Annotated in this window: 46 protein-coding genes and 4 pseudogenes; 14 read left to right on the top strand and 36 right to left on the bottom strand. The window is 57.8% G+C overall.

Annotated features, from left to right (window positions below; genetic code table 11):
• On the top strand, positions 1-665 hold a 665-nt coding region (locus AB2L51_RS12690), incomplete at its 5' end, for a Tn3 family transposase (RefSeq protein ID WP_400922205.1).
• Between the two features lie 37 nt (positions 666-702).
• Here AB2L51_RS12690 and pyrE read toward each other — a convergent pair.
• The 4 genes and pseudogenes from pyrE to AB2L51_RS12670 form a co-directional block, all read right to left on the bottom strand.
• On the bottom strand, positions 703-1,221 hold the full coding sequence (gene pyrE / locus AB2L51_RS12685) for an orotate phosphoribosyltransferase (RefSeq protein ID WP_048575104.1): 519 nt from the start codon (positions 1,219-1,221) through the stop codon (positions 703-705).
• A gap of 104 nt (positions 1,222-1,325) precedes the next feature.
• Positions 1,326-2,390, bottom strand: a pseudogene (locus AB2L51_RS12680) (IS1380-like element IS1380A family transposase); the annotation flags it as partial.
• Positions 2,391-2,484: 94 nt separating this feature from the next.
• A pseudogene (locus tag AB2L51_RS15390) lies at positions 2,485-2,628 on the bottom strand (recombinase family protein); the annotation flags it as partial.
• 398 nt (positions 2,629-3,026) lie between these two features.
• Positions 3,027-3,767, bottom strand: coding sequence for a hypothetical protein (locus AB2L51_RS12670; protein ID WP_395582691.1), 741 nt, complete (start codon positions 3,765-3,767; stop codon positions 3,027-3,029).
• Between the two features lie 691 nt (positions 3,768-4,458).
• Here AB2L51_RS12670 and AB2L51_RS12665 point away from each other — a divergent pair.
• Entirely contained in the window at positions 4,459-5,352 is an 894-nt protein-coding gene (locus AB2L51_RS12665; RefSeq protein WP_395582690.1) for a DNA-processing protein DprA, read from the top strand.
• The gene (locus AB2L51_RS12660; protein ID WP_395582689.1) at positions 5,345-5,617 is read left to right on the top strand and encodes a hypothetical protein; all 273 of its coding nucleotides are present in this window, start codon (positions 5,345-5,347) and stop codon (positions 5,615-5,617) included. The genes AB2L51_RS12665 and AB2L51_RS12660 overlap by 8 nt, the downstream gene beginning before the upstream one ends.
• Positions 5,618-5,977: 360 nt before the next feature.
• Here AB2L51_RS12660 and AB2L51_RS12655 read toward each other — a convergent pair whose 3' ends face one another.
• The 4 genes from AB2L51_RS12655 to AB2L51_RS12640 all read right to left on the bottom strand — a co-directional run bounded on the left by AB2L51_RS12655 (position 5,978) and on the right by AB2L51_RS12640 (position 7,994).
• Positions 5,978-6,334: a cupin domain-containing protein gene (locus AB2L51_RS12655; RefSeq protein ID WP_012435589.1), complete on the bottom strand. Its 357-nt coding sequence runs from the start codon at positions 6,332-6,334 to the stop codon at positions 5,978-5,980.
• Positions 6,335-6,467: 133 nt separating this feature from the next.
• Positions 6,468-7,028 (bottom strand): chlorite dismutase family protein, encoded by a 561-nt coding sequence (locus AB2L51_RS12650; RefSeq protein WP_011514928.1) that lies wholly within the window; start codon positions 7,026-7,028, stop codon positions 6,468-6,470.
• Between the two features lie 406 nt (positions 7,029-7,434).
• On the bottom strand, positions 7,435-7,719 hold the full coding sequence (locus AB2L51_RS12645) for a type II toxin-antitoxin system RelE/ParE family toxin (RefSeq protein WP_011342942.1): 285 nt from the start codon (positions 7,717-7,719) through the stop codon (positions 7,435-7,437).
• On the bottom strand, positions 7,716-7,994 hold the full coding sequence (locus AB2L51_RS12640; RefSeq protein ID WP_011342941.1) for a hypothetical protein: 279 nt from the start codon (positions 7,992-7,994) through the stop codon (positions 7,716-7,718). The genes AB2L51_RS12645 and AB2L51_RS12640 overlap by 4 nt, the downstream gene beginning before the upstream one ends.
• 238 nt (positions 7,995-8,232) lie before the next feature.
• Here AB2L51_RS12640 and AB2L51_RS12635 point away from each other — a divergent pair, with 238 nt between their 5' ends.
• Genes AB2L51_RS12635 through AB2L51_RS12615 form a run of 5 tightly spaced genes read left to right on the top strand, consistent with a single transcriptional unit; the run spans position 8,233 to position 14,610 of the window.
• Positions 8,233-8,826 (top strand): recombinase family protein, encoded by a 594-nt coding sequence (locus AB2L51_RS12635; protein WP_012435588.1) that lies wholly within the window; start codon positions 8,233-8,235, stop codon positions 8,824-8,826.
• Positions 8,823-11,852, top strand: a complete 3,030-nt coding sequence (locus AB2L51_RS12630) for a Tn3 family transposase (RefSeq protein ID WP_012077404.1) — start codon at positions 8,823-8,825, stop codon at positions 11,850-11,852. Before AB2L51_RS12635 ends, AB2L51_RS12630 begins: the two co-directional genes overlap by 4 nt.
• Before the next feature lie 45 nt (positions 11,853-11,897).
• The gene (locus tag AB2L51_RS12625; RefSeq protein ID WP_395582688.1) at positions 11,898-12,347 is read left to right on the top strand and encodes a hypothetical protein; all 450 of its coding nucleotides are present in this window, start codon (positions 11,898-11,900) and stop codon (positions 12,345-12,347) included.
• 2 nt (positions 12,348-12,349) lie between these two features.
• Positions 12,350-13,360: a DNA-processing protein DprA gene (locus AB2L51_RS12620; RefSeq protein ID WP_395582686.1), complete on the top strand. Its 1,011-nt coding sequence runs from the start codon at positions 12,350-12,352 to the stop codon at positions 13,358-13,360.
• A 2-nt stretch (positions 13,361-13,362) separates the two neighbouring features.
• Positions 13,363-14,610 carry a hypothetical protein gene (locus tag AB2L51_RS12615; RefSeq protein ID WP_395582685.1) on the top strand — a complete coding sequence of 416 codons (1,248 nt, stop codon included), beginning with the start codon at positions 13,363-13,365 and terminating at the stop codon, positions 14,608-14,610.
• A 125-nt stretch (positions 14,611-14,735) separates the two neighbouring features.
• On the opposite strand, the gene AB2L51_RS12610 is transcribed toward AB2L51_RS12615, so the two are convergent.
• From AB2L51_RS12610 to traA, 10 genes are all read right to left on the bottom strand, one after another.
• Positions 14,736-15,923, bottom strand: a complete 1,188-nt coding sequence (locus AB2L51_RS12610; RefSeq protein ID WP_395582684.1) for a GIY-YIG nuclease family protein — start codon at positions 15,921-15,923, stop codon at positions 14,736-14,738.
• A complete protein-coding gene (locus AB2L51_RS12605) occupies positions 15,916-18,000 on the bottom strand; it encodes a DEAD/DEAH box helicase (protein ID WP_395582683.1) in 2,085 nt (694 codons plus the stop codon). Before AB2L51_RS12605 ends, AB2L51_RS12610 begins: the two co-directional genes overlap by 8 nt.
• Positions 18,001-18,003: 3 nt before the next feature.
• Positions 18,004-20,712: a class I SAM-dependent DNA methyltransferase gene (locus tag AB2L51_RS12600; RefSeq protein WP_395582682.1), complete on the bottom strand. Its 2,709-nt coding sequence runs from the start codon at positions 20,710-20,712 to the stop codon at positions 18,004-18,006.
• Positions 20,713-20,751: 39 nt separating this feature from the next.
• Complete coding sequence (locus tag AB2L51_RS12595; RefSeq protein ID WP_395582681.1) at positions 20,752-21,846, bottom strand: Fic family protein; 1,095 nt, start codon at positions 21,844-21,846, stop codon at positions 20,752-20,754.
• A gap of 115 nt (positions 21,847-21,961) precedes the next feature.
• Positions 21,962-22,633, bottom strand: a complete 672-nt coding sequence (locus tag AB2L51_RS12590) for a DUF6118 family protein (protein ID WP_395582680.1) — start codon at positions 22,631-22,633, stop codon at positions 21,962-21,964.
• Positions 22,633-22,770, bottom strand: a complete 138-nt coding sequence (locus AB2L51_RS12585; protein WP_019088723.1) for a hypothetical protein — start codon at positions 22,768-22,770, stop codon at positions 22,633-22,635. The genes AB2L51_RS12590 and AB2L51_RS12585 overlap by 1 nt, the downstream gene beginning before the upstream one ends.
• On the bottom strand, positions 22,767-22,904 hold the full coding sequence (locus AB2L51_RS12580; protein ID WP_026019313.1) for a hypothetical protein: 138 nt from the start codon (positions 22,902-22,904) through the stop codon (positions 22,767-22,769). The genes AB2L51_RS12585 and AB2L51_RS12580 overlap by 4 nt, the downstream gene beginning before the upstream one ends.
• Positions 22,905-22,929: 25 nt before the next feature.
• Positions 22,930-23,322 carry a type II toxin-antitoxin system VapC family toxin gene (vapC, locus tag AB2L51_RS12575; RefSeq protein ID WP_048848569.1) on the bottom strand — a complete coding sequence of 131 codons (393 nt, stop codon included), beginning with the start codon at positions 23,320-23,322 and terminating at the stop codon, positions 22,930-22,932.
• Positions 23,319-23,513, bottom strand: coding sequence for a type II toxin-antitoxin system VapB family antitoxin (locus tag AB2L51_RS12570; RefSeq protein ID WP_010516209.1), 195 nt, complete (start codon positions 23,511-23,513; stop codon positions 23,319-23,321). Before AB2L51_RS12570 ends, vapC begins: the two co-directional genes overlap by 4 nt.
• Positions 23,514-23,567: 54 nt before the next feature.
• Positions 23,568-26,657: a Ti-type conjugative transfer relaxase TraA gene (traA, locus tag AB2L51_RS12565; protein WP_395582679.1), complete on the bottom strand. Its 3,090-nt coding sequence runs from the start codon at positions 26,655-26,657 to the stop codon at positions 23,568-23,570.
• A 96-nt stretch (positions 26,658-26,753) separates the two neighbouring features.
• Here traA and AB2L51_RS12560 point away from each other — a divergent pair, with 96 nt between their 5' ends.
• The 4 genes from AB2L51_RS12560 to AB2L51_RS12545 all read left to right on the top strand — a co-directional run bounded on the left by AB2L51_RS12560 (position 26,754) and on the right by AB2L51_RS12545 (position 28,026).
• Positions 26,754-27,113, top strand: coding sequence for a conjugal transfer protein TraD (locus tag AB2L51_RS12560; RefSeq protein WP_395582678.1), 360 nt, complete (start codon positions 26,754-26,756; stop codon positions 27,111-27,113).
• Between the two features lie 64 nt (positions 27,114-27,177).
• On the top strand, positions 27,178-27,417 hold the full coding sequence (locus AB2L51_RS12555) for a conjugal transfer protein TraD (protein ID WP_395582677.1): 240 nt from the start codon (positions 27,178-27,180) through the stop codon (positions 27,415-27,417).
• Positions 27,418-27,520: 103 nt separating this feature from the next.
• On the top strand, positions 27,521-27,853 hold the full coding sequence (locus AB2L51_RS12550; protein WP_011251580.1) for a hypothetical protein: 333 nt from the start codon (positions 27,521-27,523) through the stop codon (positions 27,851-27,853).
• Between the two features lie 2 nt (positions 27,854-27,855).
• Positions 27,856-28,026 carry a hypothetical protein gene (locus AB2L51_RS12545; RefSeq protein ID WP_167347325.1) on the top strand — a complete coding sequence of 57 codons (171 nt, stop codon included), beginning with the start codon at positions 27,856-27,858 and terminating at the stop codon, positions 28,024-28,026.
• On the opposite strand, the gene AB2L51_RS12540 is transcribed toward AB2L51_RS12545, so the two are convergent.
• The 12 genes from AB2L51_RS12540 to AB2L51_RS12485 form a co-directional block, all read right to left on the bottom strand.
• Complete coding sequence (locus AB2L51_RS12540; protein WP_019088717.1) at positions 28,004-28,426, bottom strand: type II toxin-antitoxin system VapC family toxin; 423 nt, start codon at positions 28,424-28,426, stop codon at positions 28,004-28,006. The two genes, AB2L51_RS12545 and AB2L51_RS12540, sit on opposite strands and share 23 nt — an antisense overlap.
• Positions 28,423-28,668, bottom strand: a complete 246-nt coding sequence (locus AB2L51_RS12535) for a FitA-like ribbon-helix-helix domain-containing protein (protein ID WP_019088716.1) — start codon at positions 28,666-28,668, stop codon at positions 28,423-28,425. The genes AB2L51_RS12540 and AB2L51_RS12535 overlap by 4 nt, the downstream gene beginning before the upstream one ends.
• 194 nt (positions 28,669-28,862) lie before the next feature.
• Positions 28,863-29,117: a hypothetical protein gene (locus AB2L51_RS12530; protein ID WP_012813384.1), complete on the bottom strand. Its 255-nt coding sequence runs from the start codon at positions 29,115-29,117 to the stop codon at positions 28,863-28,865.
• Between the two features lie 84 nt (positions 29,118-29,201).
• Positions 29,202-29,378: a CopG family antitoxin gene (locus AB2L51_RS12525; protein ID WP_018308598.1), complete on the bottom strand. Its 177-nt coding sequence runs from the start codon at positions 29,376-29,378 to the stop codon at positions 29,202-29,204.
• Positions 29,379-29,414: 36 nt separating this feature from the next.
• Complete coding sequence (locus AB2L51_RS12520; protein ID WP_253550935.1) at positions 29,415-29,801, bottom strand: type II toxin-antitoxin system VapC family toxin; 387 nt, start codon at positions 29,799-29,801, stop codon at positions 29,415-29,417.
• Positions 29,798-30,043 (bottom strand): type II toxin-antitoxin system Phd/YefM family antitoxin, encoded by a 246-nt coding sequence (locus AB2L51_RS12515; RefSeq protein WP_061491524.1) that lies wholly within the window; start codon positions 30,041-30,043, stop codon positions 29,798-29,800. Before AB2L51_RS12515 ends, AB2L51_RS12520 begins: the two co-directional genes overlap by 4 nt.
• A 126-nt stretch (positions 30,044-30,169) precedes the next feature.
• Positions 30,170-30,565 (bottom strand): type II toxin-antitoxin system death-on-curing family toxin, encoded by a 396-nt coding sequence (locus AB2L51_RS12510; RefSeq protein WP_253546048.1) that lies wholly within the window; start codon positions 30,563-30,565, stop codon positions 30,170-30,172.
• Positions 30,562-30,849, bottom strand: coding sequence for an AbrB/MazE/SpoVT family DNA-binding domain-containing protein (locus tag AB2L51_RS12505; protein WP_475557844.1), 288 nt, complete (start codon positions 30,847-30,849; stop codon positions 30,562-30,564). Before AB2L51_RS12505 ends, AB2L51_RS12510 begins: the two co-directional genes overlap by 4 nt.
• 40 nt (positions 30,850-30,889) lie before the next feature.
• Complete coding sequence (locus tag AB2L51_RS12500) at positions 30,890-31,297, bottom strand: DUF2442 domain-containing protein (RefSeq protein WP_061491526.1); 408 nt, start codon at positions 31,295-31,297, stop codon at positions 30,890-30,892.
• The gene (locus AB2L51_RS12495; RefSeq protein ID WP_400922209.1) at positions 31,287-31,460 is read right to left on the bottom strand and encodes a DUF4160 domain-containing protein; all 174 of its coding nucleotides are present in this window, start codon (positions 31,458-31,460) and stop codon (positions 31,287-31,289) included. Before AB2L51_RS12495 ends, AB2L51_RS12500 begins: the two co-directional genes overlap by 11 nt.
• A 336-nt stretch (positions 31,461-31,796) precedes the next feature.
• On the bottom strand, positions 31,797-34,766 hold the full coding sequence (locus AB2L51_RS12490) for a Tn3 family transposase (protein WP_395582674.1): 2,970 nt from the start codon (positions 34,764-34,766) through the stop codon (positions 31,797-31,799).
• A gap of 3 nt (positions 34,767-34,769) precedes the next feature.
• Positions 34,770-35,354, bottom strand: a complete 585-nt coding sequence (locus AB2L51_RS12485; RefSeq protein WP_062247439.1) for a recombinase family protein — start codon at positions 35,352-35,354, stop codon at positions 34,770-34,772.
• A 782-nt stretch (positions 35,355-36,136) separates the two neighbouring features.
• Between AB2L51_RS12485 and AB2L51_RS12480 the strand changes: the two genes are divergently transcribed.
• Positions 36,137-37,237 carry a replication initiator protein A gene (locus AB2L51_RS12480; RefSeq protein ID WP_395583022.1) on the top strand — a complete coding sequence of 367 codons (1,101 nt, stop codon included), beginning with the start codon at positions 36,137-36,139 and terminating at the stop codon, positions 37,235-37,237.
• 43 nt (positions 37,238-37,280) lie between these two features.
• On the opposite strand, the gene AB2L51_RS12475 is transcribed toward AB2L51_RS12480, so the two are convergent.
• The 6 genes and pseudogenes from AB2L51_RS12475 to AB2L51_RS12450 form a co-directional block, all read right to left on the bottom strand.
• On the bottom strand, positions 37,281-37,559 hold the full coding sequence (locus tag AB2L51_RS12475) for a ribbon-helix-helix domain-containing protein (RefSeq protein ID WP_231290084.1): 279 nt from the start codon (positions 37,557-37,559) through the stop codon (positions 37,281-37,283).
• Entirely contained in the window at positions 37,559-38,194 is a 636-nt protein-coding gene (locus AB2L51_RS12470) for a nucleotide-binding protein (RefSeq protein WP_395583021.1), read from the bottom strand. Before AB2L51_RS12470 ends, AB2L51_RS12475 begins: the two co-directional genes overlap by 1 nt.
• Positions 38,195-38,236: 42 nt before the next feature.
• Positions 38,237-38,713: pseudogene (locus AB2L51_RS12465) on the bottom strand (recombinase family protein); the annotation flags it as partial.
• A 186-nt stretch (positions 38,714-38,899) separates the two neighbouring features.
• A pseudogene (locus AB2L51_RS12460) lies at positions 38,900-39,223 on the bottom strand (transposase); the annotation flags it as partial.
• 68 nt (positions 39,224-39,291) lie between these two features.
• The gene (locus AB2L51_RS12455) at positions 39,292-39,558 is read right to left on the bottom strand and encodes a hypothetical protein (RefSeq protein WP_019054813.1); all 267 of its coding nucleotides are present in this window, start codon (positions 39,556-39,558) and stop codon (positions 39,292-39,294) included.
• Positions 39,559-39,568: 10 nt separating this feature from the next.
• On the bottom strand, positions 39,569-40,201 hold the full coding sequence (locus AB2L51_RS12450) for a recombinase family protein (RefSeq protein WP_456305559.1): 633 nt from the start codon (positions 40,199-40,201) through the stop codon (positions 39,569-39,571).
• 81 nt (positions 40,202-40,282) lie between these two features.
• Between AB2L51_RS12450 and AB2L51_RS12445 the strand changes: the two genes are divergently transcribed.
• A partial coding sequence (locus tag AB2L51_RS12445; protein ID WP_400922168.1) for a Tn3 family transposase occupies positions 40,283-42,652 on the top strand: 2,370 nt, incomplete at its 3' end.

Here is a 42,652-nt window from a genome sequence, read left to right as displayed (position 1 = left end):
CGTTCTTCGGCTACCGCTTCGCGCCCCGCCTACGCGATATCAAAGAGCGCCGCCTGCATCTCCTGCCCGGGCAGGAGGCGGGGCCGTTGCTCGCCGGCATGGTCGGCGATCCGATCGCGTACGACCATGCAGCTGCGCATTGGGACGAACTGCTGCGGCTTGCCACCTCGATCCGGACCGGGACCGTCACCGCCTCGGCGATGCTGCGCAAGCTGTGCGCCTATCCGCGCCAGAACGGCCTGGCACTGGCATTACGCGAAGTCGGGCGGCTCGAACGCTCGATCTTCATGCTCGACTGGTTGCAGGATATCAATCTGCGCAGGCGAACCCAGGCCGGGCTGAATAAGGGCGAGGCGCGCAACGCGCTCGCCCGCGCATTGTTCTTCAACCAGCTCGGCGAGCTGCGCGACCGTCGGTTCGAAAACCAGTCCTATCGCGCCTCCGGTCTCAACCTGCTGGTCGCCGCGATCATCCTGTGGAACACCCGCTATCTCGAACAGGCATTGGCGGACATGAACACGTCGGACGACATTGCCCGCCATATCGCGCCGCTGGGTTGGGAGCATATCGCGCTCACCGGCGACTATAGCTGGGAGCGGGACGATCGGCCGGCACCGCATCAGCTGAGGCAGCTTCGCATTTCACCATCACTTCTTGCCGCGTGATATGATCCGGGGATGGGAATTGCCGACCCGCGCCCATTCAGGCGAGCAGGTCATCCATCGTCATGGCAGCCGAGACAGGAAGATCGGGCAACGCTGCAATCCTGGGAAGTCCATCACCACGCCAGATCGCACAGACTACACCTATGACCGTTGCCCCAGCCTCTGTTACGAGCCGGGTAGCGTCCGCGACCGCACCGCCAGTCGTGATAACATCCTCAATGAGCACCACGCGCTTGCCTGAAACGTCGCCCCCTTCGACCGCTAGGCAAGTGCCGTAGTCCTTCGGTGCTTTCCGAACGAACGCGGCGGGCATTCCTGTGGCAAGCGACAACGCCGTTGCTATCGGCACACCCCCAAGTTCCAGTCCGGCAAGGATTTCTGCGTTGGCGGGGATCAATGGGATCATCTCCGCGGCCACCCTGCTCAGAAGATCAGGCCGAGCTTCAAATCGGTATTTGTCGAAATATGTAGATGATAGCTGTCCAGACCGCAGCCGGAACGTTCCTTCCAAGGCAGAGGCAGCGTTGATGTCGGCGGCTAGGGTCGGGTCGATCATGCGTACGTCTTGCCATAAGCAAACGGCCGCTTCCCATCACTTTTTGCCGTTCGTTTTCTGTTCTCGCCTAGCGTACGTAAAACTCACTTTCGTGTGGTGACCCCATCCCCGCGTGCGCAGTAAATCTGTTCGTAGAGATGGCGGGGGTCGGACATTCCCTGCGGTAGCGTGGTGACAATAAAGCGATGATAGCGGTTGCCGTGGCGCCATTCGGCCTTGGCCACGACCCGCCTGCGGCGCGTCCAGCTGTCCTTTGTGATCCAGTCAAAGGAGGCGAAACCGCGCGCCGCTCTGCCTGTCGTGGCGGCTTCGTCACGAACCTCAGCGGACAAAGAGGCAATCCGGTCATACAGGCGGGTGTTGCCTGCAAGCCCGAACAGGAAGTCAACGTGGTTGTCTTCGCACCATGTCATCAGACTGTCCCGGGCGAAACCGCTGTCCCCACGCACCAGGATACGCACCCGGGGCCAACGGCTCCTGATCTGCTCCACGATCCGGCGGATGTCTGCCAGTGCTTCCTTCCCCGGGTCCCTGTCTGCCGTGCGCAGGGTAGCGCTGAGGAGATGGTCCCCGCAGAAGACATACAGGGGAAGATAGCAGTTATGGCCGTAATATCCATGAAAGGCGCGGCCTTCCTGATGGCCATGGATACGGTCATCGGTGGCATCCACATCCAGAACGATCCGGGCGGGTGCGTGCTCATGCTGGTCAAGGAAGAGCGTGACGAACAGGGTAGCCAGGGCCTCATGATCAGCAATGATCCGACAGTAACGATCTGCCTTGTGCCCACTGCGCTCCAACCGGTTCAGTGTAGATTTGCCAGCCAATGCTGCGCAGTTTGCCCGGCCTCCTGACAGACGGCCCGAGGCCAGACCAAAGATCAGGTCATGCCGCAGGGCATCGTGATCATTGAGATCTTCATAGCCCAGTGCCAGGCCCATGATCCGCTGACGGACAAGGTCTTCAACCCGGTATTCCACAAAGCCGGGATGCCGCTTATCGCGAAAACAGGCAGCAAAGCGGCGGCTGAGCCCCAGAATGTCATCAGCCTGCTTCACCAGAATGACGCCCCCATCCGAACTCATGCGACCCCCGTCAAAACGGGCCACAACACGCCGTCCACAGGAAGCTGGAAACTCATACGCGCCTGCGCTACACTCTGTCTGCATCGGGTTCGTTTATTGCTTACGAAAAATTCTTTTTTGCAAAACAGACTTTTTCATAATCTAACCCGATGTACAACCCTTCTGTGAGATTTCCGCGTCGAACGCCAGAGCCGGTCTCCATGAAAACGTCCAGCACTTCATAGCCCGCACGTTCAGCAAACCGCTTCAGCTCGTCCTTCTGGCGCACGCAGGACTGATCGGCCGTGGAAACCCGGCAATAGATGACCGCGCGCTGTCCCATTTGAACCCTCCCGGAAAAACCACCATGCAGGCCTTGATACACCGTGGCTCCGGGTTGTCCCAATCTGACTATAGTCTGTTTAGGTCAACCTAATTTGAATGGAAGAAATGGGGGGTAAACAGAAGGTCCGGTTTCAAATTATACCATAGGAAAACAGGCATCCGTTCGACGCCGCTTCTTCGTTCTGGAGGGAATTAACGCCGCAGCGTAGCAATCTAGCGGATGATAACTCTCAATCTGCTCAAAACGCAGTGCAAAAAAAACCGGCTCAGGAGCCATCAATCAAAACACCCAATCCCCAAAATCACGAGGCAGGCTCTTCAATCAATAGTTCCTCGATCTGGCTAGATCATTGATTATAAAGTTGTAAATGCAAAAATAAACATATTATAAACTCTCTATTTGTTCTCGATATAAGCATTTTTCGCAATACATAAATCTATATCCATTTCATTGTAAATAATTAGAAAATATTCTTTAATGTTTTTTGCTGACACTACTGCTTCAACAAGAATTTCATCAATTTCGTTACCATACATAGTAAGGCTCCTTAACTCATAATTAAGATTATACTGTAAATCATTCATTATTGTATTTTTATCGCATTTGTATTTATTACATATTTCATTTAAATATTTTACTATCATATCTATTTCTTTGCATAAAAATTCCAGTTTTTCTTCATCTATGCTGTTATATATTTTTAATGCTTTTTTAAGGCTTTTAATGACTTTTTTTTCTTTTAAGGCTGATAAACGAATTATAGATGAAATAAGATCGATCTGTTCTGAAACTAATTCTTCTTTTGATTTGTGACCTCTATCATAATTTAAAAATGATTCATTGCTGTAATCTGGTATATGTATTGTACAAATAATATCATTTACATCAGATAGACTCTCAAAAATGTCATATCGTTTATCAAATAAATCCAAATTGTATTTATTGGCGGCAATTTCTTTTTGAGTCTCCGCAATGCCTTTTTGTTCTCTTGATAAACGATATGCCATAATTGCAATTGAGCCAGCAATAATACTTGGGCCAAATGTTTTCACAACTGACCATACATTACCTTCTGGAGCGGGTGGTAGATATACAGGGATGTATTGTGTATGCTCGAATAAATCATAAAGTGGCATTATAAATCAGGCTCTTAGCGTTAAAGATACCTGATACATAACACCAAACACGAGCATTGAGGAACAGATGTTGGCGCTCCTTCCTTCCCAGATGTGTGGTTATGGTTCTTCAGACTGATAACAGAGACAGGCACAGCACCATCCGTCGTCACGTTACCGGTTATATGAACTTGTCCATATGTGATTATAATCTGATTTTGTTGATTTTCGTTGCAAAACGGGCACGAGCCTATCGCAGCATAGACAACTACGATCAACCATGGGCGAGGCCCCAATCCTCGTCATGTCCGCTTCGTAGACACTTATTGAATGACGAAAACGACTAATAAGAGGGCGACTGCCGCCTGCCTGCTTCAAATTCATTGAGCAGACAGGCAGATCTGAGGGAAACGGGAATGTCCGGTTCCGGCGTAAAGCTCAAAATACTGGACATTCATCCGGACTGATGCCGTCTTTCCGATTATGCGAGCGTGATCGCCTTACGAAGCCCCACGTTGACTTTCGAACACATTAGGAACATCATTAAAAGGTAATAGCTGTCATTTCATCTGACACGGTGGTGCCTTAACGGCGAGCAGACGTTTCACTTGCGCTGGGACGTTTTTAGCCTTGCATCTATAGTCTTGAGGCTAGCACTGAGGGAAGGGACAGGCCAGATGGAACAGATACATTTAATAGGCGCTGGAATAGTATGAGCTTGCGTCTCGCTTTCAGCAACTCTAGCCCAGTTCTGGCTCCGATCTCACCGCGTCGTGAGATCGGAGCCTATGAAGCTCTGTGGCTCGAAAAAGGCGCAACCTTCAAAACGCTCGCCGATCGCTTTGCACTCGATGCTGAAGCGCTTCCGTCGGATTTCGTGGCGCCACAGGTGGCTGACCAATACGGCACTGAGGTGATGGCGAATCTGAAAAAGGCGGGCGTCCACCAGTTCGGCGTCCGGATCCATCACGCCGGTGACTATCCCGCCAAGCTGCGCGATGCGCGTCATCCGGTCGAACTGCTCTACTTTCGAGGCGTCTGGGAAATCACGGAAACACGGTGCGTAGCCGTCGTCGGCAGTCGCGAGGCTTCGTCCAACGGCATCCGCCGCGCCGAGCGCCTCGCCCGCGAACTGGTCGATCGCGGCTTTACCGTCGTCTCCGGCCTTGCCAGGGGCATTGATTCCGCCGCCCATCGCGCCGCGATCGCCCGTGGTGGGCATACCATTTCCGTGGTCGGCACGCCGCTTGGCTCTTGCTACCCCAAGGAGAATGCCCTGCTACAGGAGGAGATAGCACGCGATCATCTCCTCATCTCACAGGTGCCCGTCCTTCGCTACGCCAAGCAATCGCCCCAACATAACCGGCTTTTCTTCCCGGAGCGCAATGTCACAATGAGCGCCCTTACCGAGGGCACGATCATCGTCGAGGCCGGTGACACGTCGGGCACACTGACTCAGGCACGCGCCGCGCTCCATCAAGGCCGCAAGCTTTTTATTCTCGATAACTGCTTCCACCGCAGCGACATCACCTGGCCGGCACGCTTCGAAGCGGAAGGTGCAGTGCGCGTGAAGACACCCGACGACATCTGGAGCGCTCTTGGTTAACGACGTCCGGCTCTCGCAGATCGACGAAACGAACCGTAAGGATCATTATCACCTGACGGCCGACGACCGCTGCTACTATCTTTACGAGTACACCTCGCACCGCGACTATTCTTTCAGCGCCACCAACAATTTGATCAGCAATCTCAAGAAGAAACCTAGTCAGGCGGACCTGTCACATTATCGGTATAGGGGTTCTAAGCCGGAACCGCCGAAAATTCCGTCAGCCGATCAACGTGGCTTGTCCCGCGCCCGGTCGATGGGGTAGACCCAACAGTCGTGTCACTAGCCGCCATTTCGATCACGGCAATGCCAGCCGGACGTCACGTCCAGATTGTTCCGGTCTGGATGAGGCCGACTGACGTCTCGGATGACGGGTGGCATACAACTGCTGTGAGTCCTGCAGGGGGGCAGCTGCCTGACCGGACGGCGAGCATCAGCCCATCTCATGTATTAGTCATGTCAGCTTTGACACTGCGCACGCGACGGCACCCGACCCGTTGCAGACCCCCAGACATATGGAAAGCTGACGCTCAACGTGGAGTTAGCCGGCGCGGCGCGGCTTCATCGCGCAGCGTCCGTGTTGATGGATGGGTTAGAACTCTCTGGGGCACACATTTGAGAAAGACTATTTTTCAGCCAACGCAAAACCCGCGTTGCCAGATGCAACCACTGAGACAAATACAAACGGCACTGGACTAGTATTTAGAGCGCCATGCACTTGGCCAGGTTTTGCTATGGCAATATCTCCAGCCTTTAGATGAGCGACTTTGCCGCCTCCTTGGTAATACTCAGCCTCTCCAGAGATAACCGTCCAAGTATCTTGGCCGTCCGGGTGAACATGAGCGGTTATTTCTTGCCCAGGATGGGCATGCCAAACAACAACTGCTGAGTCCTTGGTTTCCAGAACCACTGAACGAATTGGTTCGCCGTCAGACGGACGAATATATTCTGTTACCGAAAATATTCTTGATTCCATTTCCATATCCACTCCAAAAATCAATTTGGCTTGAGAAGTTATTACAGAACAACTGTATCCGAGAGTTCTACGTTGCCGATAACCGGCCCGAAACGGCGGCGCAACGCGCCGCTGTTGGGGGTCCGTGTTCATCGGCGGGTTAGACCTGTGCTTGCGTAAGACGAATATCGACTTCTCGGTCGACGTATTTCCATTCCTCTGACGCACGCAGTTCGGAAAGCAGCCTGTTGAACTCAACCTCATGAATTGGCGCGTATTCGAACCAATTCAGAAAATCGAACGGTTCATTCTCTGAGAGGTCGCGGCAGTGGTGGAGCTTGCGCGCTACTGCAGGCAAATACTGAAGCCCGATTTGGACGTGCTTCGACTGTTCGAAAACGCTCCGGCGTTCGTCTTGCGTGAGCTCCCACCAAGCTGCGTTCTTCCGGATCGGTATTAGCGCACCGCACGTTGCTTCTGGGCGCGCCAGACCTTGCTGCTTCGCTACAATTTCATTCTTCTCTGCGCGCATGACATATCGTTCATTGCTGGTTATTCCACGAAGTATCCAGGGTGCATTGGTTTCAGACTGCAACTCTGAAGCGGATACGACGTTGAGCCTTTTGGCTTCAGGCAGGGGCTCGCCAACTCTCGTTTCGGCCCTGACAATCCGCCAAGGGCCAATGTCTGCGCCGACGAAAGCAAATAATCGTGTATCCATTTCAATCTTTCATGTGTGAATGTTTTAACTCTTGCAGCTTCGAAGAACCTATCTGCCGATCCCGTGCTTGTGCATCATCGCCTCCGCGCAACTGCGACGACCGCCCGCAGCAATCACATTGAACTTTCGAATCGAAACTGCTGAAGCGAACCTACGCGGACGTACGGCCGCAGTCTATGCGCTGCCGGACGGAGCGCTGCCAATTTGCGCCTACTGGCAGGCTGTGAGTGCGCGGATGGGCCAGCGACCTCCCTTCATAGAGGGAGCGAAGCAGGTCAGAGACACTATTGAACGTCCGCTACCGGGAAGATGCTTGACCGTCCGCAACTGGCCGCCTGCCGCCGACCGCGGTCTGGCTCGAAAGCAGTCTGTCAACGCGCCGTTTCATTGTTGCCATGATCATATCTTAATCGCGCACAGGCGGCCACAGGCGGGCAGTATGAACCAGCGTCAGTATCCACACCGTTTCGCCGTCGATCTGATACACCAGGCGATAGCTTTCGTGCGGGATCAACTCGCGGGTCCCGGGAATCTTTCCCGGCTTGCCCAGCATGGGGTGCTGGATCAAGCGGGCGGCCGCGTCGCTGAAAATCTCATCCATCCGGGCCGCCGCGCGCGGATTGTCGGCTGCGATGTAGTCCCACACATCGGCACGGTCTTGCTGCGCTTCGGGCGTCCAAACAACCCTCACGCCTGGCTCGCCACACTGGCACGCCGTGCGGCGAATTCGGCCTCAACTTCATCGTTCGACCGCCCCAATCCAGCGCGCATCGAAGCCCGGCCGGCTTCGACCTTGCGGCGCAGGAACTCGTCGTACTCGCGCGACTCGCGCTGGCGCTGAACGAACTCGCGCATCAGCTCGCGCAGCACTTGCGACGCCGGGCGATGGGCCGCCTCGGCTTCGGCCATAAACTCGGCGCGCAACTCAGGCTCCAGCTTCATCGTGAAAACGGCTTGTTTTGACATGATCGGGGCCTCCTGCCACTTGATACTAACAAAGTATATACGCCGTCATTACTAAGCGCTATTCACAGAACGCTGCAAGGCGGGCGTGCGCTAGGCCAAGGCCTGTCGGAAAACATTTGTTTTTCGACAGGCCTTCAACGGTCCTCTGCACCAACCTCCGAGTGGCCGCAAAATTGTGCGGAAAACTCTGTCGCCAGACGCTACCATACGGAAACCTCGTCTTAATGGTTTTCCGCTTATGTTGGTAGGTTACATGCGCGTGTCGTCGGACTCCGACCGCCAGAGCACGAACTTGCAGCGCGATGCGCTGCTCGCCGTCGGCGTCGATGCGCGGCATCTGTTCGAGGATCATGCTTCCGGCGCGAAGGACGACCGCGCGGGCCTGGCGCGGGCGCTCGAATTCGTTCGCCCTGGCGACGTGTTGGTCGTGTGGAAGCTCGACCGGCTCGGCCGTTCGTTGTCGCACTTGCTCGCCATCGTGACCTCGCTCAAGAAAAAGCAGGTGGCGTTCCGCTCGCTGACGGAGAACCTGGATACCACGACGCCCTCGGGCGAGTTTCTGTTCCAGGTGTTCGGCGCGCTCGCGCAGTACGAACGCGCCTTGATCCAGGAACGTGTCGTCGCCGGTCTGGCTGCCGCCCGCAAACGCGGCCGGATCGGCGGCCGGCCGCAGGCGATCACCGGCGAGAAGCTGGAGGCCATCGTCGCTGCGCTCGATGGCGGCATGTCCAAGGCGGCGGTGTGCCGCAACTTCGGCGTCAAGCGAACCACGCTGATCGAGACCCTGGCACGGGTTGGTTGGACGGGCTCTCGTGGAGCGTCATCGCGATGACGACCAAGAGCGAACGATTGACCGTCCTGTCGGACGCCGAGCAGGAAGCCCTGTACGGCCTGCCGGACTTCGACGACGCCCAGCGGCTGGAATACTTGGCGTTGACTGAAACCGAACTGGCGCTCGCCAGCAGCCGGCCTGGTCTCCATGCCCAGGTCTATTGCATCTTGCAGATCGGTTACTTCAAGGCCAAGCATGCCTTCTTCCGCTTCGACTGGAGTGAGGTCGAGCACGATTGCGCCTTCGTGCTGAGCCGCTACTTCCACGGCGAGTCCTTCGAGCACAAGCCAATCTCCAAGCACGAGCACTACACCCAGCGCGAGTGGATTGCCGATCTGTTCGGCTACCGGCCGTGGGCGGCCGAGTTCCTGGCGCAGCTCGCGCAGCAGGCCGCGCAGACCGTGCGGCGCGACGTGATGCCGGGGTTCATCGCCGCCGAGCTGATCGTCTGGCTAAACGAGCACAAGATCATCCGGCCCGGCTATACCACCCTGCAAGAGCTGGTGAGCGAAGCCCTGTCCGCCGAGCGTCGGCGGCTGGCTGGCCTGCTGTCGGAAGTGTTGGACGAATCGGCCAAGGCCGCGCTGGGTCGGCTTCTAGTGCGTGACGACACCCTGTCGCAATTGGCGGCGCTCAAGCAGGACGCCAAGGACTTTGGCTGGCGTCAGATGGCCCGCGAACGCGAAAAGCGCGCCACGCTGGAGCCGCTGCACCGGATCGCCAAGGCGCTGCTGCCCAAGCTCGGCGTCTCGCAGCAGAATCTGCTGTACTACGCCAGCCTGGCGAACTTCTACACCGTCCACGATCTACGCAACCTGAAGGCCGATCAGACCTACCTCTACCTGCTTTGCTATGCCTGGGTGCGCTACCGGCAGCTTTCCGACAACCTGGTCGATGCGATGGCCTACCACATGAAGCAGTTGGAGGACGAAAGCAGTGCGGGCGCAAAGCAATCCTTTGTCGCCGAGCAGGTGCGCCGTCAGCAAGACACACCGCAGGTCGGCCGCCTGCTGTCGCTTTACATCGACGACAGCGTGCCCGATCCCACGCCGTTCGGCGATGTGCGCCAGCGCGCCTACAAAATCATGCCCCGCGATACGCTGCAAACCACCGCGCAGCGCATGAGCGTGAAGCCGGTGAGCAAGCTGGCTTTGCACTGGCAGGCGGTGGACGGCCTGGCTGAGCGCATCCGCCGCCATCTTCGGCCGCTGTATGTCGCGCTCGACCTCGCTGGCACTGATCCGGGCAGCCCGTGGCTCGTGGCGCTGGCCTGGGCCAAGGACGTGTTCGCCAAACAGCAGCGCCTATCGCAACGGCCGCTCGCCGAATGTCCAGCGGCCACGCTGCCGAAACGCTTGCGACCGTACCTGCTGACCTTCGATGCCGATGGCAAGCCGACGGACCTGCATGCCGACCGCTACGAGTTCTGGCTGTACCGCCAGGTCAGGAAGCGCTTCCAGTCGGGTGAACTCTACCTCGACGACAGCTTGCAGCACCGGCATTTTTCCGACGAGCTGGTTTCGCTGGATGAGAAGGCCGCCGTGCTGGCGCAGATCGACATCCCGTTCCTGCGGCAGCCACTCGATGCCCAGCTCGATGCGCTCGCGACCGAGCTGCGCGCTCAGTGGCTGGCCTTCAACCGCGAGCTGAAGCAGGGCAAGCTGACGCACCTAGAATACGACAAGGACACGCAGAAGCTGACATGGCGCAAGCCCAAGGGCGAGAACCAGAAGGCGCGCGAGAAGGCGTTCTACGAGCAACTGCCGTTCTGCGACGTGGCCGACGTGTTCCGCTTCGTCAACGGCCAGTGCCAGTTCCTGTCGGCGCTGACGCCTTTGCAGCCGCGCTATGCGAAGAAGGTCGCCGACGCCGACAGCCTGATGGCGGTCATCATCGCGCAGGCGATGAACCACGGCAACCAGGTCATGGCACGCACCAGCGACATCCCGTACCACGTGCTGGAGAGCGCCTACCAACAGTACCTGCGCCACGCAACGCTGCACGCGGCCAACGACTGCATCAGCAACGCCATCGCCGCGCTGCCGATCTTCCCGTACTACTCGTTCGACCTCGATGCACTGTACGGTGCCGTCGATGGTCAGAAATTCGGCGTCGAGCGGCCGACCGTGAAAGCGCGCCACTCGCGCAAATACTTTGGGCGCGGCAAGGGCGTGGTCGCCTACACGCTGCTGTGCAACCACGTGCCGCTCAACGGCTACCTGATCGGCGCGCACGATTACGAGGCCCATCACGTGTTCGACATCTGGTATCGCAACACGTCGGACATCGTGCCGACCGCGATCACCGGCGACATGCACAGCGTCAACAAGGCCAACTTCGCTATCCTGCACTGGTTCGGCCTGCGTTTCGAGCCGCGCTTCACCGACCTTGGCGATCAGTTGAAGGAACTCTACAGTGCCGACGATCCGGCGCTGTACGATCAGTGCCTGATCCGGCCGGCCGGGAGAATCGACCGCGATCTCATAGTCAGCGAGAAGCCGAACCTCGACCAGATTGTCGCCACGCTCGGACTGAAGGAGATGACGCAGGGCACGCTGATCCGCAAGCTATGCACCTACACCGCGCCGAACCCCACGCGGCGCGCGGTGTTCGAGTTCGACAAGCTCATCCGCAGCATCTACACGCTGCGCTACCTGCGCGATCCGCAACTGGAGCGCAACGTTCACCGCTCACAGAACCGCATCGAGTCCTATCACCAGCTACGCTCAACCATCGCCCAGGTCGGCGGCAAGAAGGAATTGACCGGGCGCACCGACATCGAAATTGAGATCAGCAACCAGTGCGCCAGGCTGATCGCCAACGCGGTCATCTTCTACAACTCGGCCATCCTCTCGCGGCTGCTGATGAAGTACGAGGCGAGCGGCAACGCCAAGGCGCACGCTCTCCTGACCCAGATATCGCCGGCGGCCTGGCGGCACATCCTGCTGAACGGGCATTACACCTTCCAGAGCGACGGCAAGATGATCGACCTGGATGCGCTCGTGGCGGGGCTGGAGCTGGGATGACGGAAATTTCGGCGGTTCTGGCTTAGAACCCCGTATAAGAGCCAGGTGATCGGCACCTGTGGCCGCGTGCTCGGCGCCGCTCTCAATCCGGTCTGGCTCGCTTGCGCCACCCTAGTGCCTGTGCCTGGCTCAAAGGTAACCGGTCATCCCGAATATGATGACCGCATGGAGCGCATTTGCCGGCTTATGCGCCAGCCACCGCCCGATGTGCGCGATCTTGTCCACCAAGTAGCTTCGACCCCGGCATCGCATGAAACCGAGCAAGGCGACCGCGTCACGGTCGAGCAACTGCTTGAGCTGTATTCGATCAACGAAGCTATCGCCGCCCCGGCACCACAGGCGATTGGTATCGTCGACGATGTCCTGACTGCCGGCACACATTACCGGGCCATGTACAGCGTGCTCACAGATCGCTTCCCCAATGTCCCGATCATCGGCCTGTTTGTCGCACGACGGGTGTTTCCTGACAACCCGTTTGCCTCCGAGGGGCTATAACCATGGATAGGCCCAGCGACGTCCATCGTCCCATGGCGCTTACGTGGCCCAGCACTAGCACGACCAACGAGGAGCGAGCTTTTCTCGCCCTTTCGACCATTCGCGGCATAGGTCAGAAAACCTTGTTCGCCGTGGCCGACGATCGCAGGTCGTTCGCCGATGCGCTCGAATATGGTCTGGGCGCGACCATTCCGGCAGGTAGTGATGGTAAGCCAATATCCGAACGGCAGTGGTTGCGAGTTCGCGAGCATGCCCGCGAACAGGGCGAGCGCCTTGCCGAGCATCTCGAGGCGCTCGGCATCGGGTTGCTGTTTCGTAACTCGCCCGGCTTTCCGTCCGCTTTGCTCGACCTTGAGCGCCCACCACATTGGCTGTTCTTCCAAGGCAGCGTTGAGCGCCTTGCCGAACCGTCGATCGCGATTGTGGGTACCCGCAAACCAAGCAGCGACGGGCTATTTCTCTCGCGCTATGTCGGTGCTTGCCTCGGAGAATGGGGTGTGCCCACCGTCAGTGGTCTTGCCGCCGGTATCGACAAACTGGCGCATGAACATTCACTGCGCGCTGGCGTTCCGACTATCGCGGTGCTCGGTACCGGCATGCTTGAGGACTATCCCAAGGGATCGGGACGGCTACGCGACCATATTCTAAGGACGGGCGGCACAATCGTCAGCGAGTATCTCCCGACTACATCCTACAGCGCCGAGAATTTCGTTCAGCGCAACAGGCTTCAGGCCGCACTCGGCCGCATCCTGATCCCCGCCGAATGGAACCGTCGTAGTGGCACCGCCCATACCGTCCGCTTCGCCACCAATCTAGGCCGGCCGATTGCCTGCCTGCGCTTGCCCGAGTGGCCCGATGACCGCGTATTACTGGGGCGTGGCTTGGGACTCACGAGCGGTGAAATATTCACCGTCCCGCGCGATCAGGCTCGGTTCGATGCCTTTGTCCGCGCGGCGATCGGCAAACTTTCACTCGCCCAATCGGGCCAACTTTCACTATTCGGGGACAGCTAACCGTGCTCAAAGGGGTGATCTTTTCGCTGCACGATGTACTTGTGATGGAGGGCACGATCAACGTACCACTTCTTGAGGAAACGCTGCGGCTGTTGCGCTATCTCAAGACGCGCGGTGTCGAACCGGTATTTATCAGCAACCACGACTGGACGGTCACTGGCCCCAGTACGTCGAAGCCTTTCCGAACCTTGCTGGAAGAAAGCCTCGGCCCCGTCAGCTATTATATCGGTGGGCAGAACGGAATGCCCTACAAACCGCGTGCCAATTCCACCGCACATATTCTGTCAGAGAAGGGCTGGCAGCGTCGCGAGGTGCTATATGTCGGCAATACCAACGACGATATGAAGACCGCCACCAATGGCAGCCTCCTTTTCGTGAACGTCATGTGGCACAGCGCCGCCAACCCCTATGGCTTTCAGTTCGATTCCCCACTTGATGTCGCGCGTTTCGTAGATTGTCTCTGCCTTGGCCTAGACAGTTGGTTTTGGACCCTCGAACAGGCGGATCTCAGGGTCTATGCGCTGGCGCCATTTACGACTCTATCACCCAAATATGCGCAGGCACACGCCTATTCCGAAAGTGCCAGAGCCACCTCCAAACATGGCATGGGTGATGCCAATTTCTGGGGGCGCTTACTGGCTGCGCGGATTTACTTCTCAGGCCTTGTCGATGAAATCGACTATATAACCGCGTATCCTGGCCACTCGCCGACGTCTAACGAAACCGTGATCAGTGATGCACTCAACATTCTCGGCCAGTCGCTCCGCAAAAGCTATCTGCCCGATCTGATCCTGCGTCATGCCAAGGCGGTAAAATCGCAAACAGCACGCATTTCGGGCAAGAGTGTGGGCCTCGACAATCAGCTCAATACAATCCGGCTCAATCCGACGCCGGTTCGCGGAGTCAGCGGAAGACCTTACAAGGCGCCGCCCACGCGCAACGGCAAGCGTGTCCTTGTCGTCGATGACATTTGCACCGAGGGCAACAGCTTCGAAGCCGCCCGAGCTTATCTGAAGGCCGCTGGTGCTCAGGCGGTCTGCGTCAGTTGGCTGAAGACCATCAACACTGACTATCGTGCGGCGTCGCACGGCTTCGAGCCCTTCGATCCATACATAGAGCAGAGCTTTTCCACCTCGATTTCGACTGTGGATTATTCGTATTCGAGAGCAATCAGCTCGCACGCCGCGCCAACGGATTTGGCCGACGTCTACGATCGTTATTTCAACTGGGCATGGCCTCTCGGTATCTGACGCAAAAGCCTTCATCTGGCAACGGATTGCCGAACGCCTGCACATACGGGGGCAGTCCGCTTCGGAGTGAAGGCGAATGGGATGTTTATGTCCGCCATGAGGGCGGAAGCTGACATAATAATCTATTATTCTTTTACCAAACCAACCGTCTTTGGATCATAAATCAAACCATCAATACTTCCATCCGACATTTTATCCACTATTTGAGACACAATATCTATCGGAACCAAAAACCATTCTTTCGGCTGCACGGGATGCCCAAACCGATCCTGAATCGTCAGATCAATCTGTGCAGGCGCCAGAACCCTATGAAAGATCTTTTCCAGCTTCGTGCGGTTAATGTTGAAGAGCTTGTAGGTCGCCACGACTTCCACATCAGCCAGAAGATAGGTTGCATCATGCCTGGCGTTGGCGATCCGTTTTTTCACATCGCCTCCCGTCACCCCGATCTTGTGGATCAGGTTGCGATGCTGCGCGATATACGGGTTATCTGACAGACTTCTCAGCACATAGATCGTACCACTTTCCAGATCATCCGGTTCAACGGCTGTCCCGAACAAAGGCCCGACAGTCGGATCTGTAATCCGGCGACCCGCCTCATCCTTATAGAGAGCCCGCTGGAGCGACCTCAGCAGAACATCGCTTTCAGTCCCGTTGTCATAGATGACCCGCAGACGGCTGTCTCTGCGACCGTATTCTGTCTCGAACTCTTCCCCAACATGCGCGACATAAACCATCTGCCCTTTCAGGATAAAGAATTCTCCCTGCCGAATACCGGCTTCCTGCCCAAAGGGACGTGTTTCCCGCACGCCGGATTTCAGATCCTCCTGCACCTGTGCAAACAACGGCCGGAAGGTTTCAAAATCCTTGCAAGGCTCCCGGCTGGCAATTTCTTCCGCTGCCCGCACTTCTGCGCGTGATTTCACATGCTTCAACACAGTGATGGATTCAGCCGCTGGCTCGGCCTCAATACCCAGTTCAGCCAGAAGCGCATCATCGTCCAGCGTATCGGGATCAGGACTCTCAGCGTCCGTCCCGGAAACACTCAGAAGCCCATGCGGATCGCGCTGTGCCAGCAATGACCGGCATTTTTCCAAACCCCGGATCCGATCCAGACGCACGGCATAAAGCCGCTCAAAGATATCCCTGTCCTCTCCATGCGCAGGCGCATGCCCGTGTTCCTCATAGAAACGGCAGATATCCTCAAACCCGGCAATAATCCGCTCTTCCTCGGCTGTCAGCGCAGCCTTCTTTTTAGCCTCAAGCGAGACACCAAGTTCGGCCAGAAGCTCTTCATCGCTCAGATCAGCCATTCGCCCGTTCCTCTGCCGTCTTACGCGCCAGAACCGCCACCCCTTCAGCCATCTTACGTTCCCACGCATCGGGAGATGTCAGCTCAGGAAGGCGTCCTCGCTCCTTTTTGAACAGAAGGGCGCGCTTTGCCAGGTCCCTTGCCTCTTCAATCGTCAGAGCAATATGACGACCGGCAATGACCTCCTGAACCTGTTTGAGGGTCTCTGCATTCATGCTCCTGGCCAGGATCTTGTAGGCTTCCTCAAACGGATTGATCGCATCAATCAGGTCAATATCCAGATCCCGGACATTCATGGCAATCTTCCGCATCCCCTCAATCAGAGCTGTATTGCCACCAATCTTCTCCTCTCCCCCGGCTGCCTGCGTGACCTCTTCCGCTGCTTTCTGTCCCTTCTGGGTCAGATTGAATGCCGCCACGGCGTGCTGGCGTACAGCCTCCTGATCCTCATCCGAAAGCTCGGGATACCGATCCCGAATGATTTTCCCCAACCGGACCTGTGTCAGCTCCTGAGGGGCCGTCTCCTCGTCAAAGAGACCATGTTCCAGGGAAGGTTTGTCCTGCACGAAAGACGCTACAACTTCGTTCAGATCTTCGCGGCAGATCCGCTGCGCTTCCGGGCTTTTGGGGGAAACCAGACCCTTGATCTCCATATGGAACTGGCCGGTCTGCGCATTGAAGCCAACATTCGTGCCGTTTGGCTTGTAGCCTTCTTCCCCATAGTCATAGCCATCCAGAGGCTCACTTTCTGCGGTCTTCGGCGTGAACTCAAAACGCGGGGTCAGCACCTGTTCCATCAGCAGGCTGGCGGCAATGGCCTTGAGCATGTCATTGACCGCATCCGTCACTTTTTCCTGGGACGCATCCGGCTCGGCAATCAGGTTGATGAATTCCGCCCGTGTCTTTCCAGGCGCATCACGGGTGGCGCGGCCAATAATCTGAATGATCTCCGTCAGGCTGGAGCGGTACCCGACCGTCAGCGCCTGCTCACACCAGATCCAGTCAAACCCTTCCTTGGCCATCCCCAGTGCAATGATGATGTCCACATAATCGCGGTTGTTCTTCTGCGCCGGATCCTTCAGGGCAGCGACAACCTTGTTGCGCCGCACAGGCTCATCTTCCACCAGATCGGCAATACGCAGCACCCGGCCGTCGGCACGACGCACCAGATGAAAACCTGTCTCTATATCCTCTCCTTCCCAGTCCCCCAGGACGGACAGGATATGCTCGACTTCCTTGTGCTTCTGAGTCGTGCTTTCGCGTGAATTGACATTGGGAATATGCACGATCGTTTTGCGCCTGCCATCCAGCACCCGGTCAATCGCATCCAGGTAGGAGCCGGTATAGAAATAATACCCAAGATCCAGCTCTTTCAGATACTGATACCCGTTCAGCTGCTGATAGTAGGTGTAGGTGACTGTCTCGAATTTCCCTTCATCTTCCGGGGACAGCACAGCAACGGCATCTCCCCGGAAATAGGAACCGGTCATGGCGATGATGTGCGTTTCCCCACGGGCAATCAGCTGGTTGAGATAATATCCCAGCCTGTTTTTCGGGTCTGCGCTGACATGATGGAATTCATCTACCGCCACCAGACACCCATCGAAAGCCGCGATACCCAGTTCTTCCGCCGCAAACCGGAACGTCGCGTGAGTGCAAACCAAAGTCTGATCTTCACTCTTCAGAAACTCACCAACAGCTTTGACCTTGGACCGTGCAACCTGTCCTTCATCCGAACCTGGCGCGTTGCAGAGATTCCATTTCGGCTTGACGATCCAGTCTGCCCAAAAGCCGAATTTGCTCAGCGGTTCGCTCATGAAGCTGCCCCCGATCGAGCGTTCCGGCACAACAATCAGGGCTTTTTTCACGCCCTGGTGCGCCAGCTTGTCGAGAGCAACAAACATCAGGGCACGGGATTTACCAGAAGCGGGCGGTGACTTGATGAGAAGATACTGCTCGCCCCGTTTCTCATAGACCGCTTCCTGCATGGGCCGCATGCCCAACTCATTAGTCATGGCAGACTGCCCTGTCTGGCCGGTACGCAGGGAAACGGCGGGAATAACCGGATTGATCGTCATGACTCAGGCAGCGTCCTTCTTCTTTTTCGTCTTGCCGCCCTTCTTGGCGATCATCTTGCTATAAAGGTCGAACAGCTTTTCCAGACGCTCCGTATCATTGCGGAAACGCCGACCGATATAGATCCGCTCCAGAACCTCGTCATTGCGGTCATGAGCGGCCCGCAGATTGTCTGGTATTTTGTCAGGATCATACAGATCGGCAATCGTGGCCGGGAAATGCGCCTCACGCGCCAGAAGAATATCCTCGGCACAACGGGTCAGATCGGCACGGTTCTTTTCCGTCAAAGTCGGAACAGGAAAGGTGTTCCAGCCCATCGTATTGGAATAGCGAAAATCCGTTTTCAACTTCCCGCAGACTGTTCCGATCCAGACCCAATGCAGGCGGGAAGCAATCAGCGCCATGTTCCAGAGGGGAGCGTCATAAATAGCAAAATTGCTGTCCCCGATAATTGTATCAGAATCCTCAAGTCCAACAGGCAGATATTCGCGTTTTTCTGAACTGACTCTAGCCATAACCAGAGAGCAATTCGTTGCCACAGACTGTATTTGCCGAAACCGATGTGGGAACTTAGCTGCTGGACGGGTTTCGGCAGCCTTACTTTCTGACCTCATCTTAGAAACGGCCTGAATGCGGCGATTTATTTCTGGAATACGTTCCGCTGCATCACGATCTCTATCTTCTAACCAAAGGCAATATCGGCTCTCACCACGAATAAATTCTTGTGCCCCAAGAAATTTCTTTATGTAATGTGCGGAAGAAGGATAACCTTCTAAAAGTCGGTTACGTTCTTCTGATGTGAAAAACAAATTACCACCATCGGTAGGTTTGTTACCCCACTCCATTAGTCCGCGATTATCTTGTGGTTTTGAAATGGTATTTACTATTATATTTTTTCCACACACAAGATAAGCATTGATATACTCAGATTTCTGCCTGATTGTTTTCCCATCAGCTCCGTTTGAGAAGAGAATTTTGGGATACTCAGAAACAGGGGCAATACCAATGATAGCGACCGTAACACCCGCGTTATGTGCCGCCAGATTAGCCCATTTGAACGATGTGTGAGCAAAACTAATTTCATAATTTAAAGCAAAAACCAGCGGCCAGAGAATGGGAACCTGCTGCCCCTGACAAATAGAATTTGTGCTTACAAATGCGCTGGAAGAACCCGTTTTCTTGCCATAATCCGCAGCCTTCATGAACCAGCCTGCCACGTAATCCAGAGACTTCCAGGATTTCGTACGCTTCCCGAAAATCTGCTCCAGATCCGCCTTTTGTTCAGCTGACTGATACGTGCTGCCCTTATACGGGGGATTGCCGCAGATATAGGTTTCCGAACCCTCCTGAGGCGGGCAGACGTCAAACCAGTCCCGCTCTAGGGCATTCCCGCAGATGATATGCCCCGTATCCTTCAGGGGCAGCACATTCAGGCGGGCCTGTTTCTGGTCGATATGGATTTCGTCACTCTGAAACTCAGCAATCAGAAGCGACAGGCGTGCGATTTCCACCGCAAAATCACGGATCTCAATCCCATAGAAATTGGCCAGAGGGATGACGGATTTCCGTTCCGCCCGCTCTATCTTTAGCCGGTCATCAATCTCGCTCTGAATGTCCCGCATATCCTTATAGGCAATCACCAGGAAATTGCCGGATCCACAGGCTGGATCGAATACCCGAATACCGGACAGACGCTCCTTCAAGGCATGCAGCTTCTGGGTATTCTGGCCCGCCTTTTCCAGTTCCTCACGCAGATCATCCAGAAACAGCGGATTCAGCACTTTGCGGATGTTGGGTACGCTGGTGTAATGCATCCCCAGCGCACCGCGCTCTCCTTCATCGGCCACGGCCTGGATCATGGACCCGAAGATATCGGGGTTAATCTGCGCCCAATTCAGCTCCCCAGCACGCAGAAGATAGGTGCGGGCCAATTTGCTGAATTGCGGGCAGTTCGTTGCTCCAGAAAACAGGTTTCCGTTTACATACGGGAAATCCCTGGCCCAGGATTTGACCTCGCCCTTTTCGCGATCGTCATTGCGCGTATCCAGATCCATCGTCCGGAACAGCTCGGCCATGACCTCATGCGTCTGATCCGTGGCCCCTTCCGTCATGGTCTGGATAGTTCTGGTGAACAGATTGTTCAGGAATATCCCGGTATCCTCGGCAAAAAAGCAGAAGATGAGACGCGCCATGAAATGATTCATGTCGTGGCGGCGTTCTTCCGTTGCCCAGTCAGGATTTTCCTTCAGAAGCTCAACATAAAGACGGTTCAGGCGTGACGTGGCCTTAACGTCGATCGGGTTGTTCTTGATCTTCTGGACGGTCGTGATGCCCGCCAGGGGCAGGAAAAACCCGAACCGATCAGCCAGATGCGTGAACACATCTGTAATATGCTCATCTTCCGTGCGGTCTTCCGCCTCAAACGTCACCCCATCCGTGGCCAACAGAAACCGTGCCTTGGCTGACTGGGTCTTGGGGCTTTCCCTGAGCAGGTTCAGGGTCTGGGCAACATGCCCCTCAGGACAAACGGCCAGATGGATGTTGTTGCGCTGAAGTACCGCCCCAGAAACGTCCGAGCGGTTATCCTTGCGAAGCCGCTTGATCGTAACATCGCGGTTTCCGAATGCTTGCAGGAATTCGAATGGGAATTCTCCCGGATTAAAAGGTGCCTCGGCAATCCGGGAGACAGCTTCTTCAATCTCAACGGGATTCATGCGAAAAATTCCATACGTTCGAAAACCAGATCATACACCTCATGCACCACCAGACACCTCCAGAAAGAGGCGGACCAGAGGTGCGTTGATATAATAATTGCTCCGTCCTGAGCGGTGCTTGGACAGCAGACCTTTCTCCGACAGCTGATCGAGATATTTCCCTGCCGTCTGACGCGCGATACTCAGGTCCGACTGGACATACTCGATTTTCGTGTAAGGGTGCCGGAACAGGTTGTTCAGCAGCTCCCGGCTGTAAATCTTGGGCAGTTCCGTCCGCATCCGCTGCTTCATGGTGGCCATCTGCGCCCGCATGCCTTCAATCAGCTCCAGAGTGATCCTGGATGTCTCGGCCACGGCACGCAGCATGTAGAGGATCCACGCTTCCCATGCGCCTTCATCCCGCACCTTCTGCAACAGACGATAATATTCATCCTTGTGTCGTGTGATGTAGCGCGACAGGTAGAGGATCGGGATATCCAGAAGACCGGTCCGGGTCAGATACAACACGTTCAGGATCCGCCCGACGCGGCCATTCCCATCCGGGAAGGGATGGATGCTCTCAAACTGATGGTGGATCAGGGCCATCTTGATGAGCGGATCCAGATCACAGAGCCCGTCATCATTCACGAACCGCTCCAGATCCGACATATGCCGGATAATCTCCCGCCCATCCTGCGGCGGCACAAAGACCACTTCCCCCGTGCGCTCGTTCTTCAGGGCCGTTCCCGGGGTGTTTCGAAACCCATCACTCCGCTTCTTGAGCATCTGGAAAATCGCGATCAGCCCCTTGTTCAGGATCAACCCGTCGGTTTCCTTCAGCTGTCGAAACCCAAGATGCAGGGCATCTCGATACAGGGCGACTTCCTTGGCCGCCACTGAATCCGGCCCCTCGGGAAACAGATCCGCCTGGAAAAGCTCATCCTGGGTGGTGACGATATTCTCGATTTCCGAAGACGCCTTGGCTTCCTGTAAAGCCAACGTATCAATCAGGATCCCCTGATTGGGAATAGTTGCCGCCCGCCCCTTCAGTTCCGCCAGAGCCTTATTGGCCTCGACCAGAGCCCTGAGAACCGGAACCGTTTCTATGTCCGTCTGAGGCGGCAAAGGTCGAATAAGGTAGGTTGGCGTTAACATGACATCCTGACGTGGTAGCGATATCCATTTTTTCTAACACGTCAGAACAATCCGTCAAAGAAATCCAGTTTCTTTGACATGTCATATTCTGCTGTCGGCTTTTATCCCCTGAAGACTATTCCTGCTCTGCCGGAACAATGATGACACAGGGTTTCTGAGTTTTTTCCTGACCCGATGCCGCTTTCTGGCAGGCTGCAACCCTGTCTCTGTTGGCCTCAACCAGCTGGCTGTCCTCACGTACACGTTGCCAGCCTTCAGGATTGCTGACCGCCATCATCATGGCCCCAGAGTTCCAGCGATCTTTCTCCCCAACAATAAAGGATGCCACTCGCGTCCCGACAGAAGATGGCAGGAGATACGCCAAAACAGGCGACAACCCGATCCCTGCAACAAGACAGGCAAGCCCCACCCCTAACAGCCACCAGTTCTGACGATCCTGCTGACGGGACTGACCAATGATATTGGCAAGAACCCGACGTTCCCCCTGAACCTCACCTATCGCTTTCTGAAACGCTGTCTGCATCTCCTGACTGGCAGAAATCCCGGCCTGACGAATCCCTTGCCCATACGCCTGGGGCGTCATCTTCAGCGTCGGATTGGCCTCGATCGCCTCCATTCGTGCACCGACTGCATTCATGGCCTTCACGACACGGGCCAGATCCTCCGTGTAATCCGGGGGCCGATTGTCCCGCCACGCCTGCGGCAACGCTTCCACGCTCCGCCGGAGTACCGTCATTTCGGCGCACAGGTCCTCAAACGCGCGCGCTGCTGGATCTGTCTCGGACATCAGATATCCCCCCACAGATTGAAAACCCGCACACCAGCCGCCTCGAAAGGCGACACGTCGTGGCTGGCCAGAACACGCTGCTCCGGGACGGGCCTCCTCGTCTCCATGATCACGTTGGTATCAAGCAGCAGGATCATTCGAAGGACATTGCCTCGGCCGGGGTCTGATCGCGGGTCTGCAAGACCGCGATATCCTGATCACGCACACCGGCCTCACGACCGATGGCCCCCAGAAGCGATCCCAGCCGAACGGCCTCTTCTTTTTTCTGCATGTCCTCTCCAGTCACCGCGCCGAAATCAGACAACCCGTTCCAGCCCCAGATGTGTCACAAACGGATCAAAGTCCCGGTCACTGTAAAGGAGCCGATACCCGCTTACGATACATCGTGTGGCAATCAGGGTATCAATGGTTTTCCGGATGGTGATGCCTCTGGCACGCAGGTCACGGAAATATCGTGCTGCCTCGATCATGACATCACGCCCCCCGATCTCGACCAGATCCAGAGCGCCAAGCAGTCTCCGCGCCTTGTTGAAATCCCGTTCGCTCGCAAATCCCTGAAGAACTTCCGTCATCATCAGATCACCAATGGCGACCAGTTCCTCTCCCAGCAACCGGTCCAGAGCATCAACCTGTGGCGTCACCGTACCCCTGAAAAAATCGATCCAGACCGATGAATCGACCAGAATCATACGTCGGAACGCATGGCGTCGAGATCACCCCGCCACTCCAGCCTGCCCTTCATGGAACGCAGTTGCCGCTGCTGATTCAACTTGATCAGCGTCCGCAATCCGAGTTCGACGGCTTCTTTCTTGGTTTTGACGCCAGACGCCTTCAGCGCATCTGTCATGAGGGTATCGTCAATAATGATGTTGGTTCGCATGATGTGTATCTCCAGTGAAAATTATACACATCAACATCTCCTCTCTCAAGCAGATTACATCCCCATATCCATACCGCGCGACCTAGAGCGTGAGAGGGCCTGCTCCCGCTGATGGGGATGCAACCCGTGATCAAGCGTCGATCCCTTCCGGATGCCCAGCTCGCGGCTTTTCTCCCGCAGGATGGACTCGAGCTGCGCATCCCGCTTCAGCTCCTTCAGCGCCACACCCTGCTGCTCGCGGCTCAGCCCGTCCCACGTCTTCACGAACCGTGCCGCCCGCAGTTCAGGATTTTTCCGAACCTTATTTTCATGCTCGATCCCCTCGACCAGCCTACGCGCCCGTGCCGGTCCTTCCAGACCATACAGCGCCTGCCGGATCTCCGGCTGATGCTTCAGCGCAGCCCTCAGATCCGCCTCACCGCCACGCCGGACCCGCTCCAGATCCCGACCGGCTTCAAACAGCGCCTTCTTCTGATGCTCCAGCACCGGCAGCTCTTGCCGAACCATGCGCTCGGCATCCACCCAGGCCCGCGCATACCGCTCCACCGCCTGATGCAGCGGGTCACTCCCCGGCACCAACCCGTCCATCCCCGCCGGCACCTGCTCACGCCGCACACGGGGCAGCCTCAATCCCGCAAAGGGAGAGACAGGAGCCTCACGCTCAACCCCACTCTCCCCCTTACCGGCCCCGGCATCCATCCCGGCTGACACGTCTTTTTCCGCTGTGCGACGACCAGACCGCACGGACAGGTCCAGCCCGTCGAACATCCCGCGTTTCTGCTGTGCCGACACAGGCTCTGGCATAGGCACACCTTCGGCCTGCCTGTCCTTCCGAGGGCCTGATGAGGCCTTCTCACGCCCCACCACGATCTCGCTCTCGGGGACATGCAGCCCGCGCCGCCGCGCAAACCCGGCATCCCGATCCCGGACATGCGGATAATCCAGCGTGGTATCCTTCAGCCGCTCGCGCGACAGCCGCCGCACCAGCCCGTCACGATCCCCCACGTCATCCCGGCCCCAATGAACGGACACGCTCTCCCGATGCCGCGACAGCGCCACATAGGCCCCATGCCGGTCCATGCTCCCCGTCGCCAGCACATGCGCCCGGTCCACCGTCACACCCTGCGCTTTGTGGATGGTGGCGGCATAGCCATGATCCAGCGCGTCATACTCCCACATCCGCACGGACACGATCCGGCCAGTCCCAACGCCATCAGGACCATCAAGCTGCACAGAAAGCATGATCCGATCCTCATCCATGCCATACAGCCCACGCACCGTGCCCAGCGTGCCGTTCTTCACCCCCAGGTCCCGGTCATTACGCAGGAAATACACCCTGTCCTCATGCGCAAAACGCCTCTCCCCCTGAACCGTCATCACCGACAGTTCGACATCAGCGTCCAGCTCACCCGCCTCCCGCCGGATCTCGCGTGCCGCCTCGTTCAGCGCCCGCACATCGACACGCCGATGCGCCAGCATGATCTGGCTGTCTTCTGGCGCGGCCTGCCGGGCTTCCTCCCACCCGGCCACCACCCCGGCGCGCGCCTCTTCCAGCGTGTCATGTCCGCGCACCAGGCCAGCCGCCTCATAGCGTCCCAGCGCCCTATCCGTCCGCCCGGTCGCAAGCTCTTTCGTGGCCGCCTGCTGCCAGCCTTCACGCTGCCGGCGCACCGTCGTAATCTCCACCGACCCCACCCGCTCGGCCACCGCCCGGAACGCACCACCGGCCTCGATCGCCTGCAACTGCTCGGGATCACCCACCAGCACCACCTTGGCCCCGGCTTCGCGGGCGACAGACAGAACCCGCTCCATCTGCCGTGACCCCACCATGCCGGCCTCGTCCACCACCAACACGTCCCCGCGCTCCAGCAGGTCGAACCCACGTTCCCACGCACGCTCCAGGGAGGCCAGCGTCCGGCTTTCGATCCCGGACCCGGATTCCAGCCCTTCCGCCGCAATCCCCGACAGCGCCGCCCCGCGCACCCGATACCCGGCCTCTTCCCATGCCGCGCGGGCAACACCCAGCATGGTGCTCTTCCCCGTCCCGGCATAGCCGACCACCACGGACAGGTCGCGGGACTTCGTGACCTCGCCCACCGCCAGCGCCTGTTCGTCCCCAAGCCCATCCCGCGCCATCGCCGCCCGACGCACCGCCAGCGGCACCGCATGCCCCTGGGACTGCCCCATCGCAAGCGATGCTTCTTCCAGACGCTGCTCGACCCCGATCATCGCGCGCGTGGAAAACCGCTCCCGCCCATGCCCGTCTTTCCCGAGCGCGACCAGCTCCGGACATGCCTCCACCCGAACCATGACAGCACTGAACTGTTCTGCATCTGCCGTATGCCGGCCCACGAACCGCGCCAGGTCCTGACGGGTGAATGTGCTCTGCTGTCGGGTCAGCGCCTCCAGCGCCACATGCGGCTCGGCCAGCAACCTCTCGCCATTGCGTCGCGCGATCTCCAGATGGTCAGCTACCCGCTCCGCGTCCTCGCCCCGCTCTTCCCGACGCATGCCGGCCGGACCGATCTTGTTCTGCGGCTCAAGATCGATCCCCTGTGCCGCGAACGACCGATGGTCGATCCGCACATCAAGGTCCAGTTCGGCCAGCCGTTCATTGGCGAGCGACGCCCATCGCTCCCGCCATGTCAGCAGGAGTTCCTTGTCATTCCACGAGCGTTCTTTCGCACCAAACCCGTTCTCGTCCACAGACCGCGTGGACAGCATCACATGGGCATGGGGCTTCGCCAGTCCGTCTTCGCCAATATCCCAATGCACATTGAGATCGGCCACCATGCCGCGTTCCACAAACTGCTCCCGCACGAAATCCCGTGCCAGCGCGATCCCCTGCGCCTGGGTCATTTCGCGCGGGATTGAAAACTCCACCTCGCGGGCAAGCTGGGCATCCCTGCGTTTCTCGATCGCCTCGACCTCGTTCCATAGGGTCGCACGATCAAGAAACCGTTCCGGCGCGCCATCGGGCAGCAGGATCTCGGAATGCACCACGCCGCTCTTGTTGGAAAAGTCATGGTCGCGATCTAGCCGCAAATCATGCAGGCGGGACGCTGCACGATAGGCTGCCGCCGCCACTGCGCTCCGGCCGGTGGCACGGCTGATGACCTTTGCATGCAGGTGATAGATCGCCATGGACGCGATCCTATCACATCCCTTAAGCGCACGTCACGTAGTGACGTATAAGCGCGCACTCACATTTTACTGAGCCATAAGGATTGATTACTCTGGATGAGTGACGCGGTTCTCGCCTGTGTGGTAGAGTATGGCACAGACCAGCAGGACAGGGGACCGGAAATGCGCAAACCACGGGACATAGATGCGGAACTAGAAGAACTTCAGAAACGGGCACGTGCGTTAAAGGCCAAGAGAATTGTCCAGTTCGGTGAACTGGTCGAAGCAACGGGGGCCGATACCTTATCGATCGAGGCTCTTGCTGGTGTTCTGCTTGCGGCTGTCGAACAGGCGGATAGTAAACCCGAAGCCGTCGCGAGGTGGACCGAACGGGGAGCGGCGTTCTTTCAGACCGGCGGAAAAAAGGGCGGCCGGAAAGGAACCGGAAACGATCAGAACGGAGCTTCTGACGCTTGAAAGATGGATCAGGAAGCAGGCGGCCCTGATCCATCGCCATCAGGCACGAAAGGCACGCACCGACATGCGCGACTGGGCGAAGGCGCGACGGGAACGGACCCATCATCTGATCGAACTGGGTGGCCTGGTTCAGAAGGCGGGACTGGTTGATCTGACCGATGATGACCGCGCCACCCTGCTCGGAGCCTTTCTGGATATTGCGGGGCAGCTTCAGGGGGGAAATGAGACCACCCCGGACGACCTGAAAACGCGCTGGAGACGCGCGGGGCTTCATGCCTTCGACAAGGACCGGGAACAAGGCTGACGACAAAACACGATCATCCAAAACGGACAGACTGTAATCTCGGCCACAGAACAATTTTACGGCCTGGAAACTGACCACCACAGACACTTCAAGAGGATACCTAATGGCTCCGGAATACCCTTCTCCAGAATGGTTTTCTGATAAGATCAATCGCCATCAATGGATGTGGAATCTGAATGCCCGGTTTGTTTCACAGGCAGCAAAGCGTATGACCGATACGGACGCTCTAGTCTTGCTCAATGAGGCGGTCAATCTGGAAATAGCGGAAACGGCTGCCAACCTTCTTCGGGAAGGTGTGCCAGAAAAAATTGTCGCTGATTTCGTTATGGCTTACAGTCAGACACAACGAGCAGAATTGCTGGATAATGTCTGCGATTACGCATGGCGGATTTCTGCCCCTGTCGCTGCCACGAAACACGAGGCGATGAAGACATGACCATGACGGACCTTTCCGACGAACGGGCTGCCAAAAGGGATGCAATCCGCAAGGCACGCAACAGCACGAAACCCACTGTCCCGGCCGATCAGGTTCTTGCTCTTCTGGACGCCGATCTGGCCCGGATTCAGGCGGCCATTGACGCCCTCCCTACCCCTCGTCCCACGGATTGATGAGGGTGATACCGCAGTTGAGGAAATCACGTGTATTCCGTGTCGCAAGGAATGCGCCACGGGACTGCGTGATGGCCGCGATCTGTGCATCAAACTGACTGATGGGTTCTCCGGCCTGCCGGCGTCGGGAGGCGATCTCAGCATAAACACAGGCCGCCTCTCCGTCGAAAGGCAGGATACGTCCGGAGAAATCCTCTTCGAACATGGCACGGGCAGCTGCGATCAGAAGCTCTCGCCGTCGCCCTTCCGGCAGCAGCGCCAGCCCATACAGGATCTCGGCCTGTGTAATGGTCGTGATGAAGAGGGTCATCATGGACTGGCGGGACATCCAGGTCAGCACCGCCCCGTCAGGCCCGGAGCGCATCAGTTCGGAGAGGATGTTGGTGTCGAGAACGATCACACTCCGAAATCCACGTCCCTGATGGCCTCACGAGACACGGCAGGCAGATCTACCCCGCCCAGCCTGGCAAAACGCTGGTGGATGGCCTGACCGGCATCTACCCCCTGGGACACTTCAGCAGAAAGAGCGGAACGCAGGATATCGCGCACCTCTTCTTCCATAGAACGCCCATGCTGGGCTGCGCGCAGACGAAGCTGCTGCTTGAGACTGTCGTCGATATTGCGGATGGTCATCACGGCCATGGAAACCTCCTGAAAGCAATGACAGCATTGTAGTCATTGACTTCGCAGTTTGCAATCATCAGGTCGGATTGGGGTATTTGGGGGAAGAAACGAAATCCCACACCAAGCTGAAAACGGAAGCGCAGATCCAAACTGACCTGAAAATCCAGACGGAAACAGAACGCGGGAACGATCCCTCATTCCCGCGCTGAAGATTACCAGTAATATTCGTGGGGTCGCCGGGTGCCGGTATACGGAAAGACCGCCTCGACAGGATCGAGGTCGCCCTTGATGATCAGGCGGGCAACATGCCTGTCATGATGACGGCCAGGACGGATATCGTGCAGATGACTGTACCAGTTGGGAGATTCAGAGGCTTCACGTGAGCCTCCATAGCCACAGCGATCCGGCTGGTTGGCCCAGCGATGATTGCGACCGTATTTGCGGCTGTGATGATAGGTGCGAGACATGGGAGCTTCCCCTCCATGACGCGCGGAGTGATTTCCGAGCGTACCTACATCGCCCGATCTCCTCTGTTCTGGTCGGAATATACTTTACCGCGTCTGTGCGACATCGGTCTCCAGCAGGGACGCCGGCAGGCGCATGTTGAGGGCAGCCGCCTTGGGTTCGATCTCAAAGCGCATGGGCTTGAAACCGGACAGGTCATACCGGGTCAGATCGACGGTCGCGACGAAATCCTCGGCCGCTTCGTCACTGTGCAGCGAGGGCATGGACCTATTTTTGTAGCTCATACTGGTCGATCTCCTTCAGACTGCTTCGATCGGGCCTGGATAAGCCTTTACCAGCGGATCATGGGTCAGCAGAAGCACTCCTTCCACCGTGGCCTGTGCCACAAGGATCCGGTCAAAGGGATCCCGATGCACATCTGGCAGTTGTCCGACTGCCAGGGCATGCTGGCTGGTGATGGGTAACTCCTCATAACCGTTTTCGATCAGACCGCGTCGCAGCAGATGAGGATCGACCTGGAAGTCTGCACGGCCCAGCCCGGTCTTGATGGTGATTTCCCAGAGACTGGCCGCACTGAAGACCAGATCATTACCCGGATCCTCCATCAGGGTTCTCGCCCGCGCTGACAGCCTGTCAGGCTCTCCTGCTGCCCAGAGCAGCAGATGGGTATCCAGAAGAAGCCTCATGCCGGACCGTCGAACAGAGACACAATATCGTTCTGTCCCATGCGATCAAAATCTTCGGGCACCCGGATTTTTCCAGCAAGAAACCCCAGACGCCGTTGCTGTAACTCTTCAGGAGCCGTAATCGGGCTGACCCGCACCATCGGCCGGCCGGCTTTGGCAATGATGAAGCTTTCCCCTTTCATGGCCGCGTCAATCAGCCGGGACAGATGGGTCTTGGCTTCGTGGATGTTGACCGTGCGCATGGCGAAAGCCTCCTGAGTTTACTCAAAAAAAGACTTAGCCATATTAGTCTGGTCCATCAAGACAAATGTCGCCAGAACCACCTCAGGAAACGAAAAAAGCACACTCATCGCGTTCCTCGTTTACCGTCATACCCTGTCGGATACGACATTGGCGGCCAGGAACGCCGCATAGCCCAGTTCGTCCATCTGACCTGCCGCCAGCGCGAGAACCGCATTTGCTGCATCTTCCTGGGCTGCCGTGAAACGATAGCCGTTCAGTTCCAAAAACAGCACACCGAGCACAAAGCCCGTACGCTTGTTCCCATCGATGAAAGGATGGTTTTTGACGATACCCGCCGTATAGACGGCCGCCAGATGCACTGGATCCAGCGGATCCGCATAGGCCGCATGCTGCTGTGGCCGGGCAAGCGCGGATTTCAGAAGACCTGCATCCCGTACGCCGGAAGCGCCACCATGCACGCCCAACAGTCGGTCATGAAGGATCAGGGTATCCCGTTCGTCTATCCAGACGAAAGCTGTCATTGGGCCAGAACATGCAGCGTATCACGATAACGCCGCATAATATCCTCAGCCTTTGTCATTTTGGTTTCAAAGTCAGGATCATAGGGTACGAGCCGATATCCGCCGTCTGGTGCTTCGGTCAGATACAGGGGCGCGCCGTCCTGGGTGTTCAGCCGTGAGATCACTTCCTTGGGTAGTACGACCCCGAGTGAGTTTCCGAATTTTCGCACTTTCAGTTCGACCATGACAGCCCCCTTTATGTTATTATTATTGTAATAACTTTTTGCGGTTTCAGCAACCACCATGCTCACCGGCCTGTCTGCTCATAGTGGTAAGCAGTCTTTCTTACGCGACGTTCCTTGGCCGACCGCCTTTCGCACCATTCCGGCGTGCAGCCGCCACCTTTGCCTGGCTGGCGGATGATCCGCCCACACGTCCCATCTGTGCCGCCATCCAGCTTCGGGAACCGTAGATACCGTGGATCAGACCTTCGACCAGAACATCGGCGTCGAGACGGGGCCAGTGAAGGCCATTACCCAGCGGAGTGATCTCGATATCGGCCAGATCATTCAGGGAAGCGTCCTGCAAATCTTGTATCAGACTCACAGGCACGCTCATCTCAACACCGTTGGAGAGCGTGACGTGAAGAGCGCGGCGAGCACGGATAAACCGTGCGGAGACCGCATGAGGAATTGTCGCTCTATGAAGCGCGTCTGCTTCACGAGCGGCCTGATAGTTCATGTCATTCGCCATGTATCTTCTCCCATGCTGAAGCCAGCATCTCAGCGCGGTCATGCACGATGACAAGGGCTTCCTGTATGACCTTATCTTTCATGCCACCTGCCCGTATCAGGCGGGCTTTCCTGCCAATTTCGATCACGGCTTCCCCATCCGCGCTTATGACGTGAACGTGCATCGGCACATGATCTGCCGTGTAAATCACGACACGAAATCCATTGATGCGTAGAGGCGCTGGTATAATTCACCATATCCCTAACGCTTGGGTTTTTCAATCAGAACCATCCCGCTGAAAGTCAGGAGGAGGATATCTGGACGGACGAACAGGAAATGGCCAGCCTATCAATCCCCGGCAAGGCCCGCAGAGCGCCCTGGGAGGCCGCACAAAGCGCAATTCCCGTTACTGCCCACCAAACCAGCCACCACACACGGGAACGCCTGTACGGCCATCCTGTGGCGTCTGACGGGTATGCTGCAACACGGGGTCGGTACATAAAACGGGCACAGATATACGCTAAGGATTATCGGTGATTGTGATGGCTTGCCGGAGCGGGCGGAGTTTCCCTTCCGGGATGCCGGCGTCGGTCCAGAGGTAATCCCCGGTCAGGTTGATATGCTGCCACCCCAGCGGAGAGAGATGCTGGAGCAGATCAGGCGCAACGGATCGTCCTTGACGTTCGAGATGCCGCATTGCGGCTCCGAGATAGGTGGTGTTCCACAATACGATGGCGCTGGCGACGAGATTGAGCGCGCTCGCCCGATGTCCCTGGGCTTGCAGTCCGTGATCGCGGATCCGGCCGGTGCGATGGAAAAAGATGGCGCGCTTGAGGGCGTTCTGGGCCTCTCCCTTGTTCAACTCGCGGGTGGCGCGGCGGCGTTCTTCGGGGAGCTCGATCCAGTCGAGCGTGAACAGCGTACGCTCAACGCGGCCCATCTCTCGCAGGGCAAGGGCGAGACCGTTCGCGCGAGGATAAGAACCGAGCCGTTCCAGCATCAGCGACGCGCTGGTGACGCCGGTACGGATTGAGGTGGCGAGCCGGATCACGTCGTCCCAGTGCTCGGAGATCAGGCGTTCGTCGATCGGCTGGGCCATCAATGGGGCGACAGTCGACCCAGGCTTCATGTCGCCGAACAGATGCAGGCGTCTGTTACCGATGTTGGGGATGCGCGGGGCGAAACGGAAACCGAGGAGATGGCATAGGGCGAACACATGATCCGAAACGCCCCCGCCATCGGTATGGTGACGCTCGATCGCAAGGTCGGCGCCATGATGGAGCAGGCCGTCGAGTACATGCGCGGCCTCGCTGGCACCGGCGGAGATGACTGTGGAATGGAACGGCGCGTAGCGATCGGAGACATGGGTGTAGAAGGAGATGGCGGGTTCGCTGCCCTTGTGCGGATTGACGGCGCCGGTTGCCTGTGCACGCCGATCGAGCGGGAAGTGCTGCCCGTCCGAGCTGGACGCGGTGCCGTCGCCGAACAACGCGGCAAGGGGCAGCCGATGCTGCGCCTCGATCAGCCTCGCCAGCGCCGCTCCGTAGCTATCCTCGCGCAGGTGCCAGGCCGAGAGCCAGCCGAGCTGACGCCGAGTTACCAACCCACAGGCCTCGGCCATGCGGGCGTGGCCGAGATTGGTCGCATCGGCAAGAACGGCGGTAAGGATCGCGCGGGGATCGTCGTGTGCCCGGCCGGTAGTCAAATGCGTGAAGCAGCCGGCAAGTCCCGTCCAGCGATCCACGTCGGCCAGCAGATCGGTGATCCGGATGGCCGGCAGGCGTGCGTAGAGGGGCGCCAGGGCGTCCTCTGCCTCGTCTGGAGTGATCGCGCGCAAAGGCGAGATGCGCAGCCGCCCCTCGGCGATCCGCACGTCTTCGAGCGTATCGGTGGACGCTTTCGCCTCTATCTCGGCGATCCGACGCGTGAGCAGCGCCTTGCGTTCCGCCAGCCAGGCCGCTGCGGTATCAGCGACGGCGATCGGCAGGGGGCCGGCCTCGCGCATCGCGGAAAAAATCGGCTTTGGAATAAGCTGGTGCTCGACGGCGCGATAGCGTCGGCTTCCCTCGACCCACATATCCCCCGCGCGCAGCCGATCGCGCAGTTCCGCCAGGACACAGAACGCGAAGATGCGGCGGTCGAGATCAGCACGGTCGATCCGCTTCCGCCAGCTCGTCCGGACAAAGCCGAGCGGCACGTCGGCCGGAAGCCTGTGCCGGCCGTCGGCGAGTCCGCGCAGGGTCTCGACAGCTTGGGCAAGAGGTGCGCAGGCGGGAACAGCCCCGAAAGTGAAGGCGGCGACGAACGCAGGACCGATCTGGCGCAGGATCGGTGCGTTCTCTCGGGAGAGCGCCACGGGATCGAGCGGATCAGGACGAACGAGACGACGGGCTTCCGCGACTTCCCGTGTCAGCGCGTCCCAGCCGATGACGCCCTCGATCGCAGCGTATGGATCGGCGTCGTCAGCGCGGGCGCTCAACACCGCATCGCCGATTTCGGCCAGAAGGCGGATTTTGGCGTTGATGGTCCGACGATCGCGTTTCAATGCAGCTTCCTCGCGCCGTTCCGCCCGGCGGAACAACTGACCGAACAGACGCTCGAACATGAGCACCGCGTCGTCTGTCAGCGTCATCTGCGTCTCGATGACTGTGGCGACCAGCACCGCGCGCCGCCGTGCCGGGTTCAACGAGGTAAGATGTTGCGCCGTGAGGCGCGCGCCTTCCTGGCACAATCGGCGAAGCCGCTCCGGGTGAATGGTGTCCACGAGACCGGAATCCAAGTCAATCGCACGCAGGAGCGACAACCGGTCGAGGATTGCGGCGAAGGCACGCCTCCCGGGCTGGCCAGGAGGCTGACGTACCCAGGTAAGGCTGCTGATATGGCTGCCGCTATGCGGCTGGAGGAGGCCATCGAGCCGATCGCGCTGGCCGGCGGTGAGATGCCGCGTCAGCAGCTCGCAGACATACCGCTCGGCATCGAGCAGCGCCTTGCCCACCATGCGTTCGATCTGGGTGATACCAGGCACGACGATGCATCGCCGGCGAAATTCGCCCAGCAGCATCCGTGCGAGAACGATTCCGCTGCTGGACGTCAGGGCCGCAGGCAGAAGCCAGGCCTGAAGCTCGATCTGGAGCGGCCGACAGAACTGCTGGAATCCGAATGTTCCACGCAGCGTATCGAGCTGTTCGTAGCGGGTCGGCCCACGCACGGCATAGTCGGCGAGCGCGTCCGGCTCGATCCCGAGTTGATCCCCTATGAAGGCGAGCGGGATCTGAGGGATCAGCTCCCCCGGCCGGAGCAGCCGCCCCGGGTAGCGCAGCGCGCAAAGCTGGATAGCAAAGCCCAACCGATTGTGCGCCCTTCTCCGACTGACAATGACACGCAGGTCATCGGGAGTGAGCGTCCAGTAACGCACCAGGTCGGCCTCGTTTTCGGGCAGGGCAAGCAGCAACAGGCGCTGCGCCTCGGTCAGAACGGAACGGCGCGGCATCTGTCAGGTTCTGCCGGGAGGCGTCCAGCCAATCCGCGCCAGCGTGTCGATCAGCGTCGAGCGCGGTACACCGAAGTTGCGGCATATAGCCGCTTTGCTGGCGCCGCCTTCGAGGGCGACGGTAATCGCCGCGATCTTCTCCGCGTGGATCGCGGGCGGCCTACCGCCGCGCCGACCCCGGCGCCTGGCGGCTGCCAGCCCCGCCATGACCCGTTCGCGCGTCAAGGCGCGTTCGTATTGGGCGAGTGCGCCGAACATCGAGAACAGCAACTCGCCTTGCGCGGTTGCCGTATCCATATGTTCGGTCAAGGATCGGAAAGCGATGCCACGCTCCCGAAAATCTCCGATAATATCGAGAAGATGCGATAGAGAACGGCCCAGACGGTCGAGTTTCCAGACCACCAGCGTATCCCCTTCCTTGAGCCAGGCGAGGCACGTCTTGAGGCCAGGGCGATCGTCGCGGGCACCAGAGGCCTTGTCGGAATGAATGTGGCGTGCATCGACGCCAGCCGCGATCAGCGCATCGCGCTGGAGATCCACTGACTGGCGTTCGTCGGCTGAGGACACTCGCATATAACCGACCAGCATGTACGACAAACCTCATCAGAAGAGTTTCCGCACAGTAATGCAAAGCGACATGGTTTGTCGTGCAGTTTTTGCTACCTTGGCGGCTATCTTTTCCCGGCAAGAAAAAAATGACGGAAAACACCTGTTTTCCGTCATATACCCTCAGCATCCGACCTTAGCGTATATCTGTGCCCGTTCTATGTACCGACCCCAACACGTGAGCTGCTGAATGATCGCCTGAACACCGGTGCGTCTTGAGCAGATTACGGTCTTGCCCGGTTCTTCTGGTGTTGCAGGCGTTGGGCGAGCGCGGAGCGGGAGCCCCGTAGGGCGCCGAAGGCGCCGACGCGGGAGAGGAAGGTGCTGGTGGAGAGACGATGCGTTACCGCATCGTCAGATTATGATTTCGCGCCGTAGGCGTGTCTGTTTAGCGCAGCCCTGAAAGGGCGAGCAGGGGGATGCCGGGTGGGAGATCGCGCTTCGCGCGATCGGGGCGGCCGTAGGCTGCGAGCCGGCGGGGGCGGAGCCCCCAAGAGGCGGTGCTTGGGTTCAATTTGGTTGAAAATTGCAAAGAATAAAGAGTTATCCACAGGCTTAGAGTGTTAATTTATGTGTTAAAAGTAGTGTTAAGGGTTTTCCACAAACACGTAACTAACTGAAAATAAAATACAAAAACACTGTTTTTGGGCAGCTTGCGTCAACGAAACCCCGAATCTAGTGACTCCAGAACCCCGAATCTGCGTCAACGAAACCCCGAATCTAGCTCTTGCGTCAATGAAACCCCGAACCTAAACTGATCGTCAATGAAACCCCGAATCAAAGCAACCCGTCAACGAAACCCCGAACTGGCACTTACCGTCAGTGAAACCCCGAATGTTGATGGACGTTCCGTTCTACTTCCGGAACGATATCCGACACCAGATCTTTTTATTTGTGATGTCCTTGATGCCATCCCCAAAGATGATATGGCCTCGATGGAACATCCAATTTTCTCGCTTGCCACTAAACCTGATCGACGCATTTTCCGATACGAGCACAATGGCAATACAGTTGAGATCGTTCCGAGCGTAAAAGGGCTCGCGACAATCCATGACAAGGATATCCTTATCTATTGCATTTCGCAGCTTATCGCGAAAATGAATCAAGGTGAGCAGCCAAATCGAACTCTCCACCTTACCGCACGCGATTTATTGATGTGGACCAATCGTCAAACCGATGGTGATGGCTATAAGCGGCTTCGGAGCGCATTTGAGCGCCTAGCAGGCACACGGATCACCACCAACATCAAAGCTGATGGAGAAGAAATCACCGAAGGCTTTGGCCTTATCAATGAATGGCGAATTATCCGTAAGACCAATTCCGGACAAATGTCCGAAATCAAGGTAACGCTATCCGAATGGCTATTCAGAATGATCGAAGGCCGAAGTGTACTGACATTACATCGCGATTATTTCCGTTTACGCAAACCACTTGAACGGAGAATATACGAACTTGCACGCAAGCATTGTGGCGCTCAGGAAAAATGGGGTGTTTCTATAGAAATTTTACAGAAAAAAACGGGGGCCAGTAGCCATATTCGCGTATTTCGCTCAATGCTCCGTGACTTGGCAATCAATAACCACTTGCCTGATTATGCTGTCGAAATAAACAGCAACACAGTTACTTTCCGTAATCGGGAAACGATGGACACCGTCAAGGTAATAGAGCCAAAGCTCCAGAAACCATTTGTCGATCCCGAGGGTTTCCATGACGCTAGAGGAGTTGCTCCAGGATATGATGTCTACGCACTCTATGATGAATGGGTGTCATGGTGGAATGATAGCGGACAACCAGAGTTGCAAAACCCCAGTGCCGCATTTGTTGGATTCTGCCGCAACCGACACAAACGCAACCCTATACGCTAGACACAGCCTACGTGTATAATTGTATACGTGTATAAATGTATACTTAACCGCTAACGATCCGGCTGCGTCCTTTCTTCACAAACAGATCGTCCAGTGCTTCTCCAAGCAAACTCTGAACCGTCGTTCCCTCTTCGGCCGCGATAATACGAAGCTGGGTGCTGACTTCAGGAGAAAAATGCCCACCGATCAACTTGGTCCCCTTCCGACCATTCAGCGTAGGTTTACGGGATGATATATCTGGCTTCGGGGAAGGGGCTGGCATTGCCTCACCACTACCTTTGGCGCGATCAAGCATCGCTTGTAGCGTATTGCTTTTCGCCATCACACTACCTCCTGATTTTTGTATAATTGTATATCTGTATACTCGTATAAACGCTTAATTTCGTTTGCTGCTGGCCCATGTGCTTCGAATTCCTGCACAGCCTGTCCCGCCGCCTGTGCACGGAAAAATGCCTTGCGGTTTCCTATTGTCACCGGACAGACCGTTGCCCCCAATTCGGTCACGGCCTTAATGGCATCCCCTGTCTCCTGCCCTTGGGGAGGCACAAAAGTTAAAACGACAGCGAACGCTTTACCGAGCTGACGAACCACATCCAATGTGTGTGTCATACTCATTGTATCGAACACGGCCGTCTTCGTCGGAATGAGAACGAAGTCAGCATGCCGCGCCGCTTCATAAGCTACATCACGCGCAACAGCAGCTCCGTCGATAATCACAAGATCAGTACCCGCATCCGCGCAGGCTTTGAGCATTGCAGGCAAACGTATCGGCTGAATTGAAGCCACAGCCGGTGTATCGAGCTGGCGTACGTCTTTCCAGAAAGAGGCTGTCGCCTGTGGGTCCAAATCAATAATAGCAACAACCTTACCCGCTTGCTCAGCCGCGACAGCGAGACAGGTTGCAAGTGTCGTTTTTCCGACACCGCCCTTCTGCGAAAGAACAGCAAGAACCTTCATGCTACACCTCTACACGTATAATTTTATACCTGTATACACTTTCTACGAGGGAAGAGAAGGCCCCACCTTATCTCTCTGCACAATGGCAGCAACAGTATTCTTACTGATTCCCAGATCGCGGGCGATCCACCGATAACTCCGCTTTTCGGCCACCAACGCCAGAACCTTCGGAGCCAGACGATCAGACTTCGGCCGCTCTCCTTTCTGTCGGCCGAGAACCTTCCCGCGCGCCTTGGCAGCGGCCAGACCGGACTTCACCCGCTCGCTGATCAGATCCCGCTCGAACTCCGCAATCCCGGCCAGGACCGTCGCAAGCATCCGCCCATGTGGCGTCGCCAGGTCGAACATCATCCCCGTTATGGCGATCAGGGAAACACGATAGCTCTCCAGCTCCTGAAGCGTGGAGATGAGATCAATGGTCGAACGCCCCCAGCGGGACAGCTCCGTCACCAGAATGGCGTCAATTTTACGGGCCTGGGCCAGTGCCATGACCTTTCGACGCTCGGCCCGATCCACTCGACGCGGATTTCTCACACTTGAGGCAATTTCGGGTCATTTTGTAGAATTCAGTCATCCCACAGGAGCCCGATCTGGAATATTGACGATATTCTGCTTCTGGCGGCGGGTTCTGAACGCAGTGAGGGTGTCACGGCCTGAGAAGGCAGTGTTGGTGGAAGCTATGTGGTCTGTGCACTGTCTGTTTCTTCAGATGGCCTGCCGGAGCCTTCGCAATCGTGCATGAGCGAGGGCGAATTCATGCTGACAGGGGAACATGTCCGGCATGGACAGGACAATCCGACGGACGCTGAGCGTTACACGTGTCGCGATTTTGAGCAGTCGTGCGCGTATGGTGCCACAGGTCGCCGTCTCCAGGCTGGTCTGGCCAAGGGCCAGTCTTTGCAGAGCGGTCAGCAGGACATAGGCTGCGGCCGAGAACCACAGCCGGAGCTGGTTGGCCCGGATGGTGTGGGACGAGGTCCTGTCTGAGAACAGATCCATCTGGCATTCCTTGATGCGGTTTTCCATATCCCGGGGTCACTGCACGAAAGTGAAGTTTACGTACGCTAGGATCGAACGAACGGCGAACACTGACGGTGCTAACGTCGGAAGGGTATGACGACAGCCTGGTCGAGGAAGGCGCGCATACCTTCTTCATCGACGGTCTGACGAAAAGCGGCATGCGCGGCATCATCAGTCGCGAACAGGTTGTCCCAGACCGTAGACGTTCCATACTCGTTTTCGACTTCGAGCGACCAGCTCGGCTCATTTTCCAACCGAATGATGTTCACTCTCACGGTGACGCCCTGCTCGGTGACGATACCAGACAGGCTCGAGGTAACGATGTTGGGATCGCGTTCGTTCATCACTCTTTCCTCATACTTTGACTGCGGTCTTGGCAGTGGTGCCTTCGAGAGCCTTGTAGAGCGCGGTTTTGCCAACCTTGAGGCGCGTGGCCGCCTCGCGGACAGTCAGCCCTGCCGCGATATGATCGCGCGCCTTGCGCAATTTGTCAGGCGTGATGACCGGACGTCGACCGCCAAGGCTCCCTCGTTCCCGTGCAGCCTTCAATCCGGCGTTGGTGCGCTCGCGGATTAGATCGCGCTCGAACTGGGCAAGCGAGCCGAAGATGTTGAACACCAGCATGCCGCCTGACGTGGTGGTGTCGATCTGCTCGGTAAGCGAGCGGAAGCCGACGCCGCGCGCGGCGAGTTCGCCAACCTTCTCGATCAGGTGGCTCATCGAGCGGCCAAGACGATCGAGCTTCCACACGACCAGTGTGTCGCCAGCGCGCAGATAGGCCAGTGCCTCGGCCAAGCCTGGCCGATCGGTCTTTGCGCCGGACGCATGGTCGTTGAACGTCCGCTCGCAACCGGCCGCGTTCAGCGCGTCGTGCTGGAGCGCCAGCTTCTGGTCGCCGGTCGATACTCGCGCATAGCCAATCAGCGCCACAGCCGGTCCCAATCTGTCCGTTTTCCCATCGATTTGCATTCTTGTCCGAATCGCCATCACGGGTCCAGAGTTGACGGACATATTCATGCTGGCCGCCAGAGGACCGTCTGACGGACAGAGCGAGAAAGGTCGTGGCACATGGCAAGGCGGCGGTTGCTGACACGCGAGGCGCTCGCCCCGCATTACGATCCGCCGACCGAAGAACGGGAAATCGCCCGTTACTTCACCCTCAGCCGTGAGGATCTCGATCTTGTCGGCGAACGCCGGGGAGCGTCGAGCCGGCTCGGGTTCGCACTGCTGCTGCTCTACATGCGTTGGCCAGGCCGAGTGTTGGAGGCGGGAGAGAGGCCGCCCGGTGCCATCCTCGCCTTTGTCGCCGATCAGATCGACGTGCCGACAACGGCGTTCGACGATTACGCCCGTCGCGATGAAACCCGGCGCGCACATCTCGCCGATCTCATGCAGCGGCTCGGCTATACCGCTTTCGACCGGAACCACTTTCGCGCGATCGTGGCGTTCGCGATGCCGGTCGCGCAGACTGCCGCCCAGCCTCTCCTGCTCGCTGGCACCGTGATCGACGAGTTGCGCCGACGGCGGGTGCTACTGCCACCATCGGCTGTCATCGAGGCGATCGTCAGACACGCGCGCCAACAGGCCGAACAACTCACCCATGCAATCCTGACCAACGGCATCGAGCCGGAAAAGCTGACGGCGCTGGACGCCTTGCTGACCCGGCGATCGGATCAGGGGACAACATGGCTGGCCTGGCTGCGCAATGCCCCGCAATCGCCGGCGCCGCGCAGCATCCTGCGGTTGCTTGAACGGCTCGATCATGTCCGCACGCTCGACCTCGACCCGGCGCGCGCCACCATGATACCGTCGGCAACCTTCGATCGACTGGCCGACGAGGCAGTGCGGATCACGCCGCAACATCTCGGCGAGCTGGCGGCCATGCGCCGCCACGCGACGCTCGCGACCGCAGCCATCCGGCTCGAGGAAAGCCTGACTGACGCCGCGCTCACCATGTTCGACAAGCTGCTTGGCAGCATGGTGCGCCGCGCAGAAAACCGGACGCGCGACAAGGCGATCAGGACCGTGCGCGAGATGCAGGGGCATTTGCGCACGCTAACAAATAGCTGCCGCGTGCTGATCGACGCGCACGCCAAGGGTATCGACTCCCTTGCGCGTATCGGCCCCTTCGACTGGGAACGGTTCGGCTCCGCTGTCGCCCAAGCGGAAGTCCTCGTCCGCCCCGAGACGATCGACCGCACGGCCGAACTGATCGAGCGGCATCGCACGGTGAAGCTGTTCGCCGGTCAATTCCTGCGGGCGTTCGCTTTTCGCGGTGCCGGACCGGTCCAGGGCATCCTCGATGCGCTCGCCATCATCGCTGATCTCTACCATACCGGCAAACGACGCCTGCCCGACAAGGTGCCGCTACGCTTCGTGTCGGCAGGCTGGCGACCCTTCGTGATCCGCGACGGCGTCGTCGATCGCGCAGCCTATGAACTCTGCGCGCTGTCCCAGCTTCGCGACCGGTTGCGGGCCGGCGATATCTGGGTGGCAGGCAGTCGGCAATTTCGAGACTTCGACAGCTATCTCATTCCGCCAGCCACCTTTGCAGCGTTGCGCGAGAAGGGGCCGCTCCCGCTCGCGATCGAGTCCGGATTCGATCAACATATTGGGGAGCGCCGTGAGCGCCTGGACCGCGCGATCGAACGGGTGACGGTACTGGCCAGGCAAGGTGAACTGCCCCAGGTCCGCCTCGATGAAAATGGTCTGATGATCTCGCCGCTGAAGGCGATCACGCCACCCGCCGCAGAGGTCGCGCGTCGCACCGCCTATGATCGTCTCCCTCGCGTGAAAATCACGGACATCCTGCTCGATGTCGATGCGTGGACCGGCTTCGGCGACTGTTTCACACACCGGCGCTCGGGCCGTCCTGCCGACGATCGCAACGCGCTGCTGACCGTGATCCTCGCCGATGGCATCAATCTCGGCCTGACCCGCATGGCGGACAGCTGCCGGGGCGCGAGCCTGCGCCAGCTCGCCCATCTGCATGACTGGCACATCAGCGAGGCTGCCTATGGCGAGGCGCTGGGGCGCTTGATCGACGCTCATCGCGCAATGCCGCTCGCTGGATTATGGGGCACCGGCGTCAGTTCATCGAGCGACGGGCAGCAATTTCATGCCGGCGGGCGCGGTGCCGCGATCGGCGATATCAACGCGCGCAACGGCAACGAACCCGGCGTGTCATTCTACACCCATATATCGGACCAGTATGACCCTTTCGGCTCGCGCGTGATCGCCGCGACCGCAGGCGAAGCACCCTATGTCCTCGATGGCTTGCTGTACCACCAGACCGGGCTATCGATCGAAGAGCATTATACCGATACGGGCGGCGCGTCCGACCATGTGTTCGGGCTGATGCCGTTCTTCGGCTACCGCTTCGCGCCCCGCCTACGCGATATCAAAGAGCGCCGCCTGCATCTCCTGCCCGGGCAGGAG

The organism is Acetobacter fabarum (assembly GCF_040702925.2).
GTDB classification, from domain to species: domain Bacteria; phylum Pseudomonadota; class Alphaproteobacteria; order Acetobacterales; family Acetobacteraceae; genus Acetobacter; species Acetobacter fabarum_B.
Note: the sequence above shows the minus strand (reverse complement) of the source record. Positions and strands in the feature narration are given on the sequence as shown.

What these genes read in the sequence shown, in the direction of transcription:
- AB2L51_RS12665 (WP_395582690.1), top strand. Translation starts at nt 4,459, where the DNA reads ATGAGCTTGCGTCTCGCTTTCAGCAACTCTAGCCCAGTTCTGGCTCCG.
- AB2L51_RS12585 (WP_019088723.1), bottom strand. Translation starts at nt 22,770, where the DNA reads ATGATCCTGCTGCTTGATACCAACGTGATCATGGAGACGAGGAGGCCC.
- AB2L51_RS12560 (WP_395582678.1), top strand. Translation starts at nt 26,754, where the DNA reads ATGAGTGACGCGGTTCTCGCCTGTGTGGTAGAGTATGGCACAGACCAG.
- AB2L51_RS12595 (WP_395582681.1), bottom strand. Translation starts at nt 21,846, where the DNA reads ATGTTAACGCCAACCTACCTTATTCGACCTTTGCCGCCTCAGACGGAC.
- AB2L51_RS12635 (WP_012435588.1), top strand. Translation starts at nt 8,233, where the DNA reads ATGTTGGTAGGTTACATGCGCGTGTCGTCGGACTCCGACCGCCAGAGC.
- AB2L51_RS12620 (WP_395582686.1), top strand. Translation starts at nt 12,350, where the DNA reads ATGGATAGGCCCAGCGACGTCCATCGTCCCATGGCGCTTACGTGGCCC.
- AB2L51_RS12600 (WP_395582682.1), bottom strand. Translation starts at nt 20,712, where the DNA reads ATGAATCCCGTTGAGATTGAAGAAGCTGTCTCCCGGATTGCCGAGGCA.
- AB2L51_RS12610 (WP_395582684.1), bottom strand. Translation starts at nt 15,923, where the DNA reads ATGGCTGATCTGAGCGATGAAGAGCTTCTGGCCGAACTTGGTGTCTCG.
- AB2L51_RS12475 (WP_231290084.1), bottom strand. Translation starts at nt 37,559, where the DNA reads ATGGCGAAAAGCAATACGCTACAAGCGATGCTTGATCGCGCCAAAGGT.
- AB2L51_RS12520 (WP_253550935.1), bottom strand. Translation starts at nt 29,801, where the DNA reads ATGAGGCTTCTTCTGGATACCCATCTGCTGCTCTGGGCAGCAGGAGAG.
- AB2L51_RS12640 (WP_011342941.1), bottom strand. Translation starts at nt 7,994, where the DNA reads ATGTCAAAACAAGCCGTTTTCACGATGAAGCTGGAGCCTGAGTTGCGC.
- AB2L51_RS12485 (WP_062247439.1), bottom strand. Translation starts at nt 35,354, where the DNA reads ATGCTGGTCGGTTATATGCGAGTGTCCTCAGCCGACGAACGCCAGTCA.
- AB2L51_RS12630 (WP_012077404.1), top strand. Translation starts at nt 8,823, where the DNA reads ATGACGACCAAGAGCGAACGATTGACCGTCCTGTCGGACGCCGAGCAG.
- traA (WP_395582679.1), bottom strand. Translation starts at nt 26,657, where the DNA reads ATGGCGATCTATCACCTGCATGCAAAGGTCATCAGCCGTGCCACCGGC.
- AB2L51_RS12580 (WP_026019313.1), bottom strand. Translation starts at nt 22,904, where the DNA reads ATGCAGAAAAAAGAAGAGGCCGTTCGGCTGGGATCGCTTCTGGGGGCC.
- AB2L51_RS12495 (WP_400922209.1), bottom strand. Translation starts at nt 31,460, where the DNA reads ATGCACGTTCACGTCATAAGCGCGGATGGGGAAGCCGTGATCGAAATT.
- AB2L51_RS12650 (WP_011514928.1), bottom strand. Translation starts at nt 7,028, where the DNA reads ATGGATACACGATTATTTGCTTTCGTCGGCGCAGACATTGGCCCTTGG.
- AB2L51_RS12455 (WP_019054813.1), bottom strand. Translation starts at nt 39,558, where the DNA reads ATGAACGAACGCGATCCCAACATCGTTACCTCGAGCCTGTCTGGTATC.
- AB2L51_RS12480 (WP_395583022.1), top strand. Translation starts at nt 36,137, where the DNA reads ATGAAACCCCGAATCAAAGCAACCCGTCAACGAAACCCCGAACTGGCA.
- AB2L51_RS12510 (WP_253546048.1), bottom strand. Translation starts at nt 30,565, where the DNA reads ATGACAGCTTTCGTCTGGATAGACGAACGGGATACCCTGATCCTTCAT.
- pyrE (WP_048575104.1), bottom strand. Translation starts at nt 1,221, where the DNA reads ATGATCGACCCGACCCTAGCCGCCGACATCAACGCTGCCTCTGCCTTG.
- AB2L51_RS12570 (WP_010516209.1), bottom strand. Translation starts at nt 23,513, where the DNA reads ATGCGAACCAACATCATTATTGACGATACCCTCATGACAGATGCGCTG.
- AB2L51_RS12605 (WP_395582683.1), bottom strand. Translation starts at nt 18,000, where the DNA reads ATGACGATCAATCCGGTTATTCCCGCCGTTTCCCTGCGTACCGGCCAG.
- AB2L51_RS12515 (WP_061491524.1), bottom strand. Translation starts at nt 30,043, where the DNA reads ATGCGCACGGTCAACATCCACGAAGCCAAGACCCATCTGTCCCGGCTG.
- AB2L51_RS12655 (WP_012435589.1), bottom strand. Translation starts at nt 6,334, where the DNA reads ATGGAAATGGAATCAAGAATATTTTCGGTAACAGAATATATTCGTCCG.
- AB2L51_RS12500 (WP_061491526.1), bottom strand. Translation starts at nt 31,297, where the DNA reads ATGGCGAATGACATGAACTATCAGGCCGCTCGTGAAGCAGACGCGCTT.
- AB2L51_RS12670 (WP_395582691.1), bottom strand. Translation starts at nt 3,767, where the DNA reads ATGCCACTTTATGATTTATTCGAGCATACACAATACATCCCTGTATAT.
- AB2L51_RS12555 (WP_395582677.1), top strand. Translation starts at nt 27,178, where the DNA reads ATGCGCGACTGGGCGAAGGCGCGACGGGAACGGACCCATCATCTGATC.
- AB2L51_RS12535 (WP_019088716.1), bottom strand. Translation starts at nt 28,668, where the DNA reads ATGGCCGTGATGACCATCCGCAATATCGACGACAGTCTCAAGCAGCAG.
- AB2L51_RS12470 (WP_395583021.1), bottom strand. Translation starts at nt 38,194, where the DNA reads ATGAAGGTTCTTGCTGTTCTTTCGCAGAAGGGCGGTGTCGGAAAAACG.
- AB2L51_RS12525 (WP_018308598.1), bottom strand. Translation starts at nt 29,378, where the DNA reads ATGCCCTCGCTGCACAGTGACGAAGCGGCCGAGGATTTCGTCGCGACC.
- AB2L51_RS12590 (WP_395582680.1), bottom strand. Translation starts at nt 22,633, where the DNA reads ATGTCCGAGACAGATCCAGCAGCGCGCGCGTTTGAGGACCTGTGCGCC.
- AB2L51_RS12490 (WP_395582674.1), bottom strand. Translation starts at nt 34,766, where the DNA reads ATGCCGCGCCGTTCCGTTCTGACCGAGGCGCAGCGCCTGTTGCTGCTT.
- AB2L51_RS12505 (WP_475557844.1), bottom strand. Translation starts at nt 30,849, where the DNA reads ATGGTGGTTGCTGAAACCGCAAAAAGTTATTACAATAATAATAACATA.
- AB2L51_RS12450 (WP_456305559.1), bottom strand. Translation starts at nt 40,201, where the DNA reads ATGGCGATTCGGACAAGAATGCAAATCGATGGGAAAACGGACAGATTG.
- AB2L51_RS12550 (WP_011251580.1), top strand. Translation starts at nt 27,521, where the DNA reads ATGGCTCCGGAATACCCTTCTCCAGAATGGTTTTCTGATAAGATCAAT.
- vapC (WP_048848569.1), bottom strand. Translation starts at nt 23,322, where the DNA reads ATGATTCTGGTCGATTCATCGGTCTGGATCGATTTTTTCAGGGGTACG.
- AB2L51_RS12545 (WP_167347325.1), top strand. Translation starts at nt 27,856, where the DNA reads ATGACGGACCTTTCCGACGAACGGGCTGCCAAAAGGGATGCAATCCGC.
- AB2L51_RS12530 (WP_012813384.1), bottom strand. Translation starts at nt 29,117, where the DNA reads ATGTCTCGCACCTATCATCACAGCCGCAAATACGGTCGCAATCATCGC.